This is a genomic window from Flavobacterium sp. MR2016-29 (genome assembly GCF_015350695.1).
GTDB lineage: Bacteria > Bacteroidota > Bacteroidia > Flavobacteriales > Flavobacteriaceae > Flavobacterium.
Map to the genome: position 1 here is coordinate 115,343 of NZ_JADKPU010000001.1, position 57,671 is coordinate 173,013.

Below are 57,671 nucleotides of genomic sequence, written 5' to 3' on the forward strand. Positions count from 1 at the left end.
CTGGAAAAAGAGTTGGCAAAAATACATGCTGATGTTAATGCTATCAGCGAAGAGCAGGAAGCCTCAAACGAAGAACTTCAGAGTGCCAACGAAGAATTGTTGAGTGGTAGTGAAGAGCTGCAAAGTCTTAACGAAGAACTGGAAACTTCTAAAGAAGAATTACAATCCAGCAACGAAGAACTTTTGCAGATTAATCAGGAACTTTTAAACAAACAGCAGGAAATTAATATTTCTAAAAATTACACAGAAGCAATTGTAGCTACTCTTAGAGAGCCTATTGTCGTGTTAGATACTGATTTAAGAATTAAAAATATAAATCGCGCATTCTCAAAAAAATATAATATTGCAAAAGAGGAGGCGACCGGCAAACTAATTTATGAAATTCAAAATCATCTTTTTGATAATATTTCCATGCGCGAAATGCTTGAAAAGGTGCTTAAAGAAAAAACACAGCTGGATGATTATCAAATAGCTGTAAATCTATTGCCGTATGGCGAAAGTATTATGTTGTTAAACGTAAGACAAGTAACTAATGAAGCTAGTAAGAAACAATTGATTCTGCTGGCAATCGAAGATATTACTGAAAGAAGAATAGCCGAAAATAAGCTGAAAGTATTATCAGACGGTTTTGAAGCAAAAGTTCTTGAACGCACTTCAGATTTGCTTACTTCTAATAAAGAATTGGAAAGTTCTATTAAAAAATTGCATACTGCCAATGTTCAATTGCAAGAGTATGCATATGTAGCAAGCCATGATTTGCAGGAACCTTTGCGCAAAATATTAATGTTTATAAGCCGACTCGTTGGCATGGAGGAGAATATATCTGATGAAGCACATATCTTGATCCAAAAAATCAGTAAATCCTCTAAAAGGATGACAACACTTATTAAAGATTTACTAGCTTATTCTTCTTTAGATGATCCTGAAAAACAATTTGTAAATACAGATTTAAACTTAGTTTTAGCAAATATCCTAATTGATTTTGAGCTTTTGATTGAAGAACATAATGTTAAAATAACTACGGAAGAACTCCCTACTATTAATGCTATTCCGTTGCAAATGAACCAGCTTTTTTATAACCTAATCAGCAACGCTCTTAAGTTTTATAAAAATGACGGTTCTGTTTCTAAAGTAAAGATAAGTTCAAAGAAACTTTCATCTAAACAAGTTCAAAAATACTCCACTTTAGATCCAAATCTTGATTATTGTGAAATTATAGTAAAAGATAACGGAATAGGTTTTGACAAACAATATGAGAGTAAAATTTTCACTATTTTTCAAAGACTTCATAATAGTGAAATGTACACAGGAACCGGAATCGGATTATCGATTGGTAAAAAAATTGTTGAAAATCACAAGGGTATTATTTTTTCTAAAGCAGAAGAAAATATTGGAGCTGAATTTCATATCATTTTGCCACTATAATTTACTGTAAACATTAGGGTTAAATAACTCCATATAGATTTCTGGTTTAGGTAATTTATTAAATCCATATTTTTCATAAAGCCAATCTGCGGTTGATGTCAGCAAAATCCATCTTCTAAGGCCTTGCAGGTTTGGATGGGCTATAACTGTGTCCATCATTTTTTTTGAAAGTCCTTTTCCGCGGTAATTTTCTAAAACATAAATATCGCCTAAATAAGCAATTGTAGAAAAATCTGAAATTACTCTCGCAAATCCAATTTGTTTGCTGTTGTGAAATATTCCAAAGTTCAATGAATTTTCAATAGAAATTTTTACCTTCTCAAACGGAATATTATCACTCCATCCTGAATATTTTGATAAAAAATCATGAATTGCGACAACATCCATTTTGTTTTTGTCTGTCGTAATAAAGTATTCATCAAAACTAAATTCAACTAATTCCATGTGATTTGATTTATATCCGTAATTTAAATGTTGATCATTAACGAATATAAGAAAAAAAAGCCCATTATTTCTAACGGAGCTTTTATGTTATTTTTTAGCTTATTTACCACGGACTTACTTCAGTTTCATCTTCAATATCATTACTGAAAAACTTTCCTGTTGGTCCATTTTGATGTATATAAGTATGCTTAATGATAAATGTTGCAGCACTTTCTACCGTTCCTGGCCCGCTGTGATGGTTAAAATCTGTAGCTGTATAACCTGGATCGATTGCATTGACATTGAATGGCAAATCTTTCAGTTCGTATGCTAACGCAATTGTGTAAGCGTTTAAGGCTGCTTTTGATGTGGCGTAGCTTGCAGGTTTAATATCAAAATATTTCCAAGTAGAATCGCTGTGAAGTGTTAAAGAACCAAGTCCAGAAGTAATGTTGCTGATTCTTGGGCTTTCTGATTTTTTCAGCAAGTCTAAAAATGCTTGTGTAACACTGATAACACCAAAGAAATTTGTATCAAACACAGTTTGAATGTCGCTAATTGCAGTAGTCGAAGCATTCTGAGGAAAATCTCCGCTGATTCCCGCGTTATTTATCAGAATATCTAATTTGCCCTTCTCTTTTTCAATTGTGTTTTTTGCAGCTAAAATTGAATCAGGTTTTGTAACGTCGATTTGAATAGCTTGGATATTTTCAAATCCATTTTCCTTAAGCTCTTTTACTATCGCATTTCCTTTTTCAAGATCTCGTGTTCCTAAATAAACAAATAATCCTTTTTTAGAAAGTTGTTTTGTTGTTTCTAATCCAATACTTCTGTTGGCACCAGTTATTAATACAGTTTTCATTTTATGTGTTTTTAAATTATTGAAGCAAAGGTCTTTCGTTTAAAAACAAAATCATTTGTCATTTGGCAAAAAGCGATTTACTGTATATTTTTTCTAATTCGGCTTAAAGATGATTGTGTAATGCCTAAATAAGACGCCACATAAGAAAGTGGAATACGGTTGACAACATTCGGATAGATTTTTAAAAACATCAAATAGCGCGTCGTTGCGTCTTCAGTAACTAACGGACTTCTTCGTTCTACTTTTTGTCTTAATGCTCTGGAGATAATTTTGTTTACGATTGCTTCCCACGGAATAATAGTATCTAAAAGTTCTTGCCAATCTTTTTTAGAAAAAACCAGCATCTTACAATCTGTGATTGCCTGTACATAAGCATTTGAACAAATTTCATTGTCAAAACTCTCTAAATCGACTACCAAATTATTTTCATCAATAAAATATTTGGTAATTTCTTCGCCTTTATTATTGTAATAGCAAACTCGTACAATTCCGTCTAGAATAAACCCAACTTCTTGTGCAATTTTGCCCGCTTCAGAAAAATATTCATCTTTGGGCAACAATCTTTCGGTAGCTTTTTTTGAAATTAAATCAAGCTGCTGCTGATTTAAATCTCCAAACTGCAGTATAAAATCTATAAATGCTTTCATATGCGAAAGGTAAGTAAAGTTTTTTATGGAGAATTTGTCATATGACAAAAAGAAAAAAAATAGATTTTATAACGTCATTTTTTTTAGTTCCTCTTCAAGACGGTCAAAGTTTTCTTCATTTTTATCTACCACAAAAGGTCTTAATTTGTTTGATTCTTCTGGCGTTTCAAAAACCATTCTAAAAACGATTTTAGTTTGATTGCTCGAGAGTGCATCAAAAGTTGCAACGACATTAAACAAAGGCTTAGAAATGCGTATCCAAGCAATTTCAGCAGGTTTTTCAATTTTTACAAATTCGCATTCATTCTGAAAATTTCCTTGTTCTGGAGCGTGCATTACAAACTTCCATTTCCCGCCAGTACGCAAGTCAAATTCACTAAAAGTATTAGTAAATCCTTTTGGTCCCCACCAATTCTTTAAATGATTTGGATTTGTCCAAGCTTCAAAAACAAGTTCTTGCGATGCGTTCACGATTCTGCTGCTAACAATTTCGCAGTCTGGAGTTGTCGGGAAGGTTACAGCTTTCATTTTGTAAATCTTTTAAATAATTATTTTGAAATTTTAAAATCCCGTATTCGTATCATGTTGATCATGTAAGGCCACATCTCGTTTCCTATTGCGCCTGGATGAGCGCCAACATTTGAAGTTTCTTTAAATTCTTCTTCTTCATTCAATTGAATTTCAGAAAAATACTTCAATGAAAGTTTTGTTCTATTTTTAAAAAGAAGTAAAACCTTCATGTTTTTATTTTTTTCTGCTTCTGTATCGCCATTCGATCCAAGGCAGAAATAAAAGTCAATTGTTCCTTCTTCACCATCTTTTTCAAATAAATCATCATGATCAAAACTATCAATTATTTCGGTAAATTGTTCAAATTTTATAATAGAATAGGTAATATTTTCAGGATCAGCTGTATTTAATTTAATGGTAAACTTCGCACCAATTGGAAATTCAAAGCCTGATTCATAAGGGCTTGGCAATTCTTGTGCAAAACTGGTTAGGCTTAAAAAGAAAGTTAGAAAGGCTATTATTGGTTTCATTTTCATAATCATATTTTTAAATTCGATTTTCATTTAATTGCAATTGCATTATCGGTAAAAACCTGTCTTTAATTGAGGTTTCAATTTGTCCTATTTTCACAAAACCAAATTTGGTGTAAAATAATGCAGCATTTGGTTCAGCGTTCAATACTATTTTATTTATTGGTTGGCTTTTCAATATTCTTAAAAAATCATTCATTAGCTTTTTTCCAAAACCTTTTCCGATGTATGTTGGCAGAATAAATAAATTATCAAGTTTTACAGTTGTTTTATCTTGATAAACGAATGAATAATAGCCTATTATATGATTTTCCAGAACCAATTTATAAACTGAATTGGTTTCGATATATTCTTTAGTGACAGTTAAAAATTCAGACCATATTTCAATTTGTTCATCAGAATATCCCCAATACGCTTTAGATTTTTTCGTTATTGCGGTTAAAACTTCATGATCGGAGCTATCTGCTTTTTGAATTATCATTCTTAAAATTAGTCAAAATATAAGATTAAATATAGCTAAAAAAGCTCTAGTTAAAAAACTAAAGGTTTCTTAAATTGATTTGAATGCAAGTTTAGTTGTTGTAAATTAGCTAGATACGATAATTTTTAAATTTACAGACCATGAAAAAGAAGATCATATTTGTCGCCTTGCTGCTCGGTTTTGTAATATCGGCCAGTGCTCAAAAGAAGATTGAAGTTTCTGAACTGCCAAAACCAGCTCAGGAATTTTTGAAAAAATATTTCAGCAATACATCAGTTGAGATTGCTAAAAAAGATGCCGAACACGGAGAAAAAGGCTTTGAAGTCATATTGAAAGACGGCACAGAAGTCGAATTCTGGAAAGATGGTTCGTATCGAGAAGTTGATGGAGACGGAAAACCTATTCCGACTGGTTTTATTCCGAAAGTAATTAATGATTATGTGGCGCAGCATTATCCAAACGAAAAAATCACACACATCGATTACGGACATAAGGATCTTGATGTCGATTTAACGAACAAAATTGATTTAGAATTTACCAAAGAAGGTCAAATTTTAAAAGACAAAAAAGAGTAGTCGATGACATTGCATTTTATTTTTAAACCTTCAAAATAGTTGATTTTTTGGAGGTTTTTTTTATAATAACCAAGTATAAACTTTTTACAAGTGTGTAAACTTTATACACATTTATTTAGATCAGAAATAGATAAAGGCCTCACTTTCAAATTGAAAACTTTATGGCACGTGCATTGTAAAATGGGGTAGTATCCATTTGTGTATACAAATTAAATTACAATAAAATAAAAGCCATACAGATAAAAAAATCAATAGCCCGATATGAAAAGTGAAACAATTATTTCAGACCAATTTTATTCTTCAAACAGCGATACCATTAACAAGGAACTTTCTTTAAAAAGTTCTCTTTTTCGTGTAAACAGCAAATCAGCAAAAAAAGAAAATCAAACTTCAAATCCATTAGGTACAATAGTGCTTGTAGGCACTTTTATCTTAATGCTTACTGGTGCATTTTTAGTTTATAAATTACAGCCCGACTTTGATCAGTTTCAAATCGAAAGGATAAATTCTTCATGGGGTTTTCCTTTTCTAATTGTTGCAGCTGCATTATTCTTCTTTCAGACAGGTTCTTTCTTCTATAATTTATATCTGTATTTTAAATACAAACCAATTGAGTCTGTTTCAGATGAATTATTGCCAACATGTACTGTAATTGTTCCCGCATACAACGAAGGAAAATTAGTTTGGGATACCCTATTAAGTCTTGCAGAAAGCGACTTTCCTGAACAAAAACTGCAAATACTTGCTGTTGACGATGGAAGTAAAGATGATACTTGGTATTGGATGCAGCAGGCAAAAATTAAATTAGGAGATCGTTTATCGATATACCAACAGCCAGAAAACAAAGGAAAACGCCATGCTTTATACCGCGGATTCGAGCTTGGAACGGGTGAAATTTTTGTAACAGTCGACAGTGATTCAATTGTAAAAAAAGATACTTTGCGAAATCTTGTAAGTCCGTTTGTTGTTAATGGAAAATGTGGGGCCGTAGCTGGAAATGTTCACGTTTTAAATAATAAAAAAGCGTTGCTTCCTAAAATGCTAAACGTAAGTTTTGTAATGAGTTTCGAATTTATGCGTTCAGCAGAAAGCATGTTAGGATCTGTTCTTTGTACTCCGGGCGCTGCAGCTGCATATCGCAGCGATGCTGTCTTTGCTTGTCTACCAGAATGGATCGATCAAAAATTCATGGGGCAGCCATCAGACATTGGCGAGGACCGCGCCATGACGAATATGATTTTAAAACAAGGATTTCATGTCTTATTTCAAAGAAATGCATACGTTTTAACGAATGTTCCTGAAGAGTATACAGGTTTATATAAAATGTTTATCAGATGGGGAAGAAGCAATGTACGTGAGAATATCATGATGGCGCAATATGTATTTAAAGATTTTAGAAAAGAATCTAAATTTGGCGCAAGACTTTTATTTCTAAATCAGTCATTAAAAATCATTATGGCATATCCGTTCTTACTATTTATGTTGCTTTTTATTGCTGTGCATCCTCTATTATTTGTTAGTTCTACGCTTTTAAGTATATTGATTGTATCGAGTTTTTCGGTTTTATTCTATGCAAAAAGATACAGTTTTTCAGATGCTTTTTGGGCTTATTCCTATAGTATTTTTTACACTTTCAGCTTATTCTGGATTACACCTTATGCAATTGCTACAGCTAACAAGAGAGGTTGGCTGACACGTGGTTTGACTGAAGCTAAGCAGCAGGTATAAATTATAAAGTTAAAAGCTCCTAAAAATTAATTTTAGGAGCTTTTTTTATTGTTGTGGTTATGTATTTAATTGAGATAGAATAATTAAGATTATATTTTAGTAAGTGTAACTTTCATTTCTTTTAAGTCTAATATCAGTTTATCATCTGTTATAGTACTTTCGCAAGGATACGGAGTTCCTGTTTCATCTTTTATTACTAAACTTTTTCCTCCTTTTGTCAATGCATAAGTTCCATCTGTTATTGGTCGCTGTAGATATCCTGTTACATGTCCGTCTTTTGTAAAGGTTAGATTTCCTGATGTAAGGATTACATGTTTAGCCGAATCTGAAAGTGGCATTTTAGCTTCTACAGCAGTGATTTTCCAAGAGTTTACCAATTTGTTTCTTTTGCTGTGACATGAAATCATTAATACTGCTAATAATGCAACTCCGAAGATAAATAATTTAGATTTTTTCATGATTATTTGATTAAGAATTAGTTATGAAAAGTTACGAAAAAAAATAATATGTAAAATATTTATAATCAAATATTTACATATTAGCTATTTTAGCTGTAAATCTTGGATAAGAATTGGATCTTTTAGTAAAATCTTGCCTTAAGTGAATATTTTTTTGTCCAAAGCAACAACTAATAACTTAAAACTGAGACTGAAAACTTAGTTAAGCGTCAATTCTCCTAAAATCTCCTCGTATAAAAACGGACCGCCTGGGTAGGTGGCTGTATAGTCAAGGTTCATCCAAACCTGGCCTCGCTCATCAATATGATAGTGAATTTTTTTACCCTGACTTTCTTTTACAAAAAGAACGTTTTTTATCAGGTAGTTGACTTTTTCCAAGTCGATTAATGAACCAATTAAAATTTCTGGATAAATATGGCCTTTTGTATGAATAAGGCGAGGAGTACCGCCGATTGAACGAATTGCTGCAGCCATTAAAATAGAATGGTCATCGCAATCGCCAGAAAAGTATTCTAACGATTCACTTGCAGTTGCTATATAATCACCTTCTTTAGGATCATTTACATAATTCCAGTGACTGTTTATTTCTTTAAAAACAGCAAAACATTGAACCGTAGTTCTATAATCTGAATATCCTTTTATACCTTTAAAATGCTTTGTAGTAGCCATAATGGCAAAATTTCGAACCTTTGGATTCTGATATTCTATGGCATTTATGATTTTTGATTTATTTGGAAAAGGAAGAAGCTTTGCTACAATAATGTCTTGCGGAAAAGGATTGTCAGACATTGTATAAATCATTGAATTATAATCTTCAGAAATCTCACTAAAACCATAATTTCCGATAACACTTCCGTAGAATAAAATCAATAAATAAACAGCGATACATAAAATAATTATGGTTCGCAAAAGCATTAAAAGAAAGAAAATTGCAATAAAAACGAATATAAAGATAAATACACGGTCTAAATTGAAAGCCCAATTTAAATCGCGTAAATTTTGATGCAGAATGATAAAAATCGGAATGGTAATCAAAAGACTCAATAACGAAATAATAACCCTATCCCAAGGTGATTTCACCTGTAATTTGGATTTTAATCGCGGAAAGTCAATTTTAGGGAATTTCATCATAAGAATTAAAAGCAGTTTTTACAGCGCTTTTACCGTTTCAACAAAAGTACTTTTTTTATCAATAATTCCCAGATCAAATAGTTGATTTTGAATTTTAATAAATGCTTTTTCACTCAAATGTTTTTGAGACCATTGTGTAAGCTTCAGCCATTCCTGAATATCTTCAATTTTTTGATTGAAAAGTTCTGCCAAAGTTTTGTCTATATCTGGAATTTGAGCAAAATCATGTGTAGTTTTATTAATGATTTCAAGGATTTTTTCTACAATTTTTGGATTCTTTTTCAAAAACTCGTCACGAACCGTAATTACAAAAGAAGGCCAAGGAGTAGGGCAGTCACCAACACGTCTAAAAATACCTTTGTCGACTAGTGGTTTGGTCATAAAACGTTCCCACATAAAATAATCAGCATTTCCGTTGGTTAAAGCTTCAACAGCTCCGTCAATCGTATTTATAATTTCAAATTGAAGATTATCTGTTTCCCAGCCTTGTTCATTTGCATTAACGTAAGCCATTAGCTGAGATCCTGAACCTATTCTAGAAATGGCTACTTTTTTGTTTTCTAGATCTTTTATAGAATGAAAATCTGATTTTGCGCCAACATGAATTCCCCAAATCAAGGGCGACTGCACATAAATTTGAACAATTTTACTCGGATTTCCGGCAACAATATCTTTTACAATTCCCTCTGTCAAAATAACGGCAATATCAGCTTCTCCATCACGAAGCATCTGGCACATTTTTCCAGTTCCTTCGGGAATATCTTTCCATTGTAAATCAATATTTTCCGCTTCAAATTCGCCATTTTCAATACATAATTGCCATGGCAAATTGAAGTGTTCAGGAACACCTACAATTTTTACAGTTTTCATTATAATTCAAGTTTAAGTTAAGTTTGGTATGCGTATTCTAAGTGGTTTTGTTGTTTAATTTTTTAATAAATCGGCTCTGTGTTTTTCAGAAAGGCAAGGTTCTGCAAAATCTATAATGGACTGCGTTAAATATTCGCTCAAAATACTCTTTACAATCGAATAATCAATCTCTTTTTTTACTTCAACAGCAAATAAAGTTTCGTTTAAACTTTCTGATCCACAATCAATTAATTTTAATTTTTCTTTTATTATGGCAGCATCAAAGCCTTTTTCTAAAATTACAACCTGAAGAATTGAATTACCAAAACTCTCGATCGTTTTTTTATATATAAGGCGCTCTTCATCTTCATCATATTCTGCCAAGAAAATATCTTCTGTTGCTATTAAAGGGCCAAAAAATGGAATGTTATCTAATTTGAAAATTCCTTTCTCTAAATCTATTATTTCTGCCCACATTGTTTCTACAACTGTATCTTCTAATAAATCGCTGTAATATCTAAATAATATTTTTTTATGCGTTTCCTGTTCCATTATCTAATTTTCAAATTGACTAATTATCTAATTACTTCTGAGCCAGTTTATTCAAAGTATAAGCAATCAATTCATCAACAGCTTTATAAGGATCTTCGCTAAAAGTTCCTGATGCACGATTGGCGATAATCGCATTTAAAGATAAGGCATTATGACCTAAAAGCGACGATAATCCGTAAATAGCAGCCGTTTCCATCTCTAAGTTAGTAATTCTGTTGCCATCAAAATTAAAATTATCCATTTTATTGTTTAATTCTTCATCCTGAATATTCAATCGTAAAACTCGACCTTGCGGACCGTAAAATCCTCCAGCAGTTGCTGTAATTCCTTTAAATATTTTATCTGATTCTATAATTTTTTCTAATGTTTCAGAACACGGAATTACATAAGGCTTTCCTTTTCTAATATCCCAATTGGTATGCATTATAAAAGCGTCTTCGATAGCATCTTTCGAAACTTCATCAATTAAGTAGGAGCGAAGCATATTGTCAAGTCCAAGTCCAAATTTAGACATCACAAAGCTGTCAACAGGAATATCTGCCTGCAAAGAACCGGAAGTTCCAATTCTGATAATATTTAGTGAAGTCAGTTTTTCTTTTGGCTTGCGAGTTTCTAAATTAATATTGACCAAAGCGTCTAATTCATTAAGAACAATATCAATATTATCTGGGCCAATTCCGGTAGACATTACAGAAATTCGTTTTCCTTTGTAAATTCCGGTTTGGGTTTTAAATTCTCTTTTTTGAGTCGAAAATTCAATCGAATCAAAAAACTGAGTAATTTTCTCTACACGATTCTGATCTCCAACAAAAATTATGTCGTTTGCAATATGTTCTGGACGAAGATTTAAGTGATAAACACTTCCGTCTGGGTTAAGTATTAATTCTGAGTTTTGTATCATATTTTTAAGATGCTAAAGTTCTAAGATGCTGAGATTCTAAGTTTTTTTTCACATTCCAATAACTTGAAACCTGAAACCTGAAACTTGAAACTTTCACCCTCCAACTCTTTTGGTTTTAAATCCTTTATCTTTTAAAATAGCCATAATTTTATCGCGATAATCTCCTTGTATAATAATCGATGCGTCTTTAAAAGTACCGCCAACGCTCAATTTTGTTTTAATTTCTTTGGCTAGAATTTTAAAATCTTCGTCAGATCCTTCGTAGCCTTCGATTATTGTGGTTGCTTTTCCTTTTCGTTTTTCGAATTTGCAGATCATGGGCTCTTTTTGAATATAAAGAACATGATCTTGTTCCTGAACTTCTTCAGGCTCGTTCGATTCAATATGATCCGGAAATAAGTTTTTTAACTGATCTTGTAAGTCCATAAATTTTTATTCTAGAAATCCAATTATTAAGGTTTTTAAAAATTAAATTCCAAATTCCAATGAAAGTTTGGAATTTGGAATTTTATCCCGATGCTTCGGGAGGGGATTTACAAAAATTACTTTTTAATTAATCCCAAATCTACTAGACGCTCATATAAATAATCGCCTGCAGTTATGTCTTCAAATTTCTTAGGATTTTCAGCATCAATACAATTTTCAAGACAATCCAAACGCATATCGCTTACTGGGTGCATGAAAAACGGAACAGAATAACGTGAAGTTCCCCATAATTCTCTAGGCGGATTTACCACCTGGTGAATTGTAGATTTTAATTTATTGTTAGTATGTCTAGATAACATATCTCCAACATTTATTACTAATTCATCGTCTGCTGCGATAGCATCAATCCATTCTCCGTCATGATTCTGCACTTGAAGTCCTTTTCCTTGAGCACCCATCAAAAGCGTAATCAGGTTAATGTCACCATGTGCTGCAGCACGAATAGCATTTTCTGGTTCAGAAGTAATTGGTGGATAGTGAATTGGTCTCAAAATAGAGTTTCCTTCTTTAGCATATTGATCAAAATAAAACTCATCTAAACCTAAATGCAATGCCAAAGCTCGCAGCACATAAACACCTGTTTTTTCAAGCATCTGATACGCCTCTTTACCCACAGCATTAAACTTAGGCAATTCTTTAACTTCAACATTTTCTGGATATTCAGAAGCATATTTTGAATCTTTATCAACATACTGACCAAAATGCCAAAATTCTTTCAAATCTCCCTCTTTACGTCCTTTAGCATGTTCTTTTCCAAAAGATACATAACCTCTTTGTCCGCCAATACCGGGAATTTCATAATTATGCTTAGTTTCTACTGGCAAAGCGAAAAATTTTCTAATTTCGCTATAGAGTTCGTCTACCAATTGGTCGTCAAGAAAATGACCTTTTAGGGCTACGAAGCCAATGTTTTCAAATGCACTGCCGATTTCATTTACAAATTTTTGTTTACGTTTCGGGTCGTCCGAAAGGAAATCACGTAAGTCTACACTAGGAATGTTTTGCATACTTTACATTTTTTATTTTAAGATGAAAGGTGTCGAAAAACCTTTCAATAACAAAGGTAGAGAATATTTTAGAATTGAATTTTAAAAGTTATATTAAAATCGAAATATTATAACAAAAACAGATAAAATTGTTATAATTTTCTATATTTGAAACACTAAAAAACACAAACCAATGATCTTTTACAGACAAAATCTTACTGATGCTCAATTATTAGATTTATATAGAAAAATTCTTAAACCTCGTTTGATCGAAGAAAAGATGCTCATCTTAATTCGTCAAGGAAAAGTATCAAAATGGTTTTCTGGAATAGGGCAGGAAGCAATTGCTGCAGGAGTTACCGCAGTTTTAGATGAGTCTGAATACATTTTGCCAATGCACCGAAATTTAGGCGTTTTTACTTCTAGGAATATTCCGTTGCACAGATTGTTTTCGCAATGGCAAGGAAAAGCAAATGGTTTTACTAAAGGAAGAGACCGCAGTTTTCACTTTGGAACCCAAGAATATAATATCATAGGAATGATTTCGCATTTAGGTCCGCAGCTCGGAATAGCTGATGGAATTGCATTAGCACATAAACTGCGAAACGAGAAAAAAGTTACGGCGGTATTTACTGGCGAAGGTGCTACAAGCGAAGGAGATTTTCATGAAGCACTCAATATAGCAGCTGTTTGGAAATTGCCTGTGATGTTTATTATTGAAAACAATGGCTACGGACTTTCGACACCAACAAACGAACAGTATTCTTGCGAAAATTTAGCAGATAAAGGAATTGGCTATGGTATTGACAGTTATATTATTGATGGAAATAATATCGTAGAAGTTTACAATACGCTTTCACGTCTAAAAGCACACATGCTGGAAGATCCACATCCGGTTTTGTTAGAGTTTAAAACTTTTAGAATGCGCGGACACGAAGAGGCAAGCGGTACAAAATACGTTCCGCAAGAGTTGATGGATGAATGGGCAATTAAAGATCCTGTAGATAATTACAAAAAATACTTAGTAGATCAAGGCATTCTTACTGCAGAATATGATGAAGTTTTACGAACTGAAATCAAACAAGAAATCGATTGGAATTTAACCATTGCAAATGCTGAGCCCGAAATAGTTCCTACTTATAACGGAGAATTAGATGATGTCTACAAACCATTTATTTATCAAGAAGTTAGTTTTGATCCAGTAACACAGAATATTCGTTTTATTGATGCAATTAGCAACAGTTTAAAACAGTCAATGGAGCGCCACGAAAACTTAATTATAATGGGTCAGGATATTGCTGAATATGGAGGTGCTTTTAAAATTACAGACGGCTTTGTAGAGCTGTTTGGAAAAGAGAGAGTTCGTAATACACCAATCTGCGAAAGTGCCGTAGTCTCTGCCGGAATGGGATTATCAATTAACGGTTACAAAGCAATTGTCGAAATGCAGTTCGCTGATTTCGTTTCTACTGGTTTTAATCCGATTGTGAATTTGCTGGCAAAATCGCATTACCGCTGGGGCGAAAAAGCAGATGTTGTCGTTCGTATGCCTTGTGGCGGAGGAACTCAGGCAGGGCCTTTTCATTCACAGACTAATGAAGCTTGGTTTACTAAAACTCCAGGTTTAAAAGTGGTTTACCCAGCTTTTCCGTATGATGCAAAAGGCTTGCTTAATACGTCAATAAATGACCCGAATCCGGTTTTGTTTTTTGAACACAAGCAATTATACAGAAGCGTTTATCAAGATGTTCCTACTGATTATTACACAATTCCATTAGGAAAAGCTGCAGTTTTGAAAGAAGGAAATGCAGTAACTATTATTGCATTTGGAGCGCCAGTTCACTGGGCTTTAGATACTTTGTCAAAATATCCAGAAATTGATGCTGATTTAATTGATTTAAGAACACTGCAGCCTTTAGATACCGAAACAATTTTTGCTTCTGTTAAAAAAACAGGAAAAGCTATTATTTATCAAGAAGATACTTTATTTGGCGGTATTGCCAGCGATATTTCGGCTTTGATTATGGAAGAGTGTTTTGAATATTTGGATGCTCCTGTGAAAAGAGTGGCCAGTTTAGATTCACCAATTCCTTTTACTAAGGCTTTAGAAGATCAATTTCTTCCAAAAAATAGATTTGAGGAAGTTTTATTGGAGCTATTGAAATACTAATTACAAATTAAGATATTACTTTTCACGAACAGCATTTTTTTTATCTTTAAACAATAAATTTTTAACTTATGAAAAAACTGTTCGTATCTATTTTTGCAATGTCATTGCTTTTTTCTTGTAATAAAAATGCTAAGGGAAATGATGGTAAAGCTTTAGACGGAAAATTTGACAAATATAAAGATGGTTTTGTTACCGCTTTATGGAAAATTAATCCAAGCTGGGCCTCTGGTGCCGGTTATCACAAATATGACAGTATTTTAATTGTGCCTGATGCCAAAGACACAAAAGTACAGCTTGATTTTGCCACTGCAAATTTAGATTCGCTAAAACAATATGATATTGAAAATTTGTCTGACAATAACAAGACTGATTTTCAAATGATTAAAAATCAGTTAGAAGCAACTATTTTCAGCATTAAAGAATTAAAATCATCTGAGTGGAATCCGTCAGAATATAATGTTTGTGGCGCTTTCGCGGAAATTTTAAACGGAAAATACGATTCGCTAGAAGTTCGCCTCCGCGCTTTTAATATTAAAATGAATAATATTCCTGCTTATTATGAAGCGGCCAAAAAGAACATCAAAAATCCAACAGTTGAGCACACTGATCTTGCCATAGCACAAAACATTGGCGGTTCTTCTGTTTTTGAAACCGATTTAAATGCTGCTTTAGAAAAAAGCAAATTAAGCGCAACTGAGAAAAAAGAAATTCAAAATAAGGCAAAGGTTTCAATAAAAGCAATTAAAGATTATGCTGACTGGCTTAAAGCTTTACCAAATAAAACGCCTCGTTCTTTTAGGTTAGGAAGCGCTTTGTATGCTAAAAAATTCAATTTTGACATTCAGTCTGGCTATACCGCAGATGAAATTTATAAAATTGCGGTTGATCATAAAAAAGATCTCCATGATAAAATGTTCGTTTTGGCAGATAAGCTTTGGACAAAATACAAAGGAACCGAACCAAAACCAACTGATAAATTAGATTTAATCAAACAGGTAATTGATAAAATCTCGTTGCAGCATACAACTCCAGAAAAATTTCAATCTGAAATAGAAAAACAAATTCCAGAATTGACAGCTTATGTAAAAGCAAAAGATTTGTTGTATATCGATCCTTCAAAACCGCTTGTGGTACGCAAAGAACCAGCTTACATGGCAGGAGTTGCAGGTGCCTCTATATCTGCGCCTGGACCTTATGATAAAAATGCAAATACTTATTATAATGTAGGAAGCATGTCAGGATGGACGCCCGAAAACGCTGAAAGTTACTTAAGAGAATACAACGATTATATCCTTCAAATTTTAAACATTCACGAAGCAATTCCGGGTCATTACACGCAATTGGTTTACAGTAATCAATCGCCAAGTATTATCAAATCTATTTTAGGAAATGGTGCAATGGTAGAAGGCTGGGCCGTTTATGCTGAAAAAATGATGCTGGAAAGCGGTTATAAAAATTCTGATGAAATGTGGCTGATGTATTATAAATGGAATTTAAGAACCACTTGTAATACTATTTTGGATAACAGCGTTCATACAAAAAACATGTCTAAAGAAGATGCGATGAAACTGCTGACCAGAGAAGCTTTTCAGCAACAAGCAGAGGCAGAAGGAAAGTGGAAGCGTGTTACCTTATCTCAAGTTCAGTTATGTTCTTATTTTACAGGTTATACAGAGATTTATAATTTAAGAGAAGAGCTTAAAAAAGAACAAGGAAAAGATTTTAATTTAAAGAAATTCCACGAAAAGTTCTTAAGTTTTGGAAGTGCTCCAGTTAAATACATCAAAGAATTGATGTTGGCTAAAGAATAGATTTTTAAAGATATTTCAAGTAAAAAAGGTTTGACGAAATTAATTGTCAAACCTTTTTCTTTTTTAAATAGTAACAACCAAGCGTTTGCCGTCAGGAACTTTGGTATCCCACATTTTTTCAATATCAGCTAAATTAACTTCCTGAATATTAATTTTTAATTTGCCTTGAGCCGCCAACAAAAACATTTCTGGAAGAATTTCTGAAAACAATAATTTCACTTCTTCTTTAGTCCAGCTTCCTAATCCAGAGCCTGATAATTGAAGATCAACGCTTCTTAAAATACCCGCTGATAACTGAATGCTATCACCAGCCATAGAACCAACAGAAACGTAACGAACTTTGTGCGTAAATGAACCATTACCTTTTATAGATGCAAAAATCAATTCGGCAGAGTGACCCCACAAATAATCTATAATAATATCAATTGACGCATTTTCATGAATTGTTTTAAGCTGATTTACAATTATTTCATCGTCTTGTTTTAAACATACAATTTCATCAGCTCCTAATTCTAAAAGGCTTTGAAGTGTTTTTTCATTTCTTCCTGTAACAATTATTCTTTTTGCTCCATAATGTTTAGCAATCTGAATGGCGATTTGACCTGTAAACCCAGTTGCTCCGTTTATCAAAACTGTTTCTCCGGGTTTTATTCCAGCTCTAAAACGAAGCGCCATTGCAGAACCTGCAACTGCATTTGGCATAGATGCCGCAATTGAAGTACTTATTCCATCTGGAAGCAGAACCATTCTGTTTTTTTCTACAATAGCTTTTTCGGCAATTGTACCACTTATACCACGTGCGTAAACTCTTGTTCCATCATCTAAAAAACCTACGCCATCGCTGCCGACTACAAATCCGTTTTTATATTCATTTTCTGTTGAATAATGTTCTCCGCTGGCTTTGCCTTTATCTAAATTGGTAATAGCTACTGCTTTTACCGAAATTAGAATTTCGTTTTCGTTATTTGAAACTGGCGTTTCAAATTCTGCATATTTTGGCATTTCGCCTTTTTTATAAACTACTGCTGCTTTCATAATTATTAAATTTTATGATGCAAAACTATACTGCAGTTTATGGGCAGGCGATAACATTTGTTATCAAATGAAATTGAATTATTTTTTTTGGACTAACTTACTTTTGATTCGGCTTAAATGAACGGTAGTTATACCAAGATAAGATGCAATATAATGCTGTGGTACACGCTGAATTATTTGAGGTCTTTCTTTAATTAAATTAATATAACGCTGAGTAGGGGAGTCTTTTATGAATGAAACAAAATGTTTCATATAATCGAATGTGCGCTGAAAAAGCATATTAAATAAACGATCTCTTAACTCGGGAATTTCTTTAATTTCTTCCAGAACTTTATCCAAATCCTTTTTATGAATCCACCAAACAACACACGGCTCAATAGTTTCAATAACAACTGGACTCGGAAATTTTTTCATGAAACTTTCGATAGAAGCAACACTTTGATTTTCAAAAAAGAATTGCGTAGTAAGATCTTTTCCATTATTATTAAACCAGACCCTGATACAGCCTTTTTCTATAATAAAAAGCTTTTTAGAAATTTCGCCTTCTTCTAAAAGAACTGTTTTTGCAGGAACTTCAAGCCGATTGAATGAATTGGTATATTGAATCCATTTAGCGTCATCTAATGGAAATTTATCTCGGAATTGGTTGAACATTTTTAATTATAAATTTTAAAAAGGATATCAATTTGAGTTCGATTCCAACTCAAATAACTGTACCTGACTTTTCAATCGGTCAACCAATAAATTCATCATTCTTTTATTTAAGCTTGAAGAATTTTGAATATAAGTTTCGTATTCCTCAATCGTAAAAAGAGCCATAATAATTCCTTTTAAAGAATTTCTGAACTTAATATCTTTTTGAATTGAATTTTCGATCGTTTGAATTTTCTTTTCAACAGTGTATGAATAAAAGTCTGCTTTGTTTTTATTTACATAATTTATAAAAACTGATATAAATAAATCGTTCTGAAGTTTTAAAATAGGCCTGATCGTCTGATTTTGGAACAGCTCATCAGCGGAAGATTGAGCACTAACGGTTCCTAAAGTGTCGCCTCTGAATTCTTTTAAAAAAGTGTCTCTATCTGCCATGTTTTTTCTTTTAAATTTAGAAAAAAATCAGATACAAAAAACAAGAATATTAAAAGTTTTAAGTTTTTTTGTTTCAAGTTTCAGGCTGCTAAAGGTAAATACTTGAAACCTGAAACTTGAAACCTGAAACCTGAAACTTGAAACCTGAAACAAAAAATTATTTTAAAGGCCCCAAACTTGATGGGAGTTCGAATATTTCAAGATCAAAATAAATGACTGATGCCATTATATGGTCAAAAATATCAGACATTATATATTCGTAATTCGCCCATCGTTTATCGCTTGAAAAGGCATAAATTTCTAAAGGAACTCCATGCGCACTCGACTGCAGCTGACGACACATAATATGCATGTCTTTATTCAATCCAGGATGATCCATTAAATACTGCATAATGTATTTTCGAAATAAACCTAAATTCGTCATATTTCGGCCATTAAGCGCTAATGATTTATCAATTCCTTTAAGATTGTTGTACTTTTCTATTTCGGCTTGCCTAGTTTCAATATAAGAACTGATGAGCTGCACATTTTTCATATGATTTAGATCATCATTATTCAAAAATCGAATACTGCTGCTTTTGATCAAAACGTGTCTTTTAATACGTCTTCCATCCGATTTTTGCATACCGCGCCAGTTCTGAAAAGAGTCTGAACTCAAAGCATATGTTGGAATGGTCGTAATCGTATTATCAAAATTTCGAACTTTTACAGTTGTTAAATTAATTTCGATTACATCTCCGTCGGCTCCAAATTTATCCATCGTAATCCAGTCGCCAATACGAACCATATCGTTGATTGCAACTTGAACACTTGAAACAAATCCTAAAATAGTATCTCTGAAAATCAGTATAATAATGGCAGAAAGTGTTCCTAAAATGGTCAATAATTCACCCTTCTTGATTCCGAATAAAGTTGAAATAATCATAGCAACCCCGAAAATCCAGAGCACAATCATAATAACCTGAACGAAACTGTCAATTGGTTTGTCGCTGTATTCTGGCTTCTGTTTTAAATAATCTCGTAAAGCATTGAAAATCGTTCTAATGATCCATAAACTGATCAAGACGATATAGATACCAACGATTTTTCCAAACAGCGTTTCCCAATATTCGTACTTGTCCAAAATAATGGGAACAGCTTTATAAATAAAGAAAAACGGAATTAAATAGGCTGTGTATTTTGTGGTTTTGTTATGAATTAAATAATCATCAAATTTTGTTTTGGTGCGTTGCGCAAAAACGGCAGTCAAAGTAACTAGAACAAATTTTGCAACATAATATATGGCAAAAGCCAGAGCCACCATAATGGCAATATTAAAAATTAAGCTGATATAAGACGCAAAATTGCGGCTCATACCCCAATCTCTAAAAAGCGGATATAAGAAGTTAAATATTTTATCCAAAAGCTTATGCATTATTTTCTAGATATTTTTTCTCAATATAAAAAGTCCCAAACGGAACAAGAGAAGCGATCAAGATGATTCCGAAAGTTTTTAAATCCCAATTTTGAGATTTTTTTAGCAGAAAAGCTAATATAAGATAACCTATAAATAACACGCCATGTGTCATTCCAAGCGGTCGCAATATAGTATGATATAGTTCTGGATTATTGTTTTTGATAATTAGCATATTAGCAAATAATACTAAATAAGAGATTCCTTCTAAAATTGCGGTAACTTTGAAAATCTTGAGCATGTATCTTTTTTTTGAGTTTATACAAGCAAAATTAAGTATTATCGTTGGTTTTTGCAGCATGAATCAAGAAACTAATTTACTTTTGTATTCTTAAACTTTGATAATGAGTAAACGCGATTTAAAAAAATATTTAGCCGAATTAAATAAAGAACAGCTTGCAGAACAAATTCTTGAGCTGTACGAAAAATTCAGTCCCGTAAAAGTTTATTATGATTTCGTTTTTAATCCGAAAGAAGATAAATTATTGCAGGAAAGCAAAGTCAAAATTTCTCACGAATATTTTCCAATAAAAAAGCCTGGGGCTCGTTGGAAACCAAAAGCTAAAATGCGCCGTTCAGTGGCTCAAAAAATAATCAAACATTTTATAATGTTGGGAGTTGACCCGTTTGTTATTGCAGATATTATGCTTTATAATATTGAAATTGCTCAGACTTTCTCATCTTCAAATTTTATAAAGCAAGAATTGTTTTACAAAAGTATACTTAATTCTTTTGAACAGGCTGTAAATTTTTTAATTTCAAATGGAATTTTAGCTGAATTTAAAGATCGGATTAAGTCAATTCAAGAGCAGACAATGCAGCAAAAATGGAAAAATAAGTACGATTTTGAAGCTATTTTAGAGAAAATCGACTTATAAAAGCACTTCTCATAAAAAATCTTATTTAAAAAAATCATTTATTTTAGGTTAAAATAAGATGAATAACTGTTTTTTAGGTGTATTTTTGCAAAAATCCAAAAATAAACAATGTCTCAAAACACTTTAGAAATAGAAAGAGAAGAGAAAAAAGAACTTTATGCATACCAAAAAGGCGATATTGATGCCATTTTTGAACGTTTAGATAATGCTCCTTCGAAACATCATTTATTGTACCAGCTGCCAACAGGTGGAGGAAAAACAGTGATTTTTTCCGAAATCGTTCGTCGTTATTTATCTAATAACGATAAAAAAGTAGTTGTTTTAACACATCGTATCGAACTTTGTAAGCAAACTTCAAAAATGTTGAAAGGTTTTGGTGTTACCAATAAAATAATCAACAGTAAAGTTAAGGAGCTGCCTGATCAGAATGATTATTCTTGTTTTGTGGCCATGGTTGAAACTTTAAAAAACCGTATTAATGATGAAAAACTGCATCTTGACAATATCGGTTTGGTTATTATTGATGAGGCACATTACAATTCATTCAGAAAATTATTAAACTCATTCAAAAACGCTTTTATTCTTGGAGTGACTGCAACGCCTTTGAGTTCGAATATAAAATTACCAATGCACCAAAGTTATGATGAACTTATTGTGGGTGACACAATTAGCTCTTTAATTGACAAAGGTTTCTTAGCTAGAGCAACTACATATAGTTATGATGTTGGTTTAACTTCGCTTAAAGTGGGAATTAACGGAGACTATACTGTAAAATCATCAGATGATTTGTATACCAATACGTTAATGCAGGAAAAACTTTTGCACGCATATACAGAACGTTCTTTAGGTAAAAAAACATTGATTTTTAATAACGGTATTCATACTTCATTATATGTATATGAAACGTTTAGAGAAGCGGGTTACGATATCAGACACCTTGATAATACAAGCAGTTCTGAAGAACGTAAAGATATTTTGGCATGGTTTAAAAAGACTCCGGATGCGATCTTAACTTCGGTTGGAATTTTGACAACTGGTTTTGATGAGCCAACTGTAGAAACAATTATTTTAAACAGAGCGACAAAATCGCTTACATTATATTATCAAATGATTGGCCGTGGATCTCGTAAATTACCTGGTAAAGACGAGTTTACAGTTATTGATTTAGGAAATAACGCTGCACGTTTTGGATTGTGGAGCGAGCCTGTAAACTGGCAGCATATCTTTAAGTCTCCAGAATTTTATTTAGAAAACCTTCGTGATGATACTGAGATTGAAATGTATTTTAAATACAGTATGCCACCAGAATTGCGTGCTAAATTTAGTAAAACTGCTGATGTTACTTTTGATGTTGATGAAGAGCATAAACTGATTATCAAACAAAATTTACGTTCTAAAGTTGTTTTAGATAAGTCATTAGAGCAGCATGCAGCAATGTGTGTGGATAATACAGAAACGTTGCAAGAAGCAAAATCACTAGGAAAAGAACTTGATGATGATATCGAATGCCGAATTAAACGTTATGCAAAATGCTTAAGCCAATGCAGTAAAAACTACCGTGAATGGCTGGTTGACGATTATAAGTTAAAATTGGTTTTACTAATCGGTAAAAAATACCGTGAGAAAATCATGAACGAACCAGATGAATAAAAAATTAAAAAATGTTTCAAGTTTCAGGTTTCAAGTTTGATGAAACGCAAAGACAACCTGAAACCTGAAACTTGAAATAAAAAATATAACAAAAAATAAAAAATGTCTAAACAATTCTCATCATTAGGAATTTCAACACCAATTTTAAAAGCGTTAAGCGAATTGAACATTGTTGAACCAACAGAAATTCAACAAAAAACAATTCCGCTTTTATTATCCGAAAATCATGATGTTGTTGGTTTAGCCAAAACAGGAACAGGAAAAACAGCTGCTTTTGGGTTGCCACTATTGCAGTTAATTAATACAGAATTAACGACGGTACAAGCTGTAATTCTAGTTCCAACGAGAGAACTTGGTCAGCAAATATTTAAAAATTTAGAGGATTTTGGAAAACATATTCCAAATATTTCTATAGCTTCAACTTGTGGCGGAATCCCCATAAAGCCACAAATTGAACGTTTAACTTCGCCAACGCACATTGTAGTAGCAACGCCAGGACGTTTGATTGATTTGATTCAAAGAAAAGCAATCGACTTAAAACAAACACAATATTTAGTTTTAGATGAAGCCGATGAAATGGTTTCGATTTTAAAAGAAAGTTTAGACGAAATTGTTGCTGAACTTCCTAAACAACATCGAACATTATTGTTTTCAGCAACTTTGCCAGGAACAATCAAGCAACTGATTCAGAATTACTTAAACAAAAATGTAATTCAGGTTAGTGCCAATATGGAAACTGTTGGAAATCAAGGAATTGATCACGAATACATTGTTGTAGATCCAATTGAAAAATTAGATGTTTTAATGCATTTTTTAAATTCAAAAGATGGAGAACGCGGTATTATTTTCTGCAAAACTAAAGCTGCAGTAAATAAATTGGCTAAAAATTTAGCTATAAACCGTTTTTCTTCGGGAGCGCTTCACGGCAGTTTATCACAAGGAATTCGTGACAGAATCATGGAGCAATTTCGTGAAGGCCACATCAATATTTTAGTAGCAACAGATTTAGCTGCAAGAGGAATCGACGTTAAAGAGATTTCTTATGTTGTAAACTATCATTTGCCTGACACTTACGAAACTTATGTTCACCGAAGCGGAAGGACAGCAAGAGCAGGAGCTAAGGGTCTTGCATTAACTGTGTTACAAGAGGAAGAAGTAAATGAAATCCCTGAATTTGAAAGAGAATTAGGTTTGAAATTTACGCAATTTAAAAAGCCTTCTCTAGTAAGTTTAGAAGAAAACAATACGCTTTTATGGGCGAAACAAATCTTCAAAACAAAGCCAAACCATGATATTTCGGCAGATTTAAAAACAAAAGTTAAAACAGTTTTTCATCATCTTACTAAAGATGAATTAATTGAAAAATTGATGGCTAACTACGTTTTGCAAAACAAAGTTGAAGTGACTGAAAAACCTGTTAAAAAATTCAAAAAGTAATAATTGTAACTTTTGTCTTTGAATTTTAATGTTGTATATTTATAAGGTATTATTTTATAAAACCTATTTAAAGAGACAGCATCTATGAATATAGTCATTATAGGAGGAGGTTTTGCAGGAATAAATCTAGCAAAAGAACTTGTAGACCAACCTCAGATACAGGTAACACTTGTAGACAAAAACAATTACAATTTTTTTCCACCACTTATATATCAAGTTGCTACGGCTTTTTTAGAGCCTTCAAGTATCAGTTATCCTTTTAGAAAATTTTTTGCAGGCAAAAAAAATCTACAGTTTCGTTTAGGGGAATTACTTTCTGTAGTTCCCGCTGAAAATAAAATAATTCTAAACAATGGCGAATTGTCTTATGATTATTTGGTTTTTGCAACTGGCGCTGAAACCAGTTATTTTGGTATGGAAAACGTGATGAAAAACGCAATTCCGATGAAAACCTTAAATGATGCCATCGAAATGCGAAATACGTTACTTAAAAATCTTGAAAAAGCCGCTATTACAAAAGATATTCGCAAACGTCGTAAATTATTAACGATCGTTGTTGCTGGAGGAGGACCAACAGGAGTAGAGGTTTCGGGTATGTTTGCCGAAATGCGAAAAAACATTCTTCTTAAAGAATATCCGGAATTAGAAACATCAGCAAGTAATGTTTATTTAGTCGATGGAGGAGATGCTTTATTGTCTCCGATGAGTAAAGAATCTCAAAAAGATACTTTAGAAGCGTTGAAAAAATTAGGTGTAGTCGTAAAACTAAACACTAAAGTTGTTGATTATGTAGATGATACCGTATTTTTTGAAGGAGGTGAAACAATTAAAACTAAAAATTTAATTTGGGCAGCTGGAGTTTCAGCAAAACTTTTTGACGGAATTCCAAAAGAAAGTTATGGACGAGGCAGGCGAATGGCAACAGATCAATATAATAAAGTAAACGGTTTAGAAAATGTTTATGCTATTGGTGATACAGCAATAGCCGCGGGAGACAAAAATTTTCCTGACGGACATCCGCAAGTTGCACAGGTTGCGATCCAGCAAGGTTTAAATTTAGCAAAAAACTTTAAAGCTTTAGTTCAAAACAAGCCTTTGAAACCATTTGCTTATAATGATAAAGGTTCGATGGCAATCATCGGAAAAAACAAAGCTGTAGTTGATTTGCCAAGTCCGAAATGGCATTTTAAAGGATTTTTTGCATGGATTATTTGGCTATTCATTCACTTAATTTCTCTAATCACTTATAGAAATAGATTAAATACTTTTTATAACTGGATGGTTGCTTATTTCGCAAGAGATCAATCTCTTAGAATGATTATTAGACCAGATAAAAGAAGTTAAATTTCATAAAAAAGCCAGAATCGAGATTCTGGCTTTTATCTTATTATCAAAGTATTAAAAAATTGGAATCAAAAATTTAATGCGCAACGACAGTATTATCGTCTGCAGACAATTCTACTTTTTCTTTAATAAATCGCTTTCCAATATTTAAAACAATAAAAGCAATTATAGTTGTTGCTGCCATAATAACAACCATTGGTGTAATAGAATTCTTTACAACAACACCAACAGCAAATGATGCCAAAGCTCCCAAACCAAGCTGAATTGCACCCATTAATGCTGAAGCACTTCCTGCATTTTTAGCAAAAGGAGCCATTGTAAGTCCGGCTGTATTTGGATTTGAGATTCCTAAACAGGCTAAAAATAAAAACAGCATAGCGATTGTTTCATATAATCCCAGTAAATCATTTAATGAGAGTACTAAAAAAACAATACTTATAACTGATTGCGAAATTAAAGCTCCAAAAATCATTTGTTCACTTGTGAATTTTTTCAATAAAAGCGAATTTAATTGGCTCGAACCAATAAAACTGACAGACATAAAAGCAAAAATCCAACCGTACGTTTTGGCATCAACATTATAAATATCCATAAAAACTATAGGTGAGGCTGCTACATATGTAAATAATCCAGAAAAAGCAATTGAACCTGTAAATGCATAAGTAAAAAACTGAGGTTCTTTCAACACCTTTAAAAAGTTTGAAATAATGGGTTTTGGTTTTAAGGAAATTGAAGTGTCCGGTTTATAACTGTTTGGCAAACCTAATTGTGAGGCAGTTAAAATAGCGATTCCCATACACATTAAAATAAAAAAGACAGTATGCCAGCCATAATCTTGAGTAACGTAACCTCCAATAGTTGGCGCTAACATCGGCGAAAGCCCGAGAACAAGCATCAACAATGAAAATACCTTTGGAATATCTTTCACCGGAAATAAATCTCGTACCATGGCTACCGAAGCAACTGTTGCTGCACAGCTGCCAACAGCTTGAATAAAACGAAGCAATATAAAAGTATCAATATCTGAAACATACACACAACCCAAAGAAGCTAAAATGTAAACCAGCAAACCAATAAATAAAGGTTTTTTACGTCCAAAACGGTCTAATAAAGGTCCGTAAAGTAATTGTCCTGCAGAAATTCCAATAAAATAACTGGATAAACTCATCGAAACCTTAGCTACAGATGTATGCAAGTCTTTTGCAATACCAGAAAAACCTGGTAAATACATATCGATTGAAAAAGGGCCAAGTGCTGTTAAAGAACCTAAAATAAGTATGAGCTTAATATATTTTTTTGTTGTCATTTTCTTAAAATATTGCTTAAAATTTTGTTTAAAGATAAATATACACTACCTTGTTGAATATAATTTATACTTTTAATATAAAAAGTGGTAATTATGTAAGTTTTCAAAAATGTTTTGAAACAATAAATCTAAAAATTTTAAATTATGAAAAAATTCACTTTACTATTAGCTCTTATTTTTACAACAATTTCATTTTCTCAAACCATTACATCAAAACTTGAAGATGCAAATGTAGCGCAATATGCCTTGCTTACAAAGGTAAATGAGTATTATCCAGACATTACATTAAACAAAGCCATTACAAATTTTTATGCTGATGGAAAAATTATCGATTCGCAACAGCAATTTGACTTAAAAGGAACAAAATTTTCAAGTTATAAAATCGGAATTGAGCCAGATAACAGAAAATTGTTATTTGAATACATTTCTGATGAAACTGGAAAAGTTTATGGAGATGTTCAACTTTTTAAAGGAAATGTACTAAGAACAACTTTCTCTGAAAAAAATAATGAGATTGAAGTTTCTCTTAATGGAAAATCTGTTTATCTAAAGAAAATCTAAATTTAATATTTGAGAATTTAAAATATCAAATATGTTAGAAAAGAGGCATCACAAACGTGATGCTTTTTTTATTTTAATAATTGTTGAGAGCCTAGAAACATTAAATTACTTGCATTTATAGGTTATGTATTTTGAACTATAATTTATAGTATGTAGCGTTGTTTTCGATTTTTTTGTTATATTTGTCATAGATTTATATCAATGAGAGGCGAGCTGTTCCACCAGCGTTTGAGCCTCTTTTTTTGTGCGTTAAAATTAATAAAAGCTTACCATCCTTGTTTAGTCCTACCTCTTACGGTAAAATTTGGCTTTGAGTCGATGAAGTCTCCATTTTTATAGTAGCAAAGAATTGCCCTAGAACGCCTAACATAAACCAGTATATAATCCCAATTTATCGACTGTTTTGCAAGCCATTGAGTGTAAGAAAATACTGAGTTAACGTATTCTGTGAAAAGTTTTTTTTCGTTATTCAGATACACCGTAACTGAATAATCATTCTTATTTTTAAAATCTGACATCTTAAATAGAGGTAAGAGATAAAAAAAAAATAGCAGAATAAAAAAAAGATAGTACCGACGAATCAGTACTATCTTGTATGTATAGTTTTGAATTTTTCATGTAGATCGATTTATATCTCTGAGAGAGGTATTCCACTACCTATAATCTCCCGTTGAAGTTGAGCCAAATATACATAATTTTTTGAATTAAATGTTAAAAATTAGATATTTATCGATAAATTTCTTATTTTATAGTGGACAGCTTATGTTATCATCCCAAACAGTATCAATAATATCACCTATATCTAAATACAATGAATTTTCTCTAATACACTCACCAACACCATATGAAAAATAAAATGTTGCTGTAGGAGAACCGGAAGGAGTAAAAACATGCTGTACCGCAGTACCGTCAGCTTTAACAAACTGTAGCGTCATTGGTGCTAAACCATAGTTACTAACTTGAACCTCTGTCAAAAAGCGGTTAGAAACGCACGGAGAGCCAAAAGGAATAGCTTCATTTACATAACCATTTTCTAAAACTAAAAGCATATCTCCTGAAGTAACGTATAAAAATGTTTCAGAAACCGGCGTTAAATCTTCATTAAGGTAACGCGTTCCAATAGCAAACTTATCTGAACTTTCTAAAATTTTATAATTAAATGATGCAATTGTATTGATTCTAGTAGCACCGTCTTGACAAATTCTAGTGCCATAATAGGCATAAACATTTTTATAAACAGGCTCAGGGTCAGTAGGTAATTCAGGCTCTTGGACATCATCACAACAGCTTGCACGAGGGTCTTTATCTGCCTGTTCAATAGTACATGAAGCTTGTAAATAGGTATTTTGTCTTCTATAGTCATAATGCTTAAGAAGTTCAATATCTGTAAACTCGGAAGCCATAATTAAACGCTCCATGTCATTAAAACCAATACATTCATGAGGTTCTTTTATGAATTTTACTCCGCTTCTAAAATTACAGAAAACCAAGTCTTCAGGGATTAAAATTGGTTCATCCATAGAAGAAACACTAATAGTTCCTAACTGATGGTTTCTATTTAAATAATATAATGTATACATATTTTTTAGTTTTTAAAGCCAAGAATAACCAGCTTTTTTATAAAAGTTAGACAGTTCTTTAATATCAGAAGCACTTAAAAGCCTGATTAAATCATTTTTAAGATTTTTTGATTTAGTAGCAGTTTTATAATACATTTCTTCAACGATTGGAAAAGTACCAGTGTATTTTTTAAGTTCTTTTATAACCGCAGCTTCATCTTCAACCATAGCCCTAATATTATACAGATCAATTATACCGCCAAAAAGCACGTGATTATCATCAACGTTAGTGCCCAAGGAGTAAGCTATTTTCTTTGCAGATGTTTCAATTTCTTCGATTCTTTTAGCAGAAACATTAGGATAAGCCTTTTTAATAGCCTCTACTTTTGCCTTTGTAATTACAGGATCAGCCTTAGCGTTTTCATTTGCGTTTTCTGTCTGTTTAGCTCCTAGATTAGTATCTTTTACAATGTTTATAGCCATTTTTGCGTATTTATATACATATGGAAAAACAAGAAAGAGCACTATTAAAAAAATCCCATACTTTTTAAGAAATGGGATTACTTTAGTATCTAGAAAGTTAGGTTTTTTTCTAACGTTTCTCATTATTTTTTCGTTTTAGTGTATATAAAATACGCTGTGATTAGACCTGCGACAACTAAAATTGCCGTTTTGTTTGCTGTGTAAAATGCTGTTATTTTCTCCACTTTATTTTTGTTTTTAAATTGTTACGATTACGATTGAATAAAAAAAAAGACCGATTGTGATTAAAACAGGGATAATGTACTGTTTTGCCAAAGCCAATTTATCAATGGTTACTTTTAGTGTAGATGTAGAAACATCGCCCAGCATTGTAATTGCTTTTATGATATCAGAATCGGTTATTTTTGTGTTTGACGTTCCAAGCTCAACTTTAAGTATTGCTCTAGAAAGCTTAAGAAGAAAGGCGGAATTAATCTCCGTAAGCCTTTCAGTAGGAGAGACACCCAATGTTTTAGCAACAGAATTAATATAAGCTTTTGTATCATTCTCACTTGGTGGCGCATACTCTGTGATTAAAAGTGAAACGGTGTTTTTCCCTTTGTTAATGTCATTAATAACATCTTTAAGCATTGCTCTAAGACCGTAATAAACATTAGTGAATTGTTCGAAATTTTTATCGGTATTATCCGAGTGAGGAATTTTACCCTGCCAAGCTATATTTGTTTTAATTAGATTGCCAGGATTGTTATTTCGTAAACCTCTTACTTCACTAGACTTGTTCAGAAATGACTTCGACATCTTTTACGCTTTTTACTGGTTCATCCTGATTTAATTTAGCAAACTCATCGTGAGCAAACTGTACAACTTTAACAGCTACGGCAATAAAAGCACCATATTTAACAATGACTTTTAAAATGTTGGTAATAGTTGATATACTTTTCATTACTGTTCTTTTTTTTGTCGTTCAATCTCTTTGCGCTCTCTGCGCTCTTTGATTTTTTCTATAATTACCTCTGCAATTTCATGAATTATCAGAGGCAATAATTTTGCAAGACCTCTAAACAGCATTACATTGAACCTGCGGTAGGTCGTTTTTTAACTAAAGTTACTTTTACCCAGAACTCTACACCGTCTTTTTGAGCAACTGACGGTTCAACTTTATAAAGTTTACCACCTAACTCAATATAACCGGACGCGAAACCTGTTCCTTTTTTGTCTTTACAACCTACTAATTGATAAGGATTACCAAATCTGTCTGTACTAATTCTTTGACCTTGTGCCATTTTGTTTTTTTTTAGAATAAATGTTTTACAATTGCGATTAAATCGCCTAACTTTTTTAAGAGAAGTATTACAGTATCTATCAAGAAAATCAATCCGTAAACCCTGTAATACTTCGATTTAAATTTATCTTCGTCTTGCTGTGGCACGTCTTCTTGGGTATTTATTGTTATTATGCTTTACAAGCAAATAAATAGCACCAATAACCGAAAGACCTATTAATATATGTTTCCAATGCAATTTGAACCACGCTTTAATTGTAGAATCAGCAACCGATGCGCCGATAGTACCAAGACCGTTTTGAACACCTACAGAAGCACCTGCATAAGCCCCCTCCGTAACGCCTTGGGTAAACATCTGCATACCTGCGTTTGCAACCGCTCCAACCTGTTCGCCTGCATAAGAAAGAGTAGCCTGTTTTAATGCCTCAGCATCCGCCGCCTTTCCTGCCTTTTTAAGTTCGTGTGCATCTTGAAGACCCTGCGAAAGATTTTGAACAGCACCACCAACGAAAGGAATTGCACCCATAACAGGAGTAGCTATTTTCACAAGATTTTTGAAAGAAACATTTTTCTTAATTGCAGTACCTATTTTTTTGAAAAATCCCATATTTTATAAGTGGTTTCTAAGAATTAAATTGACAACCGCACCCTGCGATTTCCTGATATTTACATTTCTGACCGCCAATAATGGAAGCTGAATTTTACCTGAAAAAGAACTTTTTACTGTACCGTCCGATTTAACATAAGCAACTGGGTCGATAGATTTGCTTAAACTCTCTAACTCATAAAGATCATATTTGACAACCTGACCATTTGCAAAAGTGTAATTAACTTCCTCAATAGTAGAATCTTTGTCCAACACAAGAATATCGTAACCGTCAACGTTAAAATCTTTGTTTGTATCGTCTGAACCCATACTTTTATGCTCAAAAGAATAAATTTCAGTACTTGTTTGCGGTTCTTCAATACCGTTAATAGCATAAGTTTCGCCAGTAATTAAACCTCTAAGCTCAATTTTAATAACATCTTTTTCAAACAAGTGAATAGAACCGTTATTGCAGATTTCACAAATAGCAACCGTAGCTAAACCTCTTACAGAATCAGATACTACAGCATCAGAACCGTAAGTATTTGCCAAAATGAAATCTTTTAAGAACATTAATCCTTTTGTGATTTCGAAATTTGAACCGTTTGCGCGTTCAACTTCAACTCTGATCTGTTCAGTTGTCAAAGAATCGAAAGCTAGAGAAGTAGCTAACATTAAAGTTGAAATACTTTTAGTAACTGCAATAATTCCCGTCTGCAAAACACCTGTTCCTTTATAAATTTCCATAATTTTAAATTTTTTGTTTTTATCGTTGAGACAAATTTGCGCATAAAAAAACCCTCGTTTTGAGGGTTGATACTAATTGACTATTTTTGATTCTTATTGATACTATTTGGCATCAATTTTGAAATACTTGTTTACATGTTCGCCTAATACGATTTTACAAGCTAATTCTTCTTTGATATCTTTTAAATATCGCTTTGCAGTTGAAATACTTACACCCATTGATGAAGCTAATTCTTTGGCGGTAATCACTTTTAATGTTTCCATGTTAGAGGTTTTGGGAGTTTTGATAGGAGAGGAGCGGGAACTCCTCTCTTTTTTTTTATTTTACTTTTCCGAAAATGTGTAGTATTATTGTACCAATAGCTACTAAAGTCCAAAATAAATAATTGTAAAGTGTTTCTTTTTTCATGATTAAAATAGTGTTTGTTGATTAAATTCAATATTCAATTTTGATGCCCTTTTATTTCTTTTGTGTAAATCTTCCTTTTTTTCCAAAGTGCTGAGCTTACCAAGTTGCTCATAATAGGTGTTTTGCTTAGATGTCCAACAAGCGACATTTTTTTCATTCAAATCAACGTTTTGAAACCATTTAACACAAAAACCGTTGTCAATATTAGAAGTTGGTTCATTATGATAATTTAAAATGCAGTTACCGCATGAACCGCATAAAAGAGTGGGTAATACCTTTTTTTCTTTAGGAGGGTGAACTCCGTTTAATACATCTAGATAATTGATTTTGTTTAGACTTTCCATGTTTTAGCTACTATTTGTTGATATAAATTTGGATAACGGATTTTAGGTAATTCACACATACCGAAAGTTAAAATCGGTATATCGTCCTTATCAATTTCAACATCTAAACCGTTGAAATCACGGAAATACTTTAATAAATTATATACTCCCTCTAAGTTATTTTCTTTGTATTTAATAAGAACCAAAGGCTGTAAATCATTTTTACAAATAAGTTTCCATATTGGAAGAGAAACTTTTAAAAGAACTTCATCTATAGTAGTTTGATTTACAATTTCTTCATCAGTTTTATTAAACTCTTCCATAAATTGACTGTATTCGGTACGTAAAGAATTAGAAATATTTACAAAGTGTTTTCCTTGAGTTTCCTCTACATAACAGCTGTAAATGCCGTAAAGTCTGTGTTTCTCCATGTAGCCCTCAAAATCTCCACAAGCAATTTTTGCCAAAGCTGTAAAAGGAGTAAGACCTTTTGAAGATTTTATTTGACCTTTAGTCATTTCGCTGGTGATATCGTACTTAGCCAAGTAATTTGAAATGTCAGCAGTCAATATTTTTTGATTCTGAGCGCCTAGAGTTCCGTTATTGTCTTGATATTTGAACCATTTGCTGATAAATTCTTTTTGAAATTTTTCAATTTTTTTTATATCTGAATGATTATAAAAGAATAATATATGTAAATGGGGATGCCAGCCGTTATCCATAGAGTAAGTAATTTCTAACGTTTTTACCTGACCCATGAAACCTAATTCAATTTTATTTCGTGAGAAAAATCTTTGATTTTGAAAACTTCTGTAATTTTTTGAAATTTTTTCAAGTGATTTTTTTAGTGTATCAAACCTTGAGTGCCTAACTGTGAGTGTTAGAAATCCAATTGAAAAGCCTTTCAATTGGTGAGCGTTAATAAGTCCGCTCAAAAGTTCCTTTTTGTTTTCTGAAATTTTGAGCGCACAAACCGGACAACGCCAGTAACCCCCACAGTTTGCAACGCCATTAAAAAACAATCCGCCTTTGTCATTCTTGCAGAGCCTTACAGGCTGATTGCTGTTAGCGTTAACGGAATAACCGCAAAATTGTATTCTCGGTTTACGCTTTTCCTTAGTTTCCTTAATAGTATAATTCTGTTTAGCAATGTTTCTCATTCTGTGAAGTAACGTTTTATATACACTTGAAATGTCTTCCGGGTGATTTATGTGGCGTACCAAATCCGTATTATTATCAAGGGCCAAGGCCTTTGGGTAACGTTCAGAGTTAAAGTACTGATTATCAAATATTTGCGCCAATTCTTTTGAACTATAATTTATATTATGTAAAATAGAATATTTTAAAACCTGCTCTAATTGCATTGTAAAAACATTACATGAATAAGACTTTTAACTGTAAAAAACTTTTACAAGTTTAATTCAAACCTACTCTCAATGAATAACTTTGTCTAGCTAACTTAAATATCAAAACAATATTGACATACACAATACATCGATTATTTAGAATTTAATCTTAAAAAAAACATTTTAAAGCCTTTAAATCAGCATATTTTAACATTTCTTTAAAATAATTACATTCTGTCAAAGATGCTTTCATTGTAAGAGTTTATTTTATTATTTTTACATTCGATACTTTAAAAAAATTATCATCCGTATGAATACAATTGCTGAGCATATTGCAGATTTTTTAAAAGAATACCCGCCATTTGATAATTTGACTTTTCAGGAATTATCTGATATTGCTACGAATATCCGTGTACTAAATTTAGAAAAACATACTGTACTGTTTCAAAACAACGATGCGCTTCATGATAGTTTTTATGTCGTAGCTTCTGGCGTTATAAATTTAACGACAATTGCTGATGCTGAGGAAACCATTATTAATAAATGTCACGAAGGAGATATTTTTGGCTTGAGACCTTTTTTTGCCAAGAATAACTATATGATGACGGCGAAAGCCCGCGAAGAAAGTATTATTTATGCGATACCAATTGCGGTTTTTAGACCATTTGTAGCTAATAATTCTGATGTTCTAAACTTTTTGCTTGAGAGCTTTGCAATAAACTCAAGACATACTAAAGACAGCGTTAGTTCGAACGGAAAGGTAATTTCTGATACTCCATTTTATGCAGATCAGGGTTCGGAAATGCAATATATTCAATCACTTGCGTATAACAATTCACCTTTAACGACCGAAGCGACGCATATTGTAAAAGATGTTGCTATTTTAATGACAGAATCTATGGTAGATAATATCATTGTGTGCGAAAAAAATCGCCCAATTGGTATTGTAACCGCAACAGACTTAGCTTCTAAAATTGCAACTGGACGTTATCCTATTACAGAAACAATTGACAAAATTATGTCTTCGCCTGTAGTTACTGTAATTGAGAACGTCTCTTTAGCAGAAGCGCAATTACTTATGCTGAAACACAATGTAACGCATTTATGTGTTACCAAAGATGGCACAAGTAAATCTACTGTAAAAGGAATTATTTCTGAACACGATTTAATTGTGGCTCAAGCTAGTAATCCTGGCGTTTTAATTAAAGAAATTAAACGTTCTCAACAACCAAAAGACTTAAAACAAATTCGTGATAGATTATCGGATTTGATTCAGAATTCGATTCAGAAAAATATTCCGATTTCACATGTAAGCAATATTGCAAGCGAGATTAATTTGGCCATAATAAAGCGTTCTGTTGAGTTATCTATTTTGGATTTAGGCTCACCTCCTGCTCGATTTGCTTGGTTAAGTATTGGAAGTCAAGGGCGTAAAGAACAGCTTTTGCTTACAGACCAAGATAGTATTTTAATTTTTGAAGATGTTGCTCCTGAAAAATACAGAGAGGTAAAAGATTACTTTTTAAGATTGGCAAAAAGAACAACTTCAATATTAGAAAAAGTAGGCTATGAATATTGCCCTAACGGACATATGGGAAGCAATATGTTATGGTGTAAGTCGTTGACTGACTGGACAAAACAATACAACAGCTGGATGAATACTCCAGGTGAAAACAGCAATGATTTGAGCAGTATTTTCTTCGATTACGAGATTGTTTTTGGGGAGCCAAAAATTGAAGAAGTAATAGAAAATGTTATCTTTAAAAATGCTGTTAACAATACTTTATTCTTTGACTTTTTAGGAAATGACGCGTTGAAAAAAAATTCTCCCCTGAGTTTTTTCAAAAAATTCATTGTTGAAGAAGAAGGACCGCATAAAACAAAATTTGATATTAAAACTCGTGCTCTGATGCCTTTGATTGATGCTGCACGTTTACTAATTTTAAATGCAAATATAAAAGGAATAAAAAATACCTATTTGAGATTCAAACAATTAGCGATAACAGATTCTAAAAACGCAGAAATATACCTAAGCTGTGCTGATGCTTTTTTAACGCTTTCTAAATTTAGAACTGTTGAGGGATTAAAAAATGATGATTCTGGACAATATATCAATTTAAGAGAAATGTCTAAAACAGACAAAGAGAAGTTAAAAAATGCTTTAACCCCAATGAAAGACCTTGAGGAATTAATTAAAAGTAAATTTCAACTTACGCAATTCTCATAAATATGCTAGACTGGCTGAAAAATATCAATAAAGAATATCCTGATTTTTGGAAGGATTACTTAACAAAATTCGAAACAAAACCTAATAGATTCGTTGTTATGTCAACGGAAACTTCTGGCTTGAATCCGAATAAGGATGTTATTTTGTCTTTGGGAGCATTTTCTGTTATTGATGACAGTATTGTAATTAAAGATAATTTTGAATCTGTTTTATTGCAATACAAATTTCTTGAAGACAACGGACTTTCTAATGAATTTATCATTGAAAGTAAAATGATCAAAATGCAGGAACCTGAAGCTGTAGAAGCTTTTATTAATTTTTTAGGAAATGCTATTTTGGTTGGGCATCATATTAATTTTGACATCGAAATGCTAAATTCAGCATTAGAACGTTTGGATTGTGGCCGATTAAAAAATGAAGCCTTAGATGTTGATGTCATGTACAGAAAATTGATGGACGTTAATGACAAACAATTTTCATTAGATGATTTATGTGAAATTTTTAAAATTCCAAAAAGTGACCGAAATTCTTCAGCAGAAGATGCTTATAAAATTGCGCTTTTGTTTTTAAAATTAAAATCGCGATTGGGAATTAAATAAAATGTTTTAACCAAATACGTTATTCTGTATCACAGACTTCAACTTCGCTTAATCTGAGTTTTAAGTATAAAAAAATGCCTCTTAAATTTAAGAGGCATTTTCGTTTTTATTTCTATCAGAATTATGCAATTCTGTCTTTCATAATTTCTTCTACTATTTCAGGATTTAATAATGTTGAAGTATCTCCAAAATTAGAATAATCTCCTTCTGCTATTTTACGTAAAATTCTACGCATAATTTTTCCAGAACGTGTTTTTGGCAAACCCGACACAAACTGAATCTTATCTAATTTAGCAATTGGTCCGATGTGATCAGAAATATACTGATTAATCTCTTTTGACAAATTCTCCTTATTTCTAACTTCTCCAGTTTCTTTTAGAATTACGTACCCGTATAAAGCATTTCCTTTAATATCGTGTGGAAATCCAACAATTGCAGATTCAGCAACTGCAGGATGCTCATTAATTGCATCTTCAATAGGAGCCGTTCCTAAATTATGACCAGAAACAATTACAACGTCATCTACTCTACCTGTAATTCTGTAATAGCCAACTTCATCTCTTAAAGCTCCGTCTCCTGTAAAATATTTTCCAGGGAAAGAAGAGAAATATGTGTCTTTGTAACGTTGGTGATCGCCCCAGATTGTTCTGGCAATTCCAGGCCATGGAAATTTAATACATAAACTACCCACAACTTGGTTACCTTCAATTTCATTGCGTTTTTCATCCATCAAAACAGGCTGAATTCCTGGCAAAGGCAAAGTTGCATATGTTGGTTTCGTTGGCGTTACAAAAGCAATTGGAGAAATCATGATTCCGCCAGTTTCTGTCTGCCACCAAGTATCAACCACCGGACATCTTTTATCTCCTACGTGGTCATTAAACCAGTGCCAAGCTTCTTCGTTTATCGGTTCACCAACAGATCCAATTACTTTTAAAGATTTTAGAGGGTATTTTTGAATATAATCTAAACTCTCTTTTGCTAACGAACGAATTGCTGTTGGCGCTGTGTAAAATTGTGTGATTTTATGTTTTTCGATAATATCCCAGAAACGGCTAAAATCTGGGTAAGACGGAACTCCTTCAAAAATTACAGTTGTTCCTCCGTTTAATAAAGGTCCGTATAATATATAGGAGTGCCCAGTAATCCATCCAATATCTGCAGTACACCAGAAAATATCATTTTCTTCGTGGCTAAAAACATTTTTGAATGTGTAAGCTGTGTAGACCATATATCCGGCTGTGGTATGTACCATTCCTTTCGGTTTACCTGTTGATCCTGAAGTATATAAAATAAATAAAGGATCTTCAGCATCCATGATTTCAGCTACACTGTTATCTAAAGCTGCATCTAATAAAGGCTGTAACCAAATGTCACGACCTTCTTTCATCTTAATTTCAGTCTGCGTTCTTTTTACAACCAAAACTTTAGAAACAGATGGGCAAGTATCTAATGCTTCGTCTACAATTCCTTTAAGATCAATTGTTTTGTTTCCTCTGTAACCTCCATCAGAAGTAATTACCATTTTACACTCACAATCATTAATTCTTGCAGAAACTGCAGAAGCTGAAAATCCAGCAAAAATAACAGAGTGAATAGCCCCAATTCTAGCACAAGCTAAAACGGAAACTGCTAATTCTGGAATCATTGGCAAATAGATACAAACTCTATCGCCTTTACGCACGCCTTGCTCGCGCAAAACATTCGCCATTTTTGAAACTCTTTCGTATAATTCGTTATACGTTATATGTAAAGCATCTTCAGAAGGATCATTCGGTTCAAAAATAATTGCCGTTTTTTCTCCTCTCTTGCTTAAATGTCTATCGATACAGTTTTTTGTAATGTTGACTTTTGCATCCGTAAACCATTTTACTTCGGCATCAGCCATATTAAAATCAACTACTTTTTCCCATTGTTGGTACCACGTAAAATTTTCTTCAGCTATTTTCCCCCAGAATTTCCTTGGCTCTCTTATTGACTTATTGTAATGTTTAAAATATTGTTCTAAATTTTCAATTTTATAATAACTCATATGTTTCTGAATTTTTTTTATAAATGTATTAAATATCAACGTATTCCTAAAATTATTTAATTCATAAATTTTGGCAAAAAAAAACACAAAATAAAAAAAATATCCTTTTTTTATGAATTTAGTATAATTTTTTGCTTTTTCTCTTAAAATGAACATTGCAAAAAAGGCATAGTAAAAAAATACTATGCCTTTTTAATTTTAACAATTTCAATAACAATTAATTTCGTAATACTGTAATTACAACACTTTGACTTTTTAAAAAATAGAAAAGCATTTTTTTTTATTAATTATAATAGAAATTTCTACAAGTATATTTATATCTAAACATACCCCAATTCGGGATTACCTTCACTTAACTTACGAATTCTTGAAGTTAAGTGAATAGCAATGTGCAGCTATATCCTATTATTTTAATATGTGCTTACTAATTCAAAATATTAAATAAAACAGAGATACAGTGCAAATCCCTCACATACGATTGTGTGGTAAATCCCAATTTATTATCCAATTTTTTTCATTGCAGTCATAGACTCTCTCAACCATGCTCCTACTTCTTCGATAGGATGCTGACGAATTTCTTTGTTTACTGCGATTAAAACAGCATTATCTACTCCATTTGAAGTTGAGAATGGTTTTCCTATTATATTTGTTTCTACTTTTTTCATGAATTCAGTCAATAATGGCTTACAAGCATGATCAAATAAATAACAGCCATATTCTGCTGTGTCAGAAATAACACGGTTCATTTCGAACAATTTCTTTCTTGCGATAGTATTTGCAATTAATGGTAATTCGTGAAGTGATTCATAATATGCAGATTCTTCAATTATTCCCGCTTCTGTCATTGTTTCGAAAGCTAATTCTACACCAGCTTTTACCATTGCAATCATTAAAACACCATTATCAAAATACTCTTGTTCAGCGATTGGAGCTTCTTGCGGTGCAGTTTTCTCGAAGTTAGTTTCTCCTGTTGCAGCTCTCCATTTTAATAAATTAACATCATCATTAGCCCAGTCAATCATCATAGTTCTTGAGAATTCTCCAGAAATAATATCATCCTGGTGTTTTTGGAATAAAGGACGCATAATATCTTTTAATTCATCTGCCAATTCGTAAGCTTCGATTTTTGCAGGGTTAGAAAGACGATCCATCATATTTGTGATACCACCATGTTTCAAAGCCTCAGTGATAGTTTCCCATCCGTATTGAATTAATTTTGAAGCATATGCAGGATCAATTCCTTTTTCAACCATTTTATCAAAACATAAAATAGAACCGGTTTGCAATAATCCGCAAAGGATAGTTTGCTCACCCATTAGATCTGATTTTACTTCAGCTACGAAAGATGATTTTAAAACTCCAGCTTTATGTCCTCCAGTTGCTACAGCATAAGCTTTTGCCTGATCTAAACCTAAACCATTAGGGTCATTTTCTGGGTGAACGGCAATCAAAGTTGGCACACCAAATCCTCTTTTGTATTCTTCACGAACCTCAGATCCTGGACATTTAGGCGCACACATAATTACAGTAATATCTTTACGAATCTGCATTCCCTCTTCAACGATATTAAATCCATGAGAGTAAGCTAAAGTCGATCCTTGTTTCATTAATGGCATAATAGCAGTTACCACAGCTGTATGTTGTTTATCTGGAGTAAGGTTGCAAACTAAATCAGCAGTTGGAATTAATTCTTCATACGTACCTACAGTAAAACCATTTTCAGTAGCATTTTTATAAGAAGCTCTTTTTTCAGCGATTGCATCTGCACGTAATGCATATGAAATATCTAAACCTGAATCTCTCATATTTAAACCTTGATTCAAACCTTGCGCACCACAGCCTACAATGACAACTTTTTTTCCTGCTAAAGCTGCAATTCCGTCTGCAAATTCTGATTGCTCCATAAACTCGCAAACTCCTAATTGTTCTAATTGTAATCTAAGTGGTAATGTATTGAAATAATTTGCCATTTTTTTTTAATATTTAATGAATGTGTAATTTTAATAATTGATTATAATGTAACTAAAATGATCCTATTTGAATGTTTCTAATAAGGTTGAAATTTCCATTTTTTCTTTAGAAACTGATATTCTGCCCGAACGTACAAATTGCATAATGCCGTAAGGTTTAAATTTCGCATACAGTTCTTCAATTTCAGAACGTCTTCCTGATTTCGAAATCACAAAGAAATCACGAGAAACAGTGACAATTGTAGCTTGACTTTCTTTGATGATATTTTGAATCTGTTTCTCATCAAACAATAAACTTGACTGAATTTTGAATAATGCGTTTTCTAAATAAATAGTTTCTTCGTCCGTGTGATAAAATGCTTTTATCACTTCAATTTGCTTTTCTATTTGGCCTACAATATTCTTAACCCATTTCTCTGTTGTATTTACTACAATGATAAATCTTGAAACGTTTTCTATTTCTGATTCTGAAACGTTTAAACTTAATATATTAATGTGACGCTTTAAGAATATTCCCGATATTCTATTCAGCAACCCAACGTTATTTTCTGAATATACCGATATGGTAAATGTTTTATCTTCCATTTTGTTTTTTAGTTTATTTTGCTTCAGTTTTCTAGTTTCACGTTCTCAACAAAACTTGAAACTTTAAACCTGAAACTTGAAACTTCTTTTTAGCTTAATCTAATTTCAGAAACACAAGCTCCTGTTGGAATCATCGGAAAAACATTGTTTTCCTTTTCTACCATAACCTCTAAGAAATAAGAATCTTTTGAAGCCAGCATTTCTGCTACAGCTGCATCTAAATCTTCTCTGTCGGTTACTTTTTTAGATTTGATGTAATATCCTTCAGCAATTGCGGTAAAATTTGGATTAATCATATTTGTTGAAGCATATCTGTTATCAAAAAATAACTCTTGCCATTGACGCACCATTCCTAGAAATTCGTTGTTTAAAACCACGATTTTTACTGGAACCTTAGTCTGGAAAATAGTTCCCAATTCCTGAATTGTCATCTGGAATCCTCCGTCTCCAATAATGGCTACAACTTCACGGTCCGGTCTTCCCATTTTGGCTCCAATTGCAGCCGGAAGTGCAAATCCCATTGTTCCTAATCCTCCAGAAGTAATATTACTTTTGGTCGAATTAAATTTAGCATAACGACAAGCAAACATCTGGTGCTGACCAACATCTGATACTATAATTGCATCACCGTTTGAATGTTTGTTGATCATTTCCATAGCTTCTCCCATCGAAATTCCTTTATTATTTGTCGGATTTAATTCTTCTTTTATAACAGAATCAAATTCGATTTTATGAAATTCTTTGAATTCATTGTGCCAAGCATCATGAGAATTTTTCTCTATTAACGGCAATAAAGCATTTAAGGCTTCTTTTACATCTCCTAAAACAGCAACTTCAGTCTTCACATTTTTATCAACTTCAGCAGGATCAATTTCAAAGTGAATTACTTTTGCTTGTTTTGCATATGTTTTTAAACTTCCTGTAACGCGGTCATCAAAACGCATTCCTAACGCAATTAAAACGTCACATTCATTCGTCAGCATGTTCGGACCGTAATTTCCGTGCATTCCTAACATTCCAACATTCAATGGATGATCTGTAGGTAAAGCTGAAAGTCCTAAAATTGTCCAACCTGCAGGAATTCCTGATTTTTCAATGAATGCTTTCAGTTGTTCTTCGGCTTGACCGAGAATAATTCCTTGACCAAAAACAATAAAAGGTTTTTTAGCACTATTGATTAAAGCTGCGGCTTCGGCCACTTTCTCTAATTTTAATTTCGGAACCGGAACATAGCTTCTGATTGCCGTACATTTTTCATAACTAAAATCAAACTCATCAAACTGAGCATTTTTAGTAATATCAATCAATACAGGACCTGGACGGCCAGAACGTGCAATATAAAAAGCTTTTGCAATGATTTCTGGAATCTCAGAAGCCTCTGTAATTTGATAATTCCATTTCGTAACCGGAGTTGAAATTCCGATAATATCTGTTTCCTGGAAAGCATCAGAACCTAATAAATGTTTCCCTACTTGTCCTGTAATACAAACTAATGGAGTCGAATCGATCTGAGCATCTGCAATTCCGGTAACTAGATTTGTTGCCCCAGGGCCAGAAGTTGCAATCGCAACTCCCACTTTTCCTGTAGCTCTGGCATAACCCTGAGCTGCGTGCGTTGCACCTTGTTCGTGACGTACTAAAACATGGTGTAATTGATCTTGAAATTTATATAATTCGTCATAAACTGGCATGATGGCACCTCCGGGATAACCATAAACCAAATCTACTCCTTCTGCTAATAAACATCTTATAACGGCTTCTGCCCCTGATATTTTCATAGTATATTTTGTTTTCAAAAATCAATTTCAATATTCGTTGATATTGCAACTGATTTTTGATATTGTTATTTATTAATTATCGGTAACGCAACCTGTTGATGCACTTGATACCGATCTGGCGTATTTAAGTAAAACTCCTTTTGTAACTTTCAACGGTGGCTGTACCCAAGCCGCTTTTCTTGCTGCAAATTCTTCGTCAGATATCTTCAGGTCGATTGTATTTTTTACAGCATCAATAGCAATTAAATCACCATCTTTAACTAGCGCAATACCTCCGCCATCATAAGCCTCTGGTGTAATGTGTCCTACGACAAAGCCATGTGAACCTCCAGAGAATCGACCGTCTGTGATTAGTGCACAGCTGCTTCCTAATCCGGCTCCGATAATCGCAGATGTAGGTTTTAGCATTTCAGGCATCCCCGGACCACCTTTTGGTCCACAATACCTGATGACGACTACACTGCCTGGTTTTATTTTTCCGGCTTCAAGACCCGGAATTACTTCAAATTCACCTTCAAATACAACAGCAGGCCCTTCAAAATATTCTCCTTCTTTTCCGCTGATTTTTGCAACAGCACCTTCAGAAGCAAGATTTCCGTATAAAACCTGAATATTTCCTGTTGGTTTTAAAGCTTTTTGAATTTCATGAATCACCTGTTGTCCGTCTTGTAAATCTGGAATACTTGCTAAGTTTTCTGCAACAGTTTTTCCAGTTACAGTTAAACAATCTCCGTGAATTAATCCTTCTTTCAATAAATATTTCATTACTGAAGGAATGCCTCCAACAGCGTGAATATCTTCCATCATATATTTACCACTTGGCTTCATGTCAGCCAAAACTGGTGTTCTATCATTAATTGCCTGAAAATCATCTAAAGTAATTTTGATATCAACAGCATGAGCCATTGCAATCAAGTGCATAACCGCATTTGTAGAACCTCCTAAAACTGCTACAATTGTAATAGCATTTTCGAAAGCTTTGCGCGTCATGATATCTTTTGGTTTGATATCTTTTTCTAATAAAACTTTAATCGCTTCTCCTGCCGCAAGACACTCCTCTCTCTTTTCTTGGCTTAAAGCTGGATTTGACGAGCTGTAAGGCAAACTCATTCCTAATGCTTCAATTGCAGAAGACATTGTGTTTGCAGTATACATTCCGCCACACGCACCAGCGCCTGGGCATGCGTTTTGAATAATTCCTTTAAAATCTTCTGGAGTTATTTCTTTTTTTACTTTTTTTCCTAAAGCTTCAAAAGCTGAAACAATATTTAGAGATTCGCCTTTCCACTTCCCTGAATGAATCGATCCTCCGTAAACCATAATCGACGGACGGTTAACTCTTCCCATTGCAATAAGAGCTCCAGGCATATTTTTATCACAGCCAGGAATTGCGATGATACTATCATACCATTGTGCTCCCACAACTGTTTCGATAGAATCTGCAATTACATCACGAGAAACCAATGAAAAACGCATTCCTTCAGTACCGTTCGAAATTCCGTCACTGACACCAATAGTATTAAAAATAAGTCCGACCAGACCTGCATCCCAAACACCTTTTTTAACATCTTTTGCTAAATCATTCAAGTGCATGTTGCAAGTGTTGCCATCGTAACCCATGCTCACAATGCCAACCTGTGCTTTTTTCAGATCTTCTTCAGTTAAACCAATCCCGTACAACATCGCTTGCGCGGCTGGTTGTGTTTGATCTTGAGTGATGGTCTTGCTGTACTTATTTAATTCCATTATGTATTATTTTATTTTAATTTTTGTTCAAAAAAAAACCTTCCAAATATTGGAAGGTTTGTAATATAGTTTTTCAATTATATTTATACCATTCCCGATGCAGATGTGTGAATCACATTGACAGCAACGACAGAAATAATAATAATAATTGAGATTTGCATCATTTATTTTTTAGTGTTCCAAAAGTATAAAAACTTATAGGACTAAAAAAATAAAATCTCAACATTTTAAATACTTCTTGTTAATTCATTCAGCTTTTATAATAAAAAACTAAACAATTGTCGATTGTCCGATATGAACGTTATCATTATTAAAATATAGCAAGTCGTCTTTGCTGAAAATAAAGTTAGAAACAAACTCCCCTACTTCATTTGTACCGAATTTTGAATCTGGTTTTAAATCAACAGTAACCACTTTATATTCAATTGCTTTTTCTACCGCTTTATAAATTACATTAGCTTCTTTAGTCAATCCAAAATGCTCTAGCAAAAGTGCCGCTGCTAAAATCGAAGCAATAGGATTGGCAATGTTTTTTCCTTTTGCCTGCGGATATGATCCGTGAATTGGTTCAAACAAAGCATTCTTTTCTCCTAAAGATACTGATGGAAGTAAACCAATAGATCCTGTGATTACACTAGCTTCATCAGATAAAATATCTCCGAATAAGTTCTCAGTCAAAATCACATCAAATTGTTTCGGATTTAAAATCAGCTGCATTGCTGCGTTGTCAACAAATAAGAAATCAAGCTTAACATCTGGATAATTTTCGCTCACTTTCTGAACTACTTTTCTCCACAATCTAGAAGTTTCCAAAACATTTGCTTTGTCGACCATTGTTAGCTTTTTACGTCGTTTTTGTGCCGATTTAAAAGCTAAATGTGCAATCCTTGTAATTTCTTCTTCTGAATATTCACATAAATCTGAAGCATGTGTTCCTTCTTCATTAAGTGTTTTCGTTCCAAAATACGCACCGCCTGTTAATTCTCTGAAAATTGTAAAATCAGCTCCTTCAATAATTTCTCTTTTTAAAGGAGAAGCATCAATTAATGCTTTATAAGGTTTAATTGGGCGAATATTTGCAAACAAACCTAATTCTTTACGAAGCCTCAATAAACCTTGTTCTGGTCGAACTTTTGCATTCGGATTATTATCATACTTAGGATCTCCGATTGCGCCAAGCAAAACAGCGTCAGTATTTAAACAAAGATTTAGCGTTTGTTCCGGAAGCGGATTTCCAGTTTTATCAATAGCAACTGCGCCCATGAGTGCTTCTTCAAAAACAAACTCATGATTATATACTTCGCCAATAGCGTATAAAGCTTTTTTGGCTTGTAAAATTACTTCTGGTCCTATTCCGTCTCCTGGTAAAACTGCTATTTTCAAATTCATAACGTCTCGTTCTTTATGTATTTAAATCTTTATTATTTTTCTCTTTCTTCTTTGCTTTATTTTCTATTCTTAACTAGCTTCTGATTAAATCACCTTCGATTTTCGAAGCTTCTATAATCTGATGAATGTCTGCGTCAACCACTTCTTTTTTGATATCAGCAAATTTCAAAAACTCAACATATACAATATCCAATTGTACTTTAGTAAGTTCATAACCTACTTTTTTCGCACGGTAGGCCAAAGCTGCTCTTCCGCTTCTTGCTGTCAAAATAATTGATGATTCGTTTACACCAACATCGAGCGGATCCATGATTTCGTACGTTGCTCTGTTTTTAATAACACCATCTTGGTGAATTCCAGAACTGTGTGCGAATGCATTTGCACCAACAATTGCTTTGTTTGGCTGCACAATCATTCCCATGCTTTCAGAAACTAAACGGCTCATTTCGTTTAATTCTCTTGTATTGATATTAGTATCTAGGTTTAAGTATGGATGTTGTTTGAAAATCATCACGACTTCTTCAAGTGCTGTATTTCCTGCTCTTTCTCCAATACCATTAATAGTACATTCTATTTGTCTTGCTCCATTTATTGCTCCTGCAATTGAGTTTGCAGTTGCCATACCTAAATCATTATGACAGTGGCAAGAAAGGATAACGTTTTCGATTCCTTTTACGTTTTCTTTTAAATATTTAATTTTTGCTCCATATTCTTCTGGAAGACAGTATCCTGTTGTATCAGGAATATTTAAAACGGTTGCGCCAGATTTTATTACTTCTTCACAAACCTTTGCCAAGAAAGCGTTATCTGTTCTACCTGCATCTTCGGCGTAGAATTCGACGTCTTCTACATACGATTTTGCATGAGAAACAGCAAACTTTGCTCTGGCAATAATATCTTCTCTTGTGGTATTTAATTTATGGAGTATATGAGATTCTGATGTTCCAATTCCTGTGTGGATTCTTGGTCTTTTAGCATGTTTTAAGGCAGCAGCGGCAACATCAATGTCATTTTTTACGGCTCTTGTCAGTCCGCAGACGGTTGCATTTTCTACAATTTTACAAATCTCAGAGACTGATAAAAAATCGCCCGGGCTTGACACAGGAAAACCTGCTTCGATGATATCAACTCCCATTTTGTCTAGTCGTTCTGCGATAACTAATTTTTGTTTAGTATCTAACTTACATCCTGGAACTTGCTCGCCATCGCGCAAAGTGGTGTCAAAAATTTGAACTTTCTCTCTATTCATATTCATTTATTTAATGTAATTTCACATCTTGATAACAAATATATATTGTACTTATGCAGTATGAAATTCATTTTAATGAAATTATACTGTTCATAACGCAATTTATAAGGTGTTAAATATTTAATAATCAATAAGTTATATTATTATTTTTTACAATGGCTAACCATCAAAAAGATTTCTTATTTGTTCTCATAAAATCACTTTCTAAATCTGAAAAAAGGCAGTTTAAAATTTTTGCAAGCCGATTAGAAACAAGTTCGAATACTAAATTCATTGAATTATTTAATATTTTAGATAAATCTGAAACGTATGATGAAAAGCTTATTCTAAAAAGCGGAATTATTAAAAAAGTTCAGCTATCCAACTTAAAATCATACTTATACAAACAAATTTTAGTTAGTATTCGATTGAATATTCCAAGCCAGAATATTCGTTATCAATTGCGCGAACAAATTGATTTTGCGGGTATTTTATATAATAAAGGATTGTATAAGCAGAGTTTGAAAATTCTGGACAAAACAAAAATGATTGCGCTTGAAAATGACGAAAAATATATGGCGTATGAAATTGTTGAATTCGAAAAACTAATCGAATCACAATACATTACACGAAGTATTCAAGGCCGTGCCGATGAGTTGGTAATTCAGGCAAAAGAATTAAACTACAGAAACACCATTTCAAGCAAATTATCTAATCTTTCGCTTCAATTATACGGAATCATGCTTAAAACAGGTTACGTAAAAAATGATGAAGAATACAAATACATTGATGATTATTTCAATAAACATATTGCGAAATTAGACGAAAGCAAATTTGGATTTCGTGAGAAGTACTGGTTTTACAATGCGAACTTATGGCGCAGCTTCCTGGTTCAGGACTTTTTAGCAAGTTATAAATTTGCCTACAAATGGGTAAGATTGTTTTATGACAACCCAAATATGATTTACCAGAATCCAGTATTTTTTTTAAAAGGAAATCATTATTTTTTAGAATCACTTTATATGTTGAAATATAAATCGAACTTTAAAAAATACCTTTCACTTTTAGAAGAAACGATTGAAGATGATAAATTCCCGGTAAATGATAATATTGCGTCGCTGTCATTTCTATATGTATACAACAATAAATTAAATCTGCACATTCTGGAAGGTACTTTTGCTGAAAGTGAATATTTGATTCCTGAAGTTTTGGACAAAATAAAACTGCACAGTGAACATCTCGACGAGCATCACGAAATGCTGTTTTATTATAAAATTGCCTCTATTTATTTTGGAAATGAAAAGTATACTGAATGTATTTATTATTTAGATAAAATCATCAATAACAAGAACTTAAGCATGCGCGAAGATTTAATGTGCTTTGCGAGATTATTGTCTTTAATTGCGCATTATGAGTTAGGAAAAGATTATTACTTAGACAATCATCTTAAAAGCACTTATAAATTTCTATTAAAAATGAACGACTTGCACGAAGTTCAAAAAGAGATCATTAAGTTTTTAAGAAACTTGAATAACTTTTATCCTGCAGATATTAAGAACGAATTCAAAAAAATGCATGCCCGCTTTGTTGAGCTTGAAAAGAATACTTACGAAAAAAGAGCTTTTTTATATCTGGATATTATTTCGTGGCTTGAAAGTAAAATTGAAAACCGCAAAATTGCTGATATAATTAAAGAGAAAGCAAAGCTGAATAGTCGTTAATTTAAATTTTAATCCCGAGGCTTTGGAAAAAATCCCAATAAAAAAAGCTCTGAAAACATGTTTTTCAGAGCTTTTTCTGTCATTTCGACCGAAGGGAGAAATCACACTCGAAACTCTACAAAGCTTAGCTACTATGCGGAAATACTAGTGTGATTTCTCCCTTCGGTCGAAATGACATACTTTATATACAAAAATCCCAAACTCCACTTAATTGGAATTTGTGATTTTAGTATTGGAATTTAAATAACTATTCTACAATATTAGAACTCGTTACATAAAAATCTTTATCAACTTCTAAAGTTCTGTTTTCATTAGTTGTTTTCTCAGATTGCCATTCTGTTGTTGGTTTCAGCCAAGTATCAACACCATTTATTTTTACTTTAACAGGCATATCAAATTTTGCAACGCAATTTGTCCAGTGATAACCCAAAGTTCCATTTTTAAAAATATATTCAAAAACAGGAATTTGTGTTGTTGTCAAATATTGAGCAAATACTCTATTGAAGTTAATTCCAGATTGTGTATTAATATAATCTTCAATATCTTTTGAAGTAACTGTTTTATGATAAAAAGTACTATTTAAGCCTCTTAAAATCGATTTCCATTTTGCATCATCGTTAATAATTTGACGAATTGTGTGCAGCATGTTTGCTCCTTTCGGATACATATCTCCTGATCCTTCGTTATTTACATCATAGTGTCCAATAATTGGCGCGTCGTTGCGAATGATTTTTCTACAGCCTCTAACATATTCAGCTCCTGCATCTTTTCCATAATAATATTCTATGAAAAGACTTTCAGAGTAATTTGTAAAACTTTCGTGAATCCACATGTCTGCAATATCTTTATAGGTAATATTGTTTGCAAACCATTCGTGTCCAGACTCGTGAATAATGATAAAATCAAATTTTAATCCCCAGCCTGTTCCGCTTAAATCACGGCCTAAATAGCCATTTTTAAATTCATTTCCATAAGTAACACTGCTTTGGTGTTCCATACCTAAATAAGGCGCTTCAACAAGTTTGTAGCTATCTTCGTAAAACGGATAAGGTCCAAACCAATTTTCAAACGCTTTTAGCATTTTTGGAGCATCTTTAAAATGCTCTTTAGCAATTGCCAAATTATCTCTTAAAACATAATAATTGCAATCTAAATCGCCTTTTTCTCCTTTATATTTTTCTGAAAAATTAACATAATCACCAATGTTGATATTAACACCATAATTATTAATTGGGTTTGAAACGTACCAATTAAAGGTTTTGGTTCCGTCTTTTTCTTTTTTAACGCTTTTCAGTCTTCCGTTCGAAACATCAGTCAAATCTCCTGGAACGTTTACACTAATTAGCATATTTTCTACTTCATCATACATATGATCTTTGTTTGGCCACCAAATACTGGCACCTAAACCCTGACAAGATGATGCAATAAAATCTTTTCCGTTTTTATCTTTTTTCCAAGTGATTCCTCCATCCCAAGGCGGACGGACAGCTTCTTTAGGTTTTCCTCCAAACGAAATAATGATTTCTTTTGTTTCTCCAACTTTTTGTTTTGCTGTTAATTGAATAAAAAAGGCATTTCCGTCTCTTTGAAATTTCAATTCTTTGCCATCTTGAGTCACTTTATAAATCTGCATTGGTTCCTGCAAATCAATCTGCATTTTATTATATTCTGTCAAAACAGTATATTTTACAGTATTCGAACCCGTAATGGTTTTTTCCGCTGGATTTACTTTTACATCTAAATGATAATATTTTAAATCCCACCAAGCTCTTTCTTTTGTAATGCTTCCGCGTAAAGTGTCCTGATGTGTAAAAACGGTTTCAGACTTATTTAGAAGTCCTTGAGCATTTGCTGTAAAACCAATTAAAAGGGCGATAATAACGCCACCAAAGTATTTTTTCATTATTTATAAATTTGGAATAAGTAGGCTGTTATCGTTTCTCGATGCTTTTAGGATCGAGACGAAACACATCAACAAAAGTAAACATTCAGATCAAGTTTTTATTAATTTTATAATTTCTATTAGAAAAATTTAATGTTAAAATTCATTATTCTTCTTTATTTTAGCCATATTAAAGTCTTTAATTCTGTTTTATGAAACCTATTCAAATTGTTTATTTTTTGTTTTTTACTTGCTCAATAACAATATATTCTCAAAATAATATGATTCATAATATAAATGATAAAATAACAATTGACGGAGATTTATCAGATTGGAAAACACCTTTTTTGGGTCCGTTTGTAATTCACAATTCAGGAGAAAAAGCTACACAAAATACAATGGTTTCACTTTCGTGGAATAATGAAAGCCTCTACATCGCTTATAGTGTAAACGATTCTAAGATTATTGGCAAAGTTAAAAAGAAGGATTCTGAAATATACAAAACAGATGATTTAGTAGAAATTTTCATCGATCCTGATGGAGATGGTCAAAATTACATAGAAATTGGAGTGAATGCTTTTTCAACAAATTACGATATGCTTCTCAAATGCATTTCTGCAGATTGCGGCGGATGGAAAACTTCAATGAATTTTAATATTGATGGGTTAGAAACTACAAGCAAAATAACGAAAGATGGCTTTTGTTCAGAAATTAAAATTCCATTTTCAAGTATAGAACAAATTCAAAATGGCAATTTTTCAAAACCTAAAACAGGTACAAAATGGAAAGTAAATATGTTTAGAATTGATTACGGTGACATTACAGAATATCTTGCATTACAACCTTATAAGAGCCTGAATTTTGGTTTTCATCAACCGAAAGAATTTGCAGTTTTTGAGTTTGTGGAGTAATTTTTGAAAGGTTTAATTTGTTTCAAGTTTCAAGTTTAAGGTTACTTCACATCACCTGAAACTTGAAACTTGAAACTTGAAACCTCAAAAAAACAAAATATTTTACTTTTGTCGTTTCTTCAAAACATCCACGACATCATTTAGTTGAAAACCTTTTGCTTGTAATAAAATTAGATAATGAAATAGTAAATCAGCACTTTCGCTTAAAAACAAATCATCGTTGTTATCTTTTGCCTCAATTACTACTTCTACAGCTTCTTCTCCTACTTTCTGAGCTATTTTATTGATTCCTTTTTCGAACAAAGAAGCTACATAGCTCTTCTCAGAATCAGCATTTTCTCTACGAATTTTAATTGTATCTTCTAAATGAGAAATAAAACCATAATTTGGATCATTGGGTTCCTGCCAACACGTATCTGCGCCTGTGTGGCATGTTGGCCCAACAGGTTTTGCCTGAATTAAAAGCGTATCGCCGTCACAATCATTTTTAATACTCACTAAATTCAAAAAGTTGCCACTCTCCTCGCCTTTTGTCCAAAGCCTTTGTTTTGAGCGACTAAAAAAAGTTACTTTTTGTGTTTCAATTGTTTTTTGAAGCGATTCTTCATTCATATATCCCAGCATCAAAACATTTTTAGTTTCTGAATCCTGGATGATTGCCGGAATTAATCCGTGGGAGCTTTTTATATCTATGTTCATTTTTATTTTAGATTTTAGTCCCGATCCCGAAGCCTCGGGACGGGATAGATTTTAGATTCTCTGAATTCTATATTTTTATTTCTTTTTTATTTCTCTAATGTTTACTCTTTCCTCTTGCTTCTTGCCTCTTTTCTTTATTTCCTAAAGCCTAACCGCAATCTCATTTTTCCTCAATTCTTCTTTCAAAGCTTTAATTTCGATTTCTTTAAAGTGAAAAACGCTTGCTGCCAAAGCTGCATCTGCTTTTCCTTTTTTAAATGAATCTACAAAATGCTGCATATTTCCTGCGCCGCCAGAAGCGATAATCGGAATATTGATTAAAGTCGATAATTTGGCCAAAGCTTCGTTTGCGAAGCCATTTTTAGTTCCGTCATTGTCCATCGAAGTAAATAGAATTTCTCCCGCTCCACGTTCTGCCACTTCAACCGCCCAATCAAATAAATTAAGTTCTGTTGGCACCTTGCCTCCAACTAAATGCACAATCCATTGTCCGTCAATTTGCTTGGCATCAATCGCCACAACTACACATTGGCTTCCAAATTTTTGTGCCAGATCATTAATCAATTGTGGATTTTTTACTGCCGATGAATTAATAGAAACTTTATCTGCTCCATTATTCAGTAAGATTTCAACATCTTCTACAGACGAAATTCCACCGCCAACTGTAAACGGAATATTGATCTTTTCCGCTACACTTCGCACCATATTCACCAACGTTTTACGACGTTCTTCTGTTGCTGAAATATCCAGAAAAACCAATTCATCAGCTCCTTCTGCCGAATAAATTTCAGCCAATTCTACAGGATCTCCGGCATCACGCAAGTCAACGAAATTAACACCTTTTACAGTTCTTCCGTTTTTTATATCCAGACAAGGAATAATTCTTTTTGCTAACATTTTTTTAGTTGTTTCACAGAGATTCACGAAGATTTCGCAGAGTTACACAAAATTTTAGTGAATCTTTGTGTTTGCTTTGTGCACCTTTGTGAAATACTCTAATTTTATTTACTCAAATACAGGACTCAAAAATGTTCTTTCGTAACTAATTATACATCTTGTATCTTCTGCAATTTTAAAAGCTTCTACACACTCTTGATCGTCTTTTGAAAACATTTTTTTTCTGTAATCTTCATAGTCCGCAAAACTCGGAAACGAAAATAAGGCATAAGCGATATTATTTGCTCCTTCCGAAGGCATAAAATAACCGTGATGCTGACCTCCTAAACGGTTTACGATTTTAATCCATCTTTTTCCATAATCCTCAAAAGCCTCTAATTGATAAGGATCTATGATGTATTTCAAGTGACAAGTTATCATATCTTTAATGTGTTAATTAGAAAATTATTCAATTAGATAATTTTAAGCACAATGTAAAAAATTATCTAATTATCAAATTATCTCATTTGCTAATTATAAAGTTTTCCAGTTGTTTTAACGTAATCCTGCCTTCATAGATTGCTTTTCCTATGATTGTTCCTTCGCAGCCTAATTCAGCTAATTTTGGTAATTCGTCGAAAGTTGATATTCCGCCAGAAGCAATTAATTTTACGCCAACGGCTTCTGTTAAAATTTTTCCATACAAATCAAAACTTGGACCTTCTAACATTCCATCTTTTGCGATATCAGTACAGATAACATACTGAATTCCTTTCATCTGATAATCCTGAATAAACGGAATCAAATCTTCATCTGAATCTTCTAACCAGCCTGAAACTGCTATTTTCTCATCTTTGGCATCTGCTCCTAAAATGATTTTATCTGAACCGTATTCGGAAATCCATTTTTCAAAAATCGCTCTGTTTTTCACCGCAATACTTCCGCCTGTTATTTGATTTGCACCACTTTCAAAAGCAATTCTTAAATCATCATCAGATTTTAATCCTCCGCCAAAATCAATTTTTAAGCTGGTTTGTGAAGCAATTTGTTCTAATATTTTATAATTCACGATTTTACTTGATTTTGCTCCGTCAAGATCTACTAAATGTAAATATTCAATTCCGTGTGCTTCAAAGGATTTCGCTACTTCAAGCGGATTTTCATTGTAAATTATCTTGGTATCATAATCACCTTTGGATAAACGAACACATTTTCCGTCAATGATATCTATGGCTGGTATTATTCTCATTTTATTTTTTTATTAAAAGATTTAAAAATTGAATGATTTAAAGATTTCTGATTTTTTTAATCTTTAAATTGTTCAATCTTTCAATTTTAAAAAGTTCTCCAAAATTTTCTCTCCAACCGCACCACTTTTCTCTGGGTGAAATTGAGTTCCATAAAAATTATCTTTTTGCAAAGCCGATGCATATTCTAACTCGTAATTCGTGGTAGCAATGGCTTCATCGCAATTTGGGGCGTAAAAACTATGCACCAAATACATGAATTCATTTTCGGAAATATCTCTAAACAAATCCGATTTTAAATTGTAAATCTGGTTCCATCCCATTTGAGGCACTTTTACCTGATTTGAAAACTTAATGACATCGACATCAAAAATTCCTAATCCTTTGGTATTTCCTTCTTCAGATGAATTGCACATCAATTGCATTCCCAAACAAATACCTAAAACGGGCTGTTTCAAATTCGGAATCAAACTGTCTAAACCGCTTTCACGAAGTTTAATCATCGCCGAACTCGCCTCGCCAACACCAGGAAAAATAACCTTATCTGCCGCACGAATTTCATCTGGGTTATTACTCAAAACAGCTTTAAAACCAAGCCTTTCAATAGCAAACATAATGCTCTGAATATTTCCTGCTCCGTAATTTATGATTACTATTTTCATTTAATTTTTTGTTTGTTTTGTTTCAGGTTTTAGGTTTCAAGTTATGGTACTGAACGTGAAACCTGAAACTTTAAACTTGAAACAAAATTCTTTAAAGCATCCCTTTAGTCGAAGGTAAAATCATTTTTTCTGTATCTCTTTTCACTGCAACTTTTATTGCTTTCGCGAAAGCTTTAAAGATCGCTTCAATTTTGTGGTGTTCGTTGATTCCTTCTGCTTTGATGTTTATGTTGGCTTTTGCTCCATCAGAGAATGATTTGAAGAAATGGTAAAACATTTCTGTTGGCATTTTTCCCACCATCTCACGCTTGAATTCGGTTTCCCAAACGAGCCAGTTTCTTCCACCAAAATCAATCGCAACCTGCGCTAAACAATCATCCATTGGAAGACAGAATCCGTAACGTTCTATACCTAATTTGTTTCCTAACGCTTTCGCGAAAACTTCCCCTAGGGCAATTGCAGTGTCTTCAATGGTATGGTGTTCATCGACTTCTAAATCTCCTTTTACGAGAATTTCCAAATCCATTTGACCGTGACGCGAAATTTGATCTAACATATGATCGAAAAATGCAATTCCGGTTTCGATTTTGCTTTTTCCCGTTCCGTCAAGATTTAAATCGATAAAAATATCGGTTTCATTAGTTTTACGCGTAATCGAAGCCGAACGCGCTTCTAATTTTAAAAACTCATAAATCTTTTTCCAGTCTGTCGTTTGTAAAATAATGGTTTCGTCTAATTCTTCACGTTTTGATGAAATTTCATTACTTCCCGCTCCATCAGTCATGTTCATAAAAATGGCTTTTGCACCAAGGTTTTTCGCCAATTCAACATCCGTTAAACGATCTCCCAAAACAAAAGAATTTTGTAAATCATATTCAGGATTATTCAAGTATTTGGTCAACATTCCGGTTCTTGGTTTGCGAGTTGGCGCATTATCTTCCGGAAAAGAACGATCAACAAAAATTTCATCAAACAAAACACCTTCATTTTCAAAGGCTCTTAAAATAAAATTCTGCGTTGGCCAAAACGTATCTTCTGGAAAACTATCTGTTCCTAAGCCGTCCTGATTGGTTACCATTGCGAGTTCATAATCCAATTCATTGGCAATTTTAGCCAAATATTGAAATGCTTTTGGATAAAATTCAAGTTTATCCAAACTGTCTAATTGTAAATTTTCCGGTTCTAAAACGATCGTTCCGTCACGATCGATAAAAAGTACTTTTTTCATGTTTTATATTTTTGAGACCTAACAGGTTTTAAAAACCTGTTAGGTCTTCTAGACTTTATAATAATTTCAATTCTTTAATTAAAACTGCATTTTCCGCAGGAATTCCAATCGTAAAACGCAGGCAATTTTCGCATAATGGCTGAGTTGTTCTGTTACGAATTACAATTCCTTTTTCAATTAATTGATCATACCTTTTATTCGCATCATCTACTTTTACCAAAACAAAATTAGCCTCTGTTGGGTAAATTTTCTCTACAAAACTCACTTCAAGTAAAACTTTAAGAAGTTCCTCTCTTTGTTCAATAATAGAAGCTATTTCCTGTTTAATTTTAGCTGAATCATTCAAACGAACAATTGCTCTTTGTTGCGTTAGTTCATTTACATTATAAGGTGGTTTTATTTTGTTTAAAACCGAAATAACAGCTTCAGATGCATAGCAGATTCCTAAGCGAATTCCGGCTAAACCATATGCTTTTGAAAGTGTTTGTGTAATCACTAAATTTGGATACTCGTCTATTTCTGTCAACCAGCTTTCTTTGTCTGAAAAGTCAATGTACGCTTCATCAATCACAACCAATCCTTTAAAGTTTTGAAGTAATTTCACCACACTTTCATCAGAAAAAGAATTTCCTGTTGGATTATTTGGTGAACACAAAAAGATGATTTTTGTATTGTCATCAACAGCATCTAAAATTTTCTCAACTTGTGGCTGAAAATCTGTTGAAAGTAAAACTTCTCTGTTTTCTACCGCGTTTATATTTGCCAAAACGCTGTACATTCCGTACGTTGGCGGCAACGAAATAATATTGTCTGTTTTTGGTTCGCAAAAAGCTCTGAAAAGCAAATCCAGAACTTCGTCGCTTCCATTTCCCAGTAAA

At 32.9% G+C, this 57,671-nt stretch carries 58 protein-coding genes (2 of these 58 running past the window's edge); 14 read left to right on the forward strand and 44 right to left on the reverse strand.

What is annotated here, in order from left to right:
• Nucleotides 1–1,425, forward strand: partial view of a CheR family methyltransferase gene (locus IR010_RS00540; protein WP_194600679.1) — the end only. 1,941 nt of this gene lie to the left of the window's left edge; only the last 1,425 of its 3,366 coding nucleotides appear in the window; the start codon falls outside the window, past its left edge; its stop codon occupies nt 1,423–1,425.
• On the opposite strand, the gene IR010_RS00545 is transcribed toward IR010_RS00540, so the two are convergent.
• The 6 genes from IR010_RS00545 to IR010_RS00570 all read right to left on the reverse strand — a co-directional run bounded on the left by IR010_RS00545 (nt 1,420) and on the right by IR010_RS00570 (nt 4,878).
• A complete protein-coding gene (locus IR010_RS00545; RefSeq protein WP_194600681.1) occupies nt 1,420–1,869 on the reverse strand; it encodes a GNAT family N-acetyltransferase in 450 nt (149 codons plus the stop codon). The genes IR010_RS00540 and IR010_RS00545 overlap by 6 nt on opposite strands.
• A gap of 103 nt (nt 1,870–1,972) precedes the next feature.
• On the reverse strand, nt 1,973–2,710 hold the full coding sequence (locus IR010_RS00550) for an SDR family NAD(P)-dependent oxidoreductase (protein WP_194566078.1): 738 nt from the start codon (nt 2,708–2,710) through the stop codon (nt 1,973–1,975).
• A 77-nt stretch (nt 2,711–2,787) separates the two neighbouring features.
• Entirely contained in the window at nt 2,788–3,357 is a 570-nt protein-coding gene (locus IR010_RS00555; protein WP_194566080.1) for a Crp/Fnr family transcriptional regulator, read from the reverse strand.
• Nucleotides 3,358–3,423: 66 nt separating this feature from the next.
• On the reverse strand, nt 3,424–3,885 hold the full coding sequence (locus tag IR010_RS00560) for an SRPBCC family protein (RefSeq protein ID WP_194600683.1): 462 nt from the start codon (nt 3,883–3,885) through the stop codon (nt 3,424–3,426).
• A gap of 20 nt (nt 3,886–3,905) precedes the next feature.
• Nucleotides 3,906–4,397: a hypothetical protein gene (locus IR010_RS00565; protein WP_194600686.1), complete on the reverse strand. Its 492-nt coding sequence runs from the start codon at nt 4,395–4,397 to the stop codon at nt 3,906–3,908.
• A gap of 16 nt (nt 4,398–4,413) precedes the next feature.
• Entirely contained in the window at nt 4,414–4,878 is a 465-nt protein-coding gene (locus IR010_RS00570) for a GNAT family N-acetyltransferase (protein WP_194600688.1), read from the reverse strand.
• 140 nt (nt 4,879–5,018) lie between these two features.
• On the opposite strand from IR010_RS00570, the gene IR010_RS00575 reads away from it, so the two are divergent.
• Together IR010_RS00575 and IR010_RS00580 are read left to right on the forward strand one after the other, a co-directional pair.
• Nucleotides 5,019–5,453 (forward strand): PepSY-like domain-containing protein, encoded by a 435-nt coding sequence (locus IR010_RS00575; protein ID WP_194600691.1) that lies wholly within the window; start codon nt 5,019–5,021, stop codon nt 5,451–5,453.
• Between the two features lie 261 nt (nt 5,454–5,714).
• On the forward strand, nt 5,715–7,181 hold the full coding sequence (locus tag IR010_RS00580; RefSeq protein WP_194600694.1) for a glycosyltransferase: 1,467 nt from the start codon (nt 5,715–5,717) through the stop codon (nt 7,179–7,181).
• 89 nt (nt 7,182–7,270) lie between these two features.
• On the opposite strand, the gene IR010_RS00585 is transcribed toward IR010_RS00580, so the two are convergent.
• The 7 genes from IR010_RS00585 to IR010_RS00615 form a co-directional block, all read right to left on the reverse strand.
• Nucleotides 7,271–7,639, reverse strand: coding sequence for a hypothetical protein (locus IR010_RS00585; protein WP_029270295.1), 369 nt, complete (start codon nt 7,637–7,639; stop codon nt 7,271–7,273).
• Nucleotides 7,640–7,837: 198 nt separating this feature from the next.
• Nucleotides 7,838–8,770, reverse strand: a complete 933-nt coding sequence (locus IR010_RS00590) for a transglutaminase (protein WP_194566088.1) — start codon at nt 8,768–8,770, stop codon at nt 7,838–7,840.
• An 18-nt stretch (nt 8,771–8,788) separates the two neighbouring features.
• Nucleotides 8,789–9,640, reverse strand: coding sequence for a substrate-binding domain-containing protein (locus IR010_RS00595; protein WP_194566090.1), 852 nt, complete (start codon nt 9,638–9,640; stop codon nt 8,789–8,791).
• 54 nt (nt 9,641–9,694) lie between these two features.
• Nucleotides 9,695–10,171 carry a DUF4265 domain-containing protein gene (locus IR010_RS00600; protein ID WP_194566092.1) on the reverse strand — a complete coding sequence of 159 codons (477 nt, stop codon included), beginning with the start codon at nt 10,169–10,171 and terminating at the stop codon, nt 9,695–9,697.
• A gap of 31 nt (nt 10,172–10,202) precedes the next feature.
• Nucleotides 10,203–11,072, reverse strand: coding sequence for a nucleoside phosphorylase (locus IR010_RS00605; protein ID WP_194600697.1), 870 nt, complete (start codon nt 11,070–11,072; stop codon nt 10,203–10,205).
• Nucleotides 11,073–11,165: 93 nt separating this feature from the next.
• A complete protein-coding gene (locus tag IR010_RS00610; protein ID WP_029270285.1) occupies nt 11,166–11,498 on the reverse strand; it encodes a translation initiation factor in 333 nt (110 codons plus the stop codon).
• A gap of 116 nt (nt 11,499–11,614) precedes the next feature.
• Nucleotides 11,615–12,565 carry an isopenicillin N synthase family dioxygenase gene (locus IR010_RS00615; protein WP_029270283.1) on the reverse strand — a complete coding sequence of 317 codons (951 nt, stop codon included), beginning with the start codon at nt 12,563–12,565 and terminating at the stop codon, nt 11,615–11,617.
• A gap of 172 nt (nt 12,566–12,737) precedes the next feature.
• Here IR010_RS00615 and IR010_RS00620 point away from each other — a divergent pair, with 172 nt between their 5' ends.
• Nucleotides 12,738–14,714 (forward strand): thiamine pyrophosphate-dependent enzyme, encoded by a 1,977-nt coding sequence (locus IR010_RS00620; RefSeq protein WP_194600700.1) that lies wholly within the window; start codon nt 12,738–12,740, stop codon nt 14,712–14,714.
• A gap of 68 nt (nt 14,715–14,782) precedes the next feature.
• Entirely contained in the window at nt 14,783–16,525 is a 1,743-nt protein-coding gene (locus IR010_RS00625) for a DUF885 domain-containing protein (protein WP_194600702.1), read from the forward strand.
• 63 nt (nt 16,526–16,588) lie between these two features.
• Here the strand turns inward: IR010_RS00625 and IR010_RS00630 are convergent, their stop codons facing one another.
• From IR010_RS00630 to IR010_RS00650, 5 genes are all read right to left on the reverse strand, one after another.
• Nucleotides 16,589–17,560: a zinc-binding alcohol dehydrogenase family protein gene (locus IR010_RS00630; RefSeq protein ID WP_194600705.1), complete on the reverse strand. Its 972-nt coding sequence runs from the start codon at nt 17,558–17,560 to the stop codon at nt 16,589–16,591.
• 78 nt (nt 17,561–17,638) lie between these two features.
• On the reverse strand, nt 17,639–18,214 hold the full coding sequence (locus IR010_RS00635; protein ID WP_194600709.1) for a Crp/Fnr family transcriptional regulator: 576 nt from the start codon (nt 18,212–18,214) through the stop codon (nt 17,639–17,641).
• 27 nt (nt 18,215–18,241) lie between these two features.
• Nucleotides 18,242–18,649 carry a glyoxalase gene (locus IR010_RS00640; RefSeq protein WP_194600712.1) on the reverse strand — a complete coding sequence of 136 codons (408 nt, stop codon included), beginning with the start codon at nt 18,647–18,649 and terminating at the stop codon, nt 18,242–18,244.
• A 157-nt stretch (nt 18,650–18,806) separates the two neighbouring features.
• Nucleotides 18,807–20,063 carry a mechanosensitive ion channel family protein gene (locus IR010_RS00645; RefSeq protein WP_194566104.1) on the reverse strand — a complete coding sequence of 419 codons (1,257 nt, stop codon included), beginning with the start codon at nt 20,061–20,063 and terminating at the stop codon, nt 18,807–18,809.
• The gene (locus tag IR010_RS00650; RefSeq protein ID WP_029270270.1) at nt 20,056–20,343 is read right to left on the reverse strand and encodes a DUF3817 domain-containing protein; all 288 of its coding nucleotides are present in this window, start codon (nt 20,341–20,343) and stop codon (nt 20,056–20,058) included. Before IR010_RS00650 ends, IR010_RS00645 begins: the two co-directional genes overlap by 8 nt.
• 103 nt (nt 20,344–20,446) lie before the next feature.
• Between IR010_RS00650 and IR010_RS00655 the strand changes: the two genes are divergently transcribed.
• The 4 genes from IR010_RS00655 to IR010_RS00670 all read left to right on the forward strand — a co-directional run bounded on the left by IR010_RS00655 (nt 20,447) and on the right by IR010_RS00670 (nt 25,411).
• Entirely contained in the window at nt 20,447–20,980 is a 534-nt protein-coding gene (locus IR010_RS00655; protein WP_029270268.1) for a DUF6155 family protein, read from the forward strand.
• 108 nt (nt 20,981–21,088) lie between these two features.
• A complete protein-coding gene (locus IR010_RS00660) occupies nt 21,089–22,630 on the forward strand; it encodes a DEAD/DEAH box helicase (protein WP_029270266.1) in 1,542 nt (513 codons plus the stop codon).
• Between the two features lie 102 nt (nt 22,631–22,732).
• A complete protein-coding gene (locus tag IR010_RS00665) occupies nt 22,733–24,067 on the forward strand; it encodes a DEAD/DEAH box helicase (RefSeq protein WP_194600715.1) in 1,335 nt (444 codons plus the stop codon).
• Between the two features lie 84 nt (nt 24,068–24,151).
• On the forward strand, nt 24,152–25,411 hold the full coding sequence (locus tag IR010_RS00670; RefSeq protein WP_029270262.1) for an NAD(P)/FAD-dependent oxidoreductase: 1,260 nt from the start codon (nt 24,152–24,154) through the stop codon (nt 25,409–25,411).
• A gap of 76 nt (nt 25,412–25,487) precedes the next feature.
• Here IR010_RS00670 and IR010_RS00675 read toward each other — a convergent pair whose 3' ends face one another.
• Complete coding sequence (locus tag IR010_RS00675) at nt 25,488–26,717, reverse strand: multidrug effflux MFS transporter (RefSeq protein ID WP_194600718.1); 1,230 nt, start codon at nt 26,715–26,717, stop codon at nt 25,488–25,490.
• A 144-nt stretch (nt 26,718–26,861) separates the two neighbouring features.
• Here IR010_RS00675 and IR010_RS00680 point away from each other — a divergent pair, with 144 nt between their 5' ends.
• On the forward strand, nt 26,862–27,278 hold the full coding sequence (locus IR010_RS00680; protein ID WP_029270259.1) for a hypothetical protein: 417 nt from the start codon (nt 26,862–26,864) through the stop codon (nt 27,276–27,278).
• A gap of 746 nt (nt 27,279–28,024) precedes the next feature.
• Here the strand turns inward: IR010_RS00680 and IR010_RS00685 are convergent.
• The 10 genes from IR010_RS00685 to IR010_RS00730 all read right to left on the reverse strand — a co-directional run bounded on the left by IR010_RS00685 (nt 28,025) and on the right by IR010_RS00730 (nt 34,031).
• The gene (locus tag IR010_RS00685) at nt 28,025–28,858 is read right to left on the reverse strand and encodes a hypothetical protein (protein WP_194600721.1); all 834 of its coding nucleotides are present in this window, start codon (nt 28,856–28,858) and stop codon (nt 28,025–28,027) included.
• Nucleotides 28,859–28,870: 12 nt separating this feature from the next.
• Nucleotides 28,871–29,443, reverse strand: a complete 573-nt coding sequence (locus IR010_RS00690) for a hypothetical protein (RefSeq protein WP_194600724.1) — start codon at nt 29,441–29,443, stop codon at nt 28,871–28,873.
• A 114-nt stretch (nt 29,444–29,557) separates the two neighbouring features.
• Entirely contained in the window at nt 29,558–30,118 is a 561-nt protein-coding gene (locus IR010_RS00695) for a hypothetical protein (RefSeq protein WP_194600727.1), read from the reverse strand.
• A complete protein-coding gene (locus IR010_RS00700; protein WP_194600730.1) occupies nt 30,090–30,263 on the reverse strand; it encodes a hypothetical protein in 174 nt (57 codons plus the stop codon). The genes IR010_RS00695 and IR010_RS00700 overlap by 29 nt, the downstream gene beginning before the upstream one ends.
• Before the next feature lie 124 nt (nt 30,264–30,387).
• The gene (locus IR010_RS00705; RefSeq protein ID WP_194600734.1) at nt 30,388–30,603 is read right to left on the reverse strand and encodes a hypothetical protein; all 216 of its coding nucleotides are present in this window, start codon (nt 30,601–30,603) and stop codon (nt 30,388–30,390) included.
• A gap of 123 nt (nt 30,604–30,726) precedes the next feature.
• Nucleotides 30,727–31,209 carry a hypothetical protein gene (locus IR010_RS00710; protein ID WP_194600737.1) on the reverse strand — a complete coding sequence of 161 codons (483 nt, stop codon included), beginning with the start codon at nt 31,207–31,209 and terminating at the stop codon, nt 30,727–30,729.
• A gap of 3 nt (nt 31,210–31,212) precedes the next feature.
• Nucleotides 31,213–31,935 carry a hypothetical protein gene (locus IR010_RS00715; RefSeq protein ID WP_194600741.1) on the reverse strand — a complete coding sequence of 241 codons (723 nt, stop codon included), beginning with the start codon at nt 31,933–31,935 and terminating at the stop codon, nt 31,213–31,215.
• A gap of 102 nt (nt 31,936–32,037) precedes the next feature.
• On the reverse strand, nt 32,038–32,199 hold the full coding sequence (locus tag IR010_RS00720; protein ID WP_194600743.1) for an HTH domain-containing protein: 162 nt from the start codon (nt 32,197–32,199) through the stop codon (nt 32,038–32,040).
• Between the two features lie 147 nt (nt 32,200–32,346).
• Complete coding sequence (locus IR010_RS00725; RefSeq protein ID WP_194600745.1) at nt 32,347–32,688, reverse strand: hypothetical protein; 342 nt, start codon at nt 32,686–32,688, stop codon at nt 32,347–32,349.
• Nucleotides 32,676–34,031, reverse strand: a complete 1,356-nt coding sequence (locus tag IR010_RS00730) for a protein rep (RefSeq protein ID WP_194600748.1) — start codon at nt 34,029–34,031, stop codon at nt 32,676–32,678. Before IR010_RS00730 ends, IR010_RS00725 begins: the two co-directional genes overlap by 13 nt.
• 292 nt (nt 34,032–34,323) lie before the next feature.
• Between IR010_RS00730 and IR010_RS00735 the strand changes: the two genes are divergently transcribed.
• Together IR010_RS00735 and IR010_RS00740 are read left to right on the forward strand one after the other, a co-directional pair.
• Entirely contained in the window at nt 34,324–36,240 is a 1,917-nt protein-coding gene (locus IR010_RS00735; protein WP_029270257.1) for a DUF294 nucleotidyltransferase-like domain-containing protein, read from the forward strand.
• Between the two features lie 2 nt (nt 36,241–36,242).
• Entirely contained in the window at nt 36,243–36,839 is a 597-nt protein-coding gene (locus IR010_RS00740) for a PolC-type DNA polymerase III (protein WP_194566120.1), read from the forward strand.
• Between the two features lie 121 nt (nt 36,840–36,960).
• Here the strand turns inward: IR010_RS00740 and acs are convergent, their stop codons facing one another.
• The 7 genes from acs to IR010_RS00775 all read right to left on the reverse strand — a co-directional run bounded on the left by acs (nt 36,961) and on the right by IR010_RS00775 (nt 47,588).
• Nucleotides 36,961–39,027 (reverse strand): acetate--CoA ligase, encoded by a 2,067-nt coding sequence (gene acs / locus IR010_RS00745; protein ID WP_255526265.1) that lies wholly within the window; start codon nt 39,025–39,027, stop codon nt 36,961–36,963.
• Nucleotides 39,028–39,371: 344 nt separating this feature from the next.
• Nucleotides 39,372–40,841, reverse strand: a complete 1,470-nt coding sequence (gene ilvC / locus IR010_RS00750; protein WP_194600754.1) for a ketol-acid reductoisomerase — start codon at nt 40,839–40,841, stop codon at nt 39,372–39,374.
• A gap of 63 nt (nt 40,842–40,904) precedes the next feature.
• Nucleotides 40,905–41,426, reverse strand: a complete 522-nt coding sequence (gene ilvN, locus IR010_RS00755) for an acetolactate synthase small subunit (RefSeq protein ID WP_029270249.1) — start codon at nt 41,424–41,426, stop codon at nt 40,905–40,907.
• An 89-nt stretch (nt 41,427–41,515) separates the two neighbouring features.
• Nucleotides 41,516–43,204 (reverse strand): biosynthetic-type acetolactate synthase large subunit, encoded by a 1,689-nt coding sequence (gene ilvB, locus IR010_RS00760; protein WP_194566126.1) that lies wholly within the window; start codon nt 43,202–43,204, stop codon nt 41,516–41,518.
• Between the two features lie 72 nt (nt 43,205–43,276).
• A complete protein-coding gene (gene ilvD / locus IR010_RS00765) occupies nt 43,277–44,950 on the reverse strand; it encodes a dihydroxy-acid dehydratase (protein WP_194600759.1) in 1,674 nt (557 codons plus the stop codon).
• Nucleotides 44,951–45,220: 270 nt separating this feature from the next.
• On the reverse strand, nt 45,221–46,339 hold the full coding sequence (gene leuB / locus IR010_RS00770; RefSeq protein WP_194566130.1) for a 3-isopropylmalate dehydrogenase: 1,119 nt from the start codon (nt 46,337–46,339) through the stop codon (nt 45,221–45,223).
• A 73-nt stretch (nt 46,340–46,412) separates the two neighbouring features.
• Nucleotides 46,413–47,588: a 2-isopropylmalate synthase gene (locus tag IR010_RS00775; RefSeq protein WP_082447139.1), complete on the reverse strand. Its 1,176-nt coding sequence runs from the start codon at nt 47,586–47,588 to the stop codon at nt 46,413–46,415.
• Nucleotides 47,589–47,743: 155 nt separating this feature from the next.
• Between IR010_RS00775 and IR010_RS00780 the strand changes: the two genes are divergently transcribed.
• Nucleotides 47,744–49,288 (forward strand): hypothetical protein, encoded by a 1,545-nt coding sequence (locus tag IR010_RS00780; protein WP_029270240.1) that lies wholly within the window; start codon nt 47,744–47,746, stop codon nt 49,286–49,288.
• Nucleotides 49,289–49,535: 247 nt separating this feature from the next.
• On the opposite strand, the gene IR010_RS00785 is transcribed toward IR010_RS00780, so the two are convergent.
• Nucleotides 49,536–51,191 carry a M1 family metallopeptidase gene (locus IR010_RS00785; RefSeq protein WP_194600762.1) on the reverse strand — a complete coding sequence of 552 codons (1,656 nt, stop codon included), beginning with the start codon at nt 51,189–51,191 and terminating at the stop codon, nt 49,536–49,538.
• A 260-nt stretch (nt 51,192–51,451) separates the two neighbouring features.
• On the opposite strand from IR010_RS00785, the gene IR010_RS00790 reads away from it, so the two are divergent.
• The gene (locus IR010_RS00790; RefSeq protein ID WP_228515043.1) at nt 51,452–52,081 is read left to right on the forward strand and encodes a carbohydrate-binding family 9-like protein; all 630 of its coding nucleotides are present in this window, start codon (nt 51,452–51,454) and stop codon (nt 52,079–52,081) included.
• A gap of 102 nt (nt 52,082–52,183) precedes the next feature.
• Here IR010_RS00790 and hisIE read toward each other — a convergent pair whose 3' ends face one another.
• The 7 genes from hisIE to hisC all read right to left on the reverse strand — a co-directional run.
• Nucleotides 52,184–52,786 (reverse strand): bifunctional phosphoribosyl-AMP cyclohydrolase/phosphoribosyl-ATP diphosphatase HisIE, encoded by a 603-nt coding sequence (gene hisIE, locus IR010_RS00795; protein WP_317174427.1) that lies wholly within the window; start codon nt 52,784–52,786, stop codon nt 52,184–52,186.
• 135 nt (nt 52,787–52,921) lie between these two features.
• Nucleotides 52,922–53,677, reverse strand: coding sequence for an imidazole glycerol phosphate synthase subunit HisF (gene hisF, locus IR010_RS00800; protein WP_029270232.1), 756 nt, complete (start codon nt 53,675–53,677; stop codon nt 52,922–52,924).
• 108 nt (nt 53,678–53,785) lie between these two features.
• Nucleotides 53,786–54,097, reverse strand: coding sequence for an NIPSNAP family protein (locus tag IR010_RS00805; RefSeq protein WP_194600771.1), 312 nt, complete (start codon nt 54,095–54,097; stop codon nt 53,786–53,788).
• Nucleotides 54,098–54,179: 82 nt separating this feature from the next.
• Nucleotides 54,180–54,905 carry a 1-(5-phosphoribosyl)-5-[(5-phosphoribosylamino)methylideneamino]imidazole-4-carboxamide isomerase gene (gene hisA / locus IR010_RS00810; RefSeq protein ID WP_194600773.1) on the reverse strand — a complete coding sequence of 242 codons (726 nt, stop codon included), beginning with the start codon at nt 54,903–54,905 and terminating at the stop codon, nt 54,180–54,182.
• Between the two features lie 72 nt (nt 54,906–54,977).
• Nucleotides 54,978–55,565: an imidazole glycerol phosphate synthase subunit HisH gene (gene hisH, locus IR010_RS00815; protein ID WP_194600776.1), complete on the reverse strand. Its 588-nt coding sequence runs from the start codon at nt 55,563–55,565 to the stop codon at nt 54,978–54,980.
• Between the two features lie 91 nt (nt 55,566–55,656).
• On the reverse strand, nt 55,657–56,793 hold the full coding sequence (gene hisB, locus IR010_RS00820; RefSeq protein ID WP_194566144.1) for a bifunctional histidinol-phosphatase/imidazoleglycerol-phosphate dehydratase HisB: 1,137 nt from the start codon (nt 56,791–56,793) through the stop codon (nt 55,657–55,659).
• Between the two features lie 55 nt (nt 56,794–56,848).
• On the reverse strand, nt 56,849–57,671 hold the 3' portion of the coding sequence (gene hisC, locus IR010_RS00825) for a histidinol-phosphate transaminase (protein WP_194566146.1). 221 nt of this gene lie beyond the right edge of the window; the window shows 823 of its 1,044 coding nt (coding positions 222–1,044); its start codon lies off the right edge, out of view; it ends in the stop codon at nt 56,849–56,851.

What these genes read in the sequence shown, in the direction of transcription:
- IR010_RS00545 (WP_194600681.1), bottom strand. Translation starts at nt 1,869, where the DNA reads ATGGAATTAGTTGAATTTAGTTTTGATGAATACTTTATTACGACAGAC.
- IR010_RS00550 (WP_194566078.1), bottom strand. Translation starts at nt 2,710, where the DNA reads ATGAAAACTGTATTAATAACTGGTGCCAACAGAAGTATTGGATTAGAA.
- IR010_RS00555 (WP_194566080.1), bottom strand. Translation starts at nt 3,357, where the DNA reads ATGAAAGCATTTATAGATTTTATACTGCAGTTTGGAGATTTAAATCAG.
- IR010_RS00560 (WP_194600683.1), bottom strand. Translation starts at nt 3,885, where the DNA reads ATGAAAGCTGTAACCTTCCCGACAACTCCAGACTGCGAAATTGTTAGC.
- IR010_RS00565 (WP_194600686.1), bottom strand. Translation starts at nt 4,397, where the DNA reads ATGAAACCAATAATAGCCTTTCTAACTTTCTTTTTAAGCCTAACCAGT.
- IR010_RS00570 (WP_194600688.1), bottom strand. Translation starts at nt 4,878, where the DNA reads ATGATAATTCAAAAAGCAGATAGCTCCGATCATGAAGTTTTAACCGCA.
- IR010_RS00575 (WP_194600691.1), top strand. Translation starts at nt 5,019, where the DNA reads ATGAAAAAGAAGATCATATTTGTCGCCTTGCTGCTCGGTTTTGTAATA.
- IR010_RS00580 (WP_194600694.1), top strand. Translation starts at nt 5,715, where the DNA reads ATGAAAAGTGAAACAATTATTTCAGACCAATTTTATTCTTCAAACAGC.
- IR010_RS00585 (WP_029270295.1), bottom strand. Translation starts at nt 7,639, where the DNA reads ATGAAAAAATCTAAATTATTTATCTTCGGAGTTGCATTATTAGCAGTA.
- IR010_RS00590 (WP_194566088.1), bottom strand. Translation starts at nt 8,770, where the DNA reads ATGATGAAATTCCCTAAAATTGACTTTCCGCGATTAAAATCCAAATTA.
- IR010_RS00595 (WP_194566090.1), bottom strand. Translation starts at nt 9,640, where the DNA reads ATGAAAACTGTAAAAATTGTAGGTGTTCCTGAACACTTCAATTTGCCA.
- IR010_RS00600 (WP_194566092.1), bottom strand. Translation starts at nt 10,171, where the DNA reads ATGGAACAGGAAACGCATAAAAAAATATTATTTAGATATTACAGCGAT.
- IR010_RS00605 (WP_194600697.1), bottom strand. Translation starts at nt 11,072, where the DNA reads ATGATACAAAACTCAGAATTAATACTTAACCCAGACGGAAGTGTTTAT.
- IR010_RS00610 (WP_029270285.1), bottom strand. Translation starts at nt 11,498, where the DNA reads ATGGACTTACAAGATCAGTTAAAAAACTTATTTCCGGATCATATTGAA.
- IR010_RS00615 (WP_029270283.1), bottom strand. Translation starts at nt 12,565, where the DNA reads ATGCAAAACATTCCTAGTGTAGACTTACGTGATTTCCTTTCGGACGAC.
- IR010_RS00620 (WP_194600700.1), top strand. Translation starts at nt 12,738, where the DNA reads ATGATCTTTTACAGACAAAATCTTACTGATGCTCAATTATTAGATTTA.
- IR010_RS00625 (WP_194600702.1), top strand. Translation starts at nt 14,783, where the DNA reads ATGAAAAAACTGTTCGTATCTATTTTTGCAATGTCATTGCTTTTTTCT.
- IR010_RS00630 (WP_194600705.1), bottom strand. Translation starts at nt 17,560, where the DNA reads ATGAAAGCAGCAGTAGTTTATAAAAAAGGCGAAATGCCAAAATATGCA.
- IR010_RS00635 (WP_194600709.1), bottom strand. Translation starts at nt 18,214, where the DNA reads ATGTTCAACCAATTCCGAGATAAATTTCCATTAGATGACGCTAAATGG.
- IR010_RS00640 (WP_194600712.1), bottom strand. Translation starts at nt 18,649, where the DNA reads ATGGCAGATAGAGACACTTTTTTAAAAGAATTCAGAGGCGACACTTTA.
- IR010_RS00645 (WP_194566104.1), bottom strand. Translation starts at nt 20,063, where the DNA reads ATGCATAAGCTTTTGGATAAAATATTTAACTTCTTATATCCGCTTTTT.
- IR010_RS00650 (WP_029270270.1), bottom strand. Translation starts at nt 20,343, where the DNA reads ATGCTCAAGATTTTCAAAGTTACCGCAATTTTAGAAGGAATCTCTTAT.
- IR010_RS00655 (WP_029270268.1), top strand. Translation starts at nt 20,447, where the DNA reads ATGAGTAAACGCGATTTAAAAAAATATTTAGCCGAATTAAATAAAGAA.
- IR010_RS00660 (WP_029270266.1), top strand. Translation starts at nt 21,089, where the DNA reads ATGTCTCAAAACACTTTAGAAATAGAAAGAGAAGAGAAAAAAGAACTT.
- IR010_RS00665 (WP_194600715.1), top strand. Translation starts at nt 22,733, where the DNA reads ATGTCTAAACAATTCTCATCATTAGGAATTTCAACACCAATTTTAAAA.
- IR010_RS00670 (WP_029270262.1), top strand. Translation starts at nt 24,152, where the DNA reads ATGAATATAGTCATTATAGGAGGAGGTTTTGCAGGAATAAATCTAGCA.
- IR010_RS00675 (WP_194600718.1), bottom strand. Translation starts at nt 26,717, where the DNA reads ATGACAACAAAAAAATATATTAAGCTCATACTTATTTTAGGTTCTTTA.
- IR010_RS00680 (WP_029270259.1), top strand. Translation starts at nt 26,862, where the DNA reads ATGAAAAAATTCACTTTACTATTAGCTCTTATTTTTACAACAATTTCA.
- IR010_RS00685 (WP_194600721.1), bottom strand. Translation starts at nt 28,858, where the DNA reads ATGTATACATTATATTATTTAAATAGAAACCATCAGTTAGGAACTATT.
- IR010_RS00690 (WP_194600724.1), bottom strand. Translation starts at nt 29,443, where the DNA reads ATGAGAAACGTTAGAAAAAAACCTAACTTTCTAGATACTAAAGTAATC.
- IR010_RS00695 (WP_194600727.1), bottom strand. Translation starts at nt 30,118, where the DNA reads ATGTCGAAGTCATTTCTGAACAAGTCTAGTGAAGTAAGAGGTTTACGA.
- IR010_RS00700 (WP_194600730.1), bottom strand. Translation starts at nt 30,263, where the DNA reads ATGAAAAGTATATCAACTATTACCAACATTTTAAAAGTCATTGTTAAA.
- IR010_RS00705 (WP_194600734.1), bottom strand. Translation starts at nt 30,603, where the DNA reads ATGGCACAAGGTCAAAGAATTAGTACAGACAGATTTGGTAATCCTTAT.
- IR010_RS00710 (WP_194600737.1), bottom strand. Translation starts at nt 31,209, where the DNA reads ATGGGATTTTTCAAAAAAATAGGTACTGCAATTAAGAAAAATGTTTCT.
- IR010_RS00715 (WP_194600741.1), bottom strand. Translation starts at nt 31,935, where the DNA reads ATGGAAATTTATAAAGGAACAGGTGTTTTGCAGACGGGAATTATTGCA.
- IR010_RS00720 (WP_194600743.1), bottom strand. Translation starts at nt 32,199, where the DNA reads ATGGAAACATTAAAAGTGATTACCGCCAAAGAATTAGCTTCATCAATG.
- IR010_RS00725 (WP_194600745.1), bottom strand. Translation starts at nt 32,688, where the DNA reads ATGGAAAGTCTAAACAAAATCAATTATCTAGATGTATTAAACGGAGTT.
- IR010_RS00730 (WP_194600748.1), bottom strand. Translation starts at nt 34,031, where the DNA reads ATGCAATTAGAGCAGGTTTTAAAATATTCTATTTTACATAATATAAAT.
- IR010_RS00735 (WP_029270257.1), top strand. Translation starts at nt 34,324, where the DNA reads ATGAATACAATTGCTGAGCATATTGCAGATTTTTTAAAAGAATACCCG.
- IR010_RS00740 (WP_194566120.1), top strand. Translation starts at nt 36,243, where the DNA reads ATGCTAGACTGGCTGAAAAATATCAATAAAGAATATCCTGATTTTTGG.
- acs (WP_255526265.1), bottom strand. Translation starts at nt 39,027, where the DNA reads ATGTTCATTTTAAGAGAAAAAGCAAAAAATTATACTAAATTCATAAAA.
- ilvC (WP_194600754.1), bottom strand. Translation starts at nt 40,841, where the DNA reads ATGGCAAATTATTTCAATACATTACCACTTAGATTACAATTAGAACAA.
- ilvN (WP_029270249.1), bottom strand. Translation starts at nt 41,426, where the DNA reads ATGGAAGATAAAACATTTACCATATCGGTATATTCAGAAAATAACGTT.
- ilvB (WP_194566126.1), bottom strand. Translation starts at nt 43,204, where the DNA reads ATGAAAATATCAGGGGCAGAAGCCGTTATAAGATGTTTATTAGCAGAA.
- ilvD (WP_194600759.1), bottom strand. Translation starts at nt 44,950, where the DNA reads ATGGAATTAAATAAGTACAGCAAGACCATCACTCAAGATCAAACACAA.
- leuB (WP_194566130.1), bottom strand. Translation starts at nt 46,339, where the DNA reads ATGAATTTGAAAATAGCAGTTTTACCAGGAGACGGAATAGGACCAGAA.
- IR010_RS00775 (WP_082447139.1), bottom strand. Translation starts at nt 47,588, where the DNA reads ATGAATAGAGAGAAAGTTCAAATTTTTGACACCACTTTGCGCGATGGC.
- IR010_RS00780 (WP_029270240.1), top strand. Translation starts at nt 47,744, where the DNA reads ATGGCTAACCATCAAAAAGATTTCTTATTTGTTCTCATAAAATCACTT.
- IR010_RS00785 (WP_194600762.1), bottom strand. Translation starts at nt 51,191, where the DNA reads ATGAAAAAATACTTTGGTGGCGTTATTATCGCCCTTTTAATTGGTTTT.
- IR010_RS00790 (WP_228515043.1), top strand. Translation starts at nt 51,452, where the DNA reads ATGATTCATAATATAAATGATAAAATAACAATTGACGGAGATTTATCA.
- hisF (WP_029270232.1), bottom strand. Translation starts at nt 53,677, where the DNA reads ATGTTAGCAAAAAGAATTATTCCTTGTCTGGATATAAAAAACGGAAGA.
- IR010_RS00805 (WP_194600771.1), bottom strand. Translation starts at nt 54,097, where the DNA reads ATGATAACTTGTCACTTGAAATACATCATAGATCCTTATCAATTAGAG.
- hisA (WP_194600773.1), bottom strand. Translation starts at nt 54,905, where the DNA reads ATGAGAATAATACCAGCCATAGATATCATTGACGGAAAATGTGTTCGT.
- hisH (WP_194600776.1), bottom strand. Translation starts at nt 55,565, where the DNA reads ATGAAAATAGTAATCATAAATTACGGAGCAGGAAATATTCAGAGCATT.
- hisB (WP_194566144.1), bottom strand. Translation starts at nt 56,793, where the DNA reads ATGAAAAAAGTACTTTTTATCGATCGTGACGGAACGATCGTTTTAGAA.